The sequence below is a fragment of the Microbacterium xerophyticum genome (assembly GCF_053543555.1).
On the sequence record NZ_JBLVOB010000007.1, the window covers coordinates 85,479 to 131,871 of the forward strand.

At 65.4% G+C, this 46,393-nt stretch carries 41 protein-coding genes, 1 tRNA gene and 2 pseudogenes; 18 read left to right on the top strand and 26 right to left on the bottom strand.

What is annotated here, in order from left to right; genetic code table 11:
- The 3 genes and pseudogenes from ACNPNP_RS11880 to ACNPNP_RS11890 all read right to left on the bottom strand — a co-directional run.
- A pseudogene (locus tag ACNPNP_RS11880) lies at positions 1-287 on the bottom strand (RraA family protein); the annotation flags it as partial.
- A complete protein-coding gene (locus ACNPNP_RS11885) occupies positions 274-675 on the bottom strand; it encodes a RidA family protein (RefSeq protein WP_448966251.1) in 402 nt (133 codons plus the stop codon). The pseudogene ACNPNP_RS11880 and the gene ACNPNP_RS11885, both read right to left, overlap by 14 nt.
- Positions 675-2,012, bottom strand: a complete 1,338-nt coding sequence (locus tag ACNPNP_RS11890; RefSeq protein WP_448966252.1) for an MFS transporter — start codon at positions 2,010-2,012, stop codon at positions 675-677. The genes ACNPNP_RS11885 and ACNPNP_RS11890 overlap by 1 nt, the downstream gene beginning before the upstream one ends.
- A gap of 276 nt (positions 2,013-2,288) precedes the next feature.
- On the opposite strand from ACNPNP_RS11890, the gene ACNPNP_RS11895 reads away from it, so the two are divergent.
- A complete protein-coding gene (locus ACNPNP_RS11895; RefSeq protein ID WP_448966253.1) occupies positions 2,289-3,491 on the top strand; it encodes a PucR family transcriptional regulator in 1,203 nt (400 codons plus the stop codon).
- A 52-nt stretch (positions 3,492-3,543) separates the two neighbouring features.
- Here the strand turns inward: ACNPNP_RS11895 and ACNPNP_RS11900 are convergent, their stop codons facing one another.
- Together ACNPNP_RS11900 and ACNPNP_RS11905 are read right to left on the bottom strand one after the other, a co-directional pair.
- Positions 3,544-3,801 carry a helix-turn-helix domain-containing protein gene (locus tag ACNPNP_RS11900; RefSeq protein WP_448966254.1) on the bottom strand — a complete coding sequence of 86 codons (258 nt, stop codon included), beginning with the start codon at positions 3,799-3,801 and terminating at the stop codon, positions 3,544-3,546.
- Positions 3,802-3,984: 183 nt separating this feature from the next.
- The gene (locus ACNPNP_RS11905) at positions 3,985-4,878 is read right to left on the bottom strand and encodes a hypothetical protein (RefSeq protein WP_448966255.1); all 894 of its coding nucleotides are present in this window, start codon (positions 4,876-4,878) and stop codon (positions 3,985-3,987) included.
- Between the two features lie 102 nt (positions 4,879-4,980).
- Between ACNPNP_RS11905 and ACNPNP_RS11910 the strand changes: the two genes are divergently transcribed.
- The 4 genes from ACNPNP_RS11910 (at position 4,981) to ACNPNP_RS11925 (ending at position 8,398) form a co-directional block, all read left to right on the top strand.
- Complete coding sequence (locus tag ACNPNP_RS11910; RefSeq protein ID WP_448966256.1) at positions 4,981-5,310, top strand: histone-like nucleoid-structuring protein Lsr2; 330 nt, start codon at positions 4,981-4,983, stop codon at positions 5,308-5,310.
- A 104-nt stretch (positions 5,311-5,414) separates the two neighbouring features.
- Entirely contained in the window at positions 5,415-6,635 is a 1,221-nt protein-coding gene (locus tag ACNPNP_RS11915) for an exonuclease domain-containing protein (RefSeq protein ID WP_448967244.1), read from the top strand.
- Between the two features lie 100 nt (positions 6,636-6,735).
- Complete coding sequence (locus tag ACNPNP_RS11920; protein ID WP_448966257.1) at positions 6,736-6,990, top strand: DUF3892 domain-containing protein; 255 nt, start codon at positions 6,736-6,738, stop codon at positions 6,988-6,990.
- Positions 6,991-7,828: 838 nt separating this feature from the next.
- Positions 7,829-8,398 carry a hypothetical protein gene (locus ACNPNP_RS11925; protein WP_448966258.1) on the top strand — a complete coding sequence of 190 codons (570 nt, stop codon included), beginning with the start codon at positions 7,829-7,831 and terminating at the stop codon, positions 8,396-8,398.
- Positions 8,399-8,400: 2 nt separating this feature from the next.
- Here ACNPNP_RS11925 and ACNPNP_RS11930 read toward each other — a convergent pair whose 3' ends face one another.
- The 3 genes from ACNPNP_RS11930 to ACNPNP_RS11940 form a co-directional block, all read right to left on the bottom strand.
- A complete protein-coding gene (locus ACNPNP_RS11930; protein WP_448966259.1) occupies positions 8,401-8,886 on the bottom strand; it encodes a hypothetical protein in 486 nt (161 codons plus the stop codon).
- Positions 8,883-9,503 (bottom strand): RNA polymerase sigma factor, encoded by a 621-nt coding sequence (locus ACNPNP_RS11935; protein ID WP_448966260.1) that lies wholly within the window; start codon positions 9,501-9,503, stop codon positions 8,883-8,885. Before ACNPNP_RS11935 ends, ACNPNP_RS11930 begins: the two co-directional genes overlap by 4 nt.
- Positions 9,504-9,571: 68 nt before the next feature.
- Complete coding sequence (locus ACNPNP_RS11940) at positions 9,572-9,940, bottom strand: helix-turn-helix domain-containing protein (RefSeq protein ID WP_448966261.1); 369 nt, start codon at positions 9,938-9,940, stop codon at positions 9,572-9,574.
- An 80-nt stretch (positions 9,941-10,020) separates the two neighbouring features.
- Here ACNPNP_RS11940 and ACNPNP_RS11945 point away from each other — a divergent pair, with 80 nt between their 5' ends.
- The 9 genes from ACNPNP_RS11945 (at position 10,021) to ACNPNP_RS11985 (ending at position 19,429) form a co-directional block, all read left to right on the top strand.
- Positions 10,021-10,830 (top strand): metallophosphoesterase family protein, encoded by an 810-nt coding sequence (locus tag ACNPNP_RS11945; RefSeq protein ID WP_448966262.1) that lies wholly within the window; start codon positions 10,021-10,023, stop codon positions 10,828-10,830.
- A gap of 95 nt (positions 10,831-10,925) precedes the next feature.
- On the top strand, positions 10,926-11,219 hold the full coding sequence (locus ACNPNP_RS11950) for a hypothetical protein (protein WP_448966263.1): 294 nt from the start codon (positions 10,926-10,928) through the stop codon (positions 11,217-11,219).
- Positions 11,220-12,201: 982 nt separating this feature from the next.
- The gene (locus ACNPNP_RS11955; protein WP_448966264.1) at positions 12,202-13,098 is read left to right on the top strand and encodes a hypothetical protein; all 897 of its coding nucleotides are present in this window, start codon (positions 12,202-12,204) and stop codon (positions 13,096-13,098) included.
- Positions 13,099-13,663: 565 nt separating this feature from the next.
- The gene (locus tag ACNPNP_RS11960; protein WP_448966265.1) at positions 13,664-14,560 is read left to right on the top strand and encodes a hypothetical protein; all 897 of its coding nucleotides are present in this window, start codon (positions 13,664-13,666) and stop codon (positions 14,558-14,560) included.
- Positions 14,560-16,374 carry a hypothetical protein gene (locus tag ACNPNP_RS11965; RefSeq protein ID WP_448966266.1) on the top strand — a complete coding sequence of 605 codons (1,815 nt, stop codon included), beginning with the start codon at positions 14,560-14,562 and terminating at the stop codon, positions 16,372-16,374. Before ACNPNP_RS11960 ends, ACNPNP_RS11965 begins: the two co-directional genes overlap by 1 nt.
- Positions 16,375-16,448: 74 nt before the next feature.
- The gene (locus tag ACNPNP_RS11970; RefSeq protein WP_448966267.1) at positions 16,449-16,886 is read left to right on the top strand and encodes a hypothetical protein; all 438 of its coding nucleotides are present in this window, start codon (positions 16,449-16,451) and stop codon (positions 16,884-16,886) included.
- 472 nt (positions 16,887-17,358) lie between these two features.
- Positions 17,359-18,402 carry a nucleotidyltransferase family protein gene (locus tag ACNPNP_RS11975; protein ID WP_448966268.1) on the top strand — a complete coding sequence of 348 codons (1,044 nt, stop codon included), beginning with the start codon at positions 17,359-17,361 and terminating at the stop codon, positions 18,400-18,402.
- A 311-nt stretch (positions 18,403-18,713) separates the two neighbouring features.
- Entirely contained in the window at positions 18,714-18,905 is a 192-nt protein-coding gene (locus ACNPNP_RS11980) for a hypothetical protein (protein WP_448966269.1), read from the top strand.
- 140 nt (positions 18,906-19,045) lie between these two features.
- On the top strand, positions 19,046-19,429 hold the full coding sequence (locus ACNPNP_RS11985; protein WP_448966270.1) for a hypothetical protein: 384 nt from the start codon (positions 19,046-19,048) through the stop codon (positions 19,427-19,429).
- A gap of 203 nt (positions 19,430-19,632) precedes the next feature.
- Here ACNPNP_RS11985 and ACNPNP_RS11990 read toward each other — a convergent pair whose 3' ends face one another.
- The 11 genes from ACNPNP_RS11990 to ACNPNP_RS12040 all read right to left on the bottom strand — a co-directional run bounded on the left by ACNPNP_RS11990 (position 19,633) and on the right by ACNPNP_RS12040 (position 35,707).
- The gene (locus ACNPNP_RS11990) at positions 19,633-20,034 is read right to left on the bottom strand and encodes a hypothetical protein (RefSeq protein ID WP_448966271.1); all 402 of its coding nucleotides are present in this window, start codon (positions 20,032-20,034) and stop codon (positions 19,633-19,635) included.
- On the bottom strand, positions 20,034-20,549 hold the full coding sequence (locus ACNPNP_RS11995; protein ID WP_448966272.1) for an ImmA/IrrE family metallo-endopeptidase: 516 nt from the start codon (positions 20,547-20,549) through the stop codon (positions 20,034-20,036). The genes ACNPNP_RS11990 and ACNPNP_RS11995 overlap by 1 nt, the downstream gene beginning before the upstream one ends.
- 110 nt (positions 20,550-20,659) lie before the next feature.
- Positions 20,660-21,034 (bottom strand): hypothetical protein, encoded by a 375-nt coding sequence (locus tag ACNPNP_RS12000; RefSeq protein WP_448966273.1) that lies wholly within the window; start codon positions 21,032-21,034, stop codon positions 20,660-20,662.
- 331 nt (positions 21,035-21,365) lie between these two features.
- Positions 21,366-21,450 (bottom strand) — tRNA-Tyr (locus ACNPNP_RS12005).
- Positions 21,451-21,537: 87 nt separating this feature from the next.
- Positions 21,538-22,458 carry a carbohydrate kinase family protein gene (locus tag ACNPNP_RS12010; protein WP_448966274.1) on the bottom strand — a complete coding sequence of 307 codons (921 nt, stop codon included), beginning with the start codon at positions 22,456-22,458 and terminating at the stop codon, positions 21,538-21,540.
- 202 nt (positions 22,459-22,660) lie between these two features.
- Positions 22,661-26,536, bottom strand: coding sequence for a DNA-directed RNA polymerase subunit beta' (rpoC, locus tag ACNPNP_RS12015; protein WP_448966275.1), 3,876 nt, complete (start codon positions 26,534-26,536; stop codon positions 22,661-22,663).
- A 41-nt stretch (positions 26,537-26,577) separates the two neighbouring features.
- The gene (gene rpoB / locus ACNPNP_RS12020; protein ID WP_448966276.1) at positions 26,578-30,072 is read right to left on the bottom strand and encodes a DNA-directed RNA polymerase subunit beta; all 3,495 of its coding nucleotides are present in this window, start codon (positions 30,070-30,072) and stop codon (positions 26,578-26,580) included.
- A 223-nt stretch (positions 30,073-30,295) separates the two neighbouring features.
- Positions 30,296-32,008: an ABC transporter ATP-binding protein gene (locus tag ACNPNP_RS12025; RefSeq protein ID WP_448966277.1), complete on the bottom strand. Its 1,713-nt coding sequence runs from the start codon at positions 32,006-32,008 to the stop codon at positions 30,296-30,298.
- A gap of 1 nt (position 32,009) precedes the next feature.
- Positions 32,010-32,960 (bottom strand): ABC transporter permease, encoded by a 951-nt coding sequence (locus ACNPNP_RS12030; RefSeq protein ID WP_448966278.1) that lies wholly within the window; start codon positions 32,958-32,960, stop codon positions 32,010-32,012.
- Entirely contained in the window at positions 32,957-33,961 is a 1,005-nt protein-coding gene (locus ACNPNP_RS12035; RefSeq protein WP_448967245.1) for an ABC transporter permease, read from the bottom strand. Before ACNPNP_RS12035 ends, ACNPNP_RS12030 begins: the two co-directional genes overlap by 4 nt.
- 72 nt (positions 33,962-34,033) lie before the next feature.
- Positions 34,034-35,707: an ABC transporter substrate-binding protein gene (locus tag ACNPNP_RS12040; RefSeq protein WP_448966279.1), complete on the bottom strand. Its 1,674-nt coding sequence runs from the start codon at positions 35,705-35,707 to the stop codon at positions 34,034-34,036.
- Positions 35,708-35,888: 181 nt separating this feature from the next.
- Here ACNPNP_RS12040 and ACNPNP_RS12045 point away from each other — a divergent pair, with 181 nt between their 5' ends.
- Positions 35,889-37,142 carry an LCP family protein gene (locus tag ACNPNP_RS12045; RefSeq protein ID WP_448966280.1) on the top strand — a complete coding sequence of 418 codons (1,254 nt, stop codon included), beginning with the start codon at positions 35,889-35,891 and terminating at the stop codon, positions 37,140-37,142.
- Between the two features lie 18 nt (positions 37,143-37,160).
- Here the strand turns inward: ACNPNP_RS12045 and ACNPNP_RS12050 are convergent, their stop codons facing one another.
- Genes ACNPNP_RS12050 through ACNPNP_RS12065 form a run of 4 tightly spaced genes read right to left on the bottom strand, consistent with a single transcriptional unit; the run spans position 37,161 to position 41,769 of the window.
- Positions 37,161-38,648: a glycoside hydrolase family 3 protein gene (locus tag ACNPNP_RS12050; protein WP_448966281.1), complete on the bottom strand. Its 1,488-nt coding sequence runs from the start codon at positions 38,646-38,648 to the stop codon at positions 37,161-37,163.
- Positions 38,645-39,481: a carbohydrate ABC transporter permease gene (locus ACNPNP_RS12055; protein WP_448966282.1), complete on the bottom strand. Its 837-nt coding sequence runs from the start codon at positions 39,479-39,481 to the stop codon at positions 38,645-38,647. The genes ACNPNP_RS12050 and ACNPNP_RS12055 overlap by 4 nt, the downstream gene beginning before the upstream one ends.
- Positions 39,478-40,458 carry a carbohydrate ABC transporter permease gene (locus tag ACNPNP_RS12060; RefSeq protein WP_448966283.1) on the bottom strand — a complete coding sequence of 327 codons (981 nt, stop codon included), beginning with the start codon at positions 40,456-40,458 and terminating at the stop codon, positions 39,478-39,480. The genes ACNPNP_RS12055 and ACNPNP_RS12060 overlap by 4 nt, the downstream gene beginning before the upstream one ends.
- A gap of 24 nt (positions 40,459-40,482) precedes the next feature.
- Complete coding sequence (locus ACNPNP_RS12065; RefSeq protein WP_448966284.1) at positions 40,483-41,769, bottom strand: sugar ABC transporter substrate-binding protein; 1,287 nt, start codon at positions 41,767-41,769, stop codon at positions 40,483-40,485.
- 149 nt (positions 41,770-41,918) lie between these two features.
- Here ACNPNP_RS12065 and ACNPNP_RS12070 point away from each other — a divergent pair, with 149 nt between their 5' ends.
- From ACNPNP_RS12070 to ACNPNP_RS12080, 3 genes are all read left to right on the top strand, one after another.
- The gene (locus ACNPNP_RS12070; protein WP_448966285.1) at positions 41,919-42,785 is read left to right on the top strand and encodes a spermidine synthase; all 867 of its coding nucleotides are present in this window, start codon (positions 41,919-41,921) and stop codon (positions 42,783-42,785) included.
- Positions 42,786-42,866: 81 nt separating this feature from the next.
- Positions 42,867-43,394, top strand: coding sequence for a hypothetical protein (locus tag ACNPNP_RS12075; protein WP_448966286.1), 528 nt, complete (start codon positions 42,867-42,869; stop codon positions 43,392-43,394).
- Positions 43,395-43,442: 48 nt separating this feature from the next.
- On the top strand, positions 43,443-43,937 hold the full coding sequence (locus ACNPNP_RS12080) for a SprT-like domain-containing protein (RefSeq protein ID WP_448966287.1): 495 nt from the start codon (positions 43,443-43,445) through the stop codon (positions 43,935-43,937).
- Positions 43,938-43,970: 33 nt separating this feature from the next.
- Here ACNPNP_RS12080 and ACNPNP_RS12085 read toward each other — a convergent pair whose 3' ends face one another.
- The 3 genes and pseudogenes from ACNPNP_RS12085 to ACNPNP_RS12095 form a co-directional block, all read right to left on the bottom strand.
- Positions 43,971-44,633 (bottom strand): 2-phosphosulfolactate phosphatase, encoded by a 663-nt coding sequence (locus ACNPNP_RS12085; RefSeq protein ID WP_448966288.1) that lies wholly within the window; start codon positions 44,631-44,633, stop codon positions 43,971-43,973.
- A 35-nt stretch (positions 44,634-44,668) separates the two neighbouring features.
- Entirely contained in the window at positions 44,669-46,126 is a 1,458-nt protein-coding gene (locus ACNPNP_RS12090) for an ABC transporter permease (protein WP_448966289.1), read from the bottom strand.
- Positions 46,123-46,393: pseudogene (locus ACNPNP_RS12095) on the bottom strand (ABC transporter ATP-binding protein); the annotation flags it as partial. The gene ACNPNP_RS12090 and the pseudogene ACNPNP_RS12095, both read right to left, overlap by 4 nt.

Sequence of the window (46,393 nt, forward strand, 5' to 3'; positions counted from 1 at the left end):
GGCGCAGCGGCCGCGGCGACGGTGACTGCTCCCACCGGTGCATGTTCGCCGCCATGCACCCGGATAACGAGAATGTCACCCGTGGTGAGAGCGATGACAGCTCGGTTGACGGCGACAGCGTCGGGGACGAGGAGGTCGAGGGTCACGGCGCTGCCCGCCATCCTGACTTCGGGCCCGACTCGATGCAGGCGGGGCGAGCAGAAGCCTTCGTCGAGCGTGTGTCCGAGGGTGGGGATCTCTACGGTCCCCAAGGCGAGCAGCAGATCATGGCAGTCAGCGGTCACCATCGTCGTCTCCGTCCTGTCGCACGACCGCTACGCAGTCGATCTCGAGGGAGGTCCCCCACAAGGCAACGCATACCGTCGTTCTAGCTGGAAGGCTGTCGCCGAAGTGTCGCCGATACACCGCGTTGTACACCTCGAGATGGTCGGCGTTCGTGAGGTAACCGTTCACCTTGACGACATGGTCGAGGTCGCTGCCCGAAGCGATGAGGATGGTGCGCAGATTCGTGAGCGCCTGGTCTATCTGGGCCTCGAACCCATGCGGAGTGCGTCCGTCCGCGTTGGTGGGGAGCTGGCCGGATGTATAGACGAACCCGTTCGCGATGATCGCATGGCTGAAAGCACCCACGGGATCGGCGAGCCCCGGTGCGGACGATACCCTCCTCACCGACATTAGGCCTGCGCCTCAGCAGTGTCCGCGAGGTCGATGTTCTTCCCCAGCCCCTCTCCCAGGAGGAGCAATGCCAGCAGAGACAGCACGGCCGCGAGCCCGACGTACCAAGCAATCGAGTCTGACTGCCCAGTCAGTGCGAGCAGCCACACCGTGATAGCGGGTGTGATGGCAGACCCGAGCAGGCCGGAGAGCATGTACGAGACCGAGAGTCCGGAGTACCGAACCTTCGATCCGAACAACTCGGCGAGGAACGTAGCGATGGGACCATAGTTGGCCGAGAAGGCGAGCATCATGAGCGAATATGCGACGAAGACGGCCCACGTCTCCCCTGTGTTGAGGAGCCAGAAGAACGGGAAGGCAAGCAAAGCTTCCGCGGCGATGCCGGCGGCAATGATGGGCTTGCGTCCGACTCTGTCGGAGAGACGACCGAATGCCGGGATACCCACCAGCGCGACGAGGCAGGACACGAGCACCACCCAGAGCATCAGGTTCGAGGAATGCCCGAGTTCGGTGGTGCCGTAGTTGACGCCGGACGCCACGAGGAGGGTGAACGTGGACCCGGTAGAAAGGGTAGCGACGCCGCCAAGGATGACCTGCTTCCAGTAGCGACGCATCAGGTAGGTGAACGGCAGCTTCGCTTTCGCGCCCCGCTCGCGAACCGCCTGGAAGCTCGGCGTCTCTTCAATGTTCAGCCGGATGTAAATTCCCACGCCGACGAGGATGGCCGAAAGCAGGAATGGGATGCGCCATGCCCACGCCACGAGCGCGTCGTTGTCGACGAGGGCCGTAACGACAAGGAAGGCGAGGTTAGCGAGCAGTGTGCCCGCGGGCACACCGATCTGCACCATCGACCCGTAGAAGCCGCGCTTGGTCTCCGGTGCGTGCTCTACCGTCATCAGTACCGCTCCGCCCCACTCACCACCGAGCGCGAGTCCTTGCACGACCCGCAAGGTGAGAAGGATGAACGGTGCCGCGATACCAATCGCGTAATAGTCCGGCACGAGGCCGATAGCAAAAGTTGCGATGCCCATCGTGATGAGGGAGACGAGCAGCATCGACTTGCGTCCGATGCGATCACCGAAGTGGCCGAAGAGCACAGCGCCGACGATCCGGGCGAGGTAGGCGGAGGCGAATGTGAGGAACGCAAGGATCGTCCCAACCGCGGGCGGCAGGTCAGGGAAGAACACCTGGTTGAAGACGAGTGCCGATGCGGTTCCGAAGAGGAACAGGTCGTACCACTCCACTGTGGTGCCGATGACGCTCGCAAATGCGATCTTCTTCATCTTCACTTGGTCGCCGCGACCGGTTACCGGTGGCGCCGCAGCTGCTGCGGACATGTGAGGTCTCCTCATGAAAGCGGATCGGGTGGAAAGTGCTCATGCCAGAGTGACTGGACTGTCGAAGATTGCCAACGTCGATTCGCACACGGATTCCGCTTACAACTAGTGATCTGCACAATCGATGGGTAGCATTCGAAGACACCAGGCTCTTGCGGCTCGCCGGCCGACCCCTGTCTTTCTGGGGCGAAAGGGCGTGATCGCTGCAACATCACGGTCTCGACCAAGGATTGTTTCTTGTACATTTCGTTGCCGTAACTATTAGGGGAGGCGCCGATGAACGATCCGGAGTGGGCGCAGATTCTTGCTCTTCTCCTCGAAGATCGACCCCGCTTGGTCGACGACTTCCTTGAGCGGCTGGCCGTGAGCGGAATTTACGAGGGCCCTGCACTTGACGCTGCTGATCTGCGTCGAGCGGCGTCCGACACACTCGAGCTGCTCATCCGACGCCTTGCCGGGCTTCCTACCAGCGTTTCCTTGGCGGGGGCCCCGGGGGCTCTCGGCGTGCGGCGTGCTCGCCAGGGGGTGGCCCAGGAGGCCCTAATGGAAGCCGTCCGCCTCGACTTCCGTGTCCTCTGGGCTGGCCTCGTCCGCGCCAGCGCCCACTCCTCAGCGGACATCCTCGTGCGGCATGCTGAGGAAGTCCTGTCGACTGTTGAGCGGTACATCGGCGAAGTTCAGACGGCTTTTCTCGCAGAATCCGCTGCCCTGGTGCGAGACGAGCGGGCAGATAATCGTCGCGCGTTCCTTCGCCTCCTCGGCGCAGGGGCTGATCTCGAACAGATTGCACCGCAGGTCGCCGATGCCATCGGACTCGGTCTTGACGATGCTCTAGAACTCGTGTTCGTGTCTGCAGGGCGTTCCACCCTGGCGAGACGACTCGTCGACGCCACGCACCGCCAGAACGACTATGTCAGTGCCGACATGGACGACGGCACAGTGTTCGTCCGACCGCACCTCTTGGGACTACCGCTCGCGTCCACGCTGAGGAACTGCGCGGGAGGACTCGTGCCAGCCGTGAAGGGCATCGCATCATTGCCGAAGGCAATCAGGCTGGCAGAGCGCATCGCCATGCAGTCGTCCGCCGACCACCTCGTCACAGAACGTGATGTGTGGCTCGCGCTTACTCGAGACGAAACCAACCAGAAGTTGTTCATCTTCGAGCGGACGACGGAATCTCTCGACGCCCTCCCGCCACCTGACCGCGCGCGGCTTGTAGAGACCATTCGCACCTACTGTGCAACGGGATCAATCAAACAGACAGCGGAGCGCCTGTTCTGCCACCGAAACACGGTGGTCAATCGCCTCCGCATGATCAGTGATCTGACCGCCTGCGATCTCACTGTCCCCGTCGAGGCCGCGCAGCTGCTGATCGCGCTAGGGATGGATGCCTCTGACGGTCCCGCCGCGATTACCGAGGTTCTCCCTCACGCCATAAGGCGTGATCGGGTCGCCTCACCTCCCCCCGCTGCGAGGTAGCAACTCTCCGAGATTTTGTGGACGGCCGCTCAGTGCAGGAGGCCCTAGAGGGTCAGAGGCTCGCGTCCGCGAAGAGCTCAGCAACCGAGATGCCCAGGACGCTGGCCAGACCACTGAGCGTGGCCATACGCGGGTTCGACGGTCCGACTTCATCTTTCCGACCGGACGCCCGCCCCGATTCGATGAGCTGAAGCTGATTCTTGGTGATACCCGCCTGATACGCGAGCGCCTCCTGGGAGAGACCTCGCGCAGTCCTCAGTTGACGGAGTGTCCCGCCGAGACGGATCGCGCTTTGTTCATCCCACACCATTCCAGCATGCGCACCCGGCCCAAAGAAACACACCCTATACAAAGGGACAGTTAGACATGTCCAACTGTGAGATGACAATTGCGGTGTGCGGTACCTCGCCGTTGATGTGAAGTGGTCTCGATCTCTGTAGTCGAATCGGCATAGTGCCTCGCACGGACGCTCTTCTGATTCACCGGGCTCGCCCTAGCTCAGAGTTCCGATCCAGGTGATGAGCTGAGCTAGAACAGCGGACCCCAGCGCTCCGCCGAGACCGGTGCTGAAGGCCTTCGTCGCCGCATCTCCGATCTCGCGGAAACGTGCGGGGCGTGCGGCGCCGCTGGCCTCGCTCCGCAATTGCATGGCAAAGTCGCGGGTCTGTGATGCGGAATCCGCGTCCAGCATCCCCGCGAGTTGCTCAAGCATGTCGGCCACGTGCTCCGCGCCCTCCCGACCGGCACCCTTCGTCTGGAGCTGGACCACGTTGTGGCTTTGATGGGCGATCTGCGCGTCACCGTGGATGACATACGAGGTTGCACCATCGTGGGCTGCATCGTTGACGTCACGACCCTGTTCCACCCAGTCCTCCCCTGTGACTGTCAGCTTCGGTCGGATCGGGTCCGGGCGTTGGTCGGATCCGGGGCCGTCGATGAAACCGCGATCTGCGAGCCATTTGCCGGCACGCATCAGCTCGGACATCGAGTACGGGTCCCCCAGGAACGTGGGCCCTGCTTGCAGAAACTCGTCCGAGTTAGCGAACGTGACGTCGCGGGTCTGCTCATACACCCAGCGCAAATAGTCGTTTCGAATCTGCCTCTCGCGGTGAACGATGTCGCCGCGGCGAGCAACGAAGTCCTCCCACACATCCCGACCCCGGGCGTTGGGTCGCGCGGCCCACCCTCCGGAATATCGCTCATCCAGGGAAATCAGCTCCTGGTCGCGGAGCGCTCGGGCGTCCGTGGTGACTGCCTGCCGTTCTTTCGCGTCTCCGGGGTCGGTCATCAGCATCCCCGGTGTCGCATGGGCTTCTCCCCCATCGACGACGTCGATGATTCGTCCGAGTAACGCGACAAGACGGTTTTCTGCGGGTGTTGTGGTCACGAGCGACAGCGTAGACCGCGGATCAGACATCAGGTCGGACGCCAGAAGTTAGTATCCACATGACGCGACGCACTCGGGCGTGGCCTTCGCGATTGGATTCCCATGGCACAACGGCGCACCGTCGAGCTCATCGACGACCTGGACGAGACCACCATTGAGGACGGCGGCACGCACACGTTCGCCCTCAACGGTGCGCGCTACGAGATCGACCTGAGCGCCGAAAACGCTGAGAAGCTGCGGGAGGCTCTTGCTCCGTTCATCGATGCGGGGCGACGCGTCAAAGGTGCGCCGGCGGGAAGACCATCACGCACGAAGAAGACGACATCGGATGGAACGAATGCCATCCGCGCGTGGGCGCAAGAGAACGGATATGTAGTCAGTGACCGCGGCCGCATTGCCGCACACGTTGTCGCGGCCTACAACGAGTCGTAACGAACATCGCGCGGTGTCAACGGCTCCGGAAACACCGGAATCCGAGCGAGAGCCGTCGTTGATTCATGCGCCCGAATCGGTACTCTCTGACCATGCACCCAGGGATGAACTTCACCGCCGTCGACTTCGAGACCGCTAACCGTGCTCGAGCGTCTGTGTGCGCGGTGTGTGCTGTTCGGATCCGCGACGGCGTCATCGTGGAAGAGTTCCGGTGGCTCATCTCACCTCCTGAGGGGTTCGATGAGTTCGAGGACAGCAACATCCGCGTTCATGGCCTGACGTCCGCGGACGTTGCTCACGCACCCGGCTGGGAGGCCGTCTACCCTCAACTGATGCAGTTCATCGACGGCGATGTGCTCGTCGGGCACAACGCTCGATTCGACGTGTCTGTGCTTCTCAACGCCACCGGCGTCTGCGACCTGCCGTGGCCGGAGCTGAACACCCTCTGCACGCTTCAGCTGGCGCGGGCTGCACTCCGGATCCCGTCGTACTCGCTCCCATGGGTCGCGGACCACCTGTCACTCGGAGGCTTCGACCACCACGACCCGCTCGCAGACGCGAGGACCACCGCCCAGGTTCTGCTGGCACTCGCCGAGAAGCAACGCGCGACAAGCGTCGAGGCCCTTGCGGCAGCCCTCAGCGTGCCCCTCGTCCCCACCTTCGTCGATGAGCTCGACGTGGTCGCGTCAGAGCTTGATTCCGCACCGGATCCACTCATCGCCGCAGGCTTTGAAGACGAGGCCGTGTGCTTCACCGGAGCGTTGCGCATGATGATCCGGGACGAAGCGCGGCGGCTTGTGACCGAGCATGGCGGGTTGGCGCAGGCTGGCGTGAACAAGAAGACGACAGTGCTGGTGACTGGCGACTTCGACGCTCGGACCTTCCGCCCGGGCGCGAACTTCTCCTCGAAACTGCAGAAGGCGTTCGATCTCGCGGATGCCGGCCAGACTCTAGAGATCATCACGGAGGAAGACTTCATCGCTCGGCTCTCGTTGAGCGAGGAAGCACTACGCAGTCGAATCTCCAGAGCTGGTGCGTCTCGACGCAAGTTGCCGGATTGGGTACTCACTCAATCCGGATCGAGTCCCGGCGATGACTACTGGGCGTGGTTCAGCGCCGCGCTCGCGCACCCGAACGGCCGAGCAACAGGCGGGGAGTCATGCATCTGGTGCGACGCCCCCGTGGGCCGGAGCACCCACTGGGTGCACCGCGACCGGCACGTGTGCGGAGTGCACTGCAATGAGCGGTTGAAGCGTGCCGCAGCACGAGCCTGGGAGAGGGACGGCAACCGTCGCCCGCCGATGGACGCGCCGTGGCTAGACTGACTCACTGCAGAATCTGAGACAACCTCTCATTCGAATCGTCGCCAGGCCCGGCCGGTGCGCTGAACTGTATGCAGCCGCACATGAAGCAAAGGGGATGGCCATGGCAGATTCAGTGATCAGGAATGTCCGGAAGAACTCCGAGGGCGACATCACCGATGTCGGAGTGAAAGGACAGTGGGAGCGAACGGTCGCATGGGTCGTTGCGTCCATCGAGAGCGGTTCCAACACGTTCTTCGTGAACGTCCCGCAGCGCGCGAACGTGATCGTCGCGAAGACGACGGCCGGCAAGAAGTTCCTCAAGACGACAGCCGACACGACGACGAAGAACAATCTGGATAACCTCCCGCCCCTCTAAACGGGAATCCTGAATCTCAGCACGAAGAACACGGCGTCGGCCACCGACGAGGATGGGTATGCCCGCGCTCGACAGCTCGCGTACGCGGTCCGTATCGAGCTCCTCAGCGAGGAACTCGACAGGCTAACCGTCGACGCCGCCGGGCGTACGGCGAGTGTGGCGAACCGTGCATTGTTCCTCGCCATCTCGGCTGGACTCTAGAACCTGTCTTGTTCTCTGCAGAGTCCCTCGACCTGCTCGCGCTGATACGGAGGAGGGGTCGGCGCTTTATCCCGCCTTCCAGGTGCATGACGGGAAGCTGATGAGGGGCGCGGCGAGGTTCTCCGCACGTCAGCTGTGGGACCGGGAGCCGTTGGACATGGGCGCAGTGTTCCGGCGCTCGTGACGCCACTGGGCGAGCAACGCTCACTCAGCAGGGCCAAGCACCTGTCAAGGCCGGTGGCGGCGTCTTACCCGGAGTCGTAGCGGGGAAGTTTGGCGCGCTGCTAAGGCGCCACGTGCGGAGGTTTCCCTATCGGGGTTTTCGGGGTGAAGGTGTCCCTCGTATCTACTACTTACTTCCCTCTCATACATGAACTAGCTACTACTCGGCAGAAGCCTGCGATCCCGGTCGAGAGCAGGGCTCCCCCCAGCCGAGGTCACCTTGGCAACGCTTGCCCGACCTGGCAGCGGCACGCAGGCTCCAGGACCCCCGCGGGTACAGAGATCGAGCCGGGCTTGTTGCCCTCTCCCGCGGAAACGCGGGGATCAGCAGAAACGAGGCGATAGCGGACCGGAACTCCACAGCCGGGCGAGGACATTCCGAAGCGAATCCAACCCCTATCGGAGGAGCTTCCCCTTGTCCCGACGACTCTCGGCAGCACTTATCGCCGTACTCGCCATCATCACTCCCACGCCCGCCCTCGCCTCGACCACCCCGGATACTCCTCCGGCGTGCACTGTCGGTGGGGTGGCGATCCCGGACGGCGACCCCATCCCGAACGATGTTCCGACCGTGATCTCCTGCTTCGACTCCGTCGAGGAAGCAGAGCAGTTCATCGAAGATGGCGCTCCTGGCGATTACGAGCAGCTTCAGCCTGGCGGCGCAGCATCACGCACCGCCGCCGCGGCGGCTACCGTCACCATCGGCAAGGTGTGGACGGGCACCTCACGCGGTGGATCCGTCCTCATCCACTGGGGTTCCGGGAGCGGCTGCTTCGGCGTCACCTACGGGTTCCCCACCCTCGCAGCAGGCTGGAACAACAACATCCGCTCCGCGGAAGGGTTCAGCAACTGCTGGTCCTCGCAGTACGACGGGACGAGCTACACCGGTGCCGTCGTCACGTGTGCGCCGTACTGTTCGGCGCTCGGGTCTTTGGCCGCGAAGACGTCCTCCATCGTTTACCGTCCGGTCGACACGTTCGGGTGAGGTCAGCTCTCGAATGGATGCAGACGCAGCGTTGAGCATTCGATGAGACCCGGGACGACCGCTGCCTGCCCATCAGTAGTCACACACATCGTGAACTCTGATGGCGCGGTCGCTGGAGCCGACGTCGCAGACAGTGGATCATCTTCCGCGAAAGCCCCCGACTCCCACATCTGAGTGCAGAGCGCCTCAGCATCCTTAATGGCCAGAACGCCGTCTGGCGTAGCGACACTGACTGCTGCGCCAGACAGCGTGCCATCGGGGTTCCGGAAGGGGCCTTCCATGCACTGCACGATGCTGGTCTCGCTGACCGGGCGCTCCTCGAGGAGAACGACAGCGGCGACACCGACTCCGGCGACGAGGAGGACGCTTCCGGCGATGGAGAGCCGCCCCCAGAGCGTCTTCCACCACACGGGGCGCGACAGGTCGCGGCGCATCTGCTCGATGAGGAGATCCTGCACCGCCTTGCGGTGCGGCATGCCATCGGTCATGCGTTCGCCTCCTTCGGCGTCGGAGCATACTCCTGCAGGCTCCCGCGGAGCTTCGTCTTCACACGGGAGAGCCTGGACTTCACCGTTCCCTCAGGAATCCCGAGAACGACTGCTGCCTCCGCCATCGGGAGCTCGTGGACGACGCAGAGAACGACAACGCTCGCGTCGCGAGGGTTCAATTGCACCAGCGCATCGCGAACACTCTGCGAGATTTTCATCACGTCCATAGCGCGGGCGACCTCGTCCGCGTGGTCGGGTACCTCACCGTCGTGCGGGATACGGCTGAGGAGCCGGTGGTACCGACGGCGCGAACGCAGACTGTTCTTCGCCGCAAACGAGGTGGTCGCCAGCAACCACGGCAGAACGGAGCCGTCGACGACACGAACTTTATCTCGCTTGCGCCACAGCTCGAAGAATGCCGTTGCCGCGACTTCTTCGGCGTCCCAGGTCGTGCGCATGAGGACCAGCGACATCCGATATACGGGACCTTGATGACGCTCATGCAACATGCGGTACGCCGGCTCATCGCCGCGCGACAGCCGAAACAGAAGCTCGCCATCGTCAGGCGACCTTATCTCCAAATGCTCCGACACTGCCCCACCTCGTGCTCGCGGCATTTCGGCCGCTCATGTCGAGTCTAAGCGGGATCTCTGCACACGCAGGCGGGTCGAATGTCGGGGAGACCTCACGCAGCTTCGACGGGACGAGAGACGCTGTTCAGCTCAGATAGACGGACATTTCGCGCTTCCCTCGGGCTGCACCGGAGATACCGATGGCACTGCGCTCGAAACGTCTCATAGGTGCCGTACCCGCACCGCTGCGCGATCTCCCACATGGGGATGTCCGGGTTGAACGCGGCGAAGGCAACAACCTGTCGTAGCCGCCGCCGGGCTATGAGTTCGCTGACGCTCGGAGCTTTCGCGAAGGCTCGGTCCAGTTGGCGTCGAGAAACATAGAGTTCCCGCGCCAGCCACGCCGGACCGACCCGCGGATTGCGGTAGTGATTGTCGATCAGTGCGAGGCAACGCTCACGCGAGGTTTCGGGCGATGCCACGCGACCGACGCATCGCGCCCAGCACTGGCATAAACAGACATGGCCTTGTAAAAAGGGTTAACGGCCAGAAGGAGGCTCTCATGGAAGCGCTTGAGTATCAACGTCGAATCGTCCTGCCTGATCAGCGCGTCGCGGTGTGCGGCGACGTGCACGGCAATGTGGGATGGCTGAGGATGCTCGCGAAAGCAGTGACCGCGCTCGCTCCTGACGTGACGACACTTCTGCAACTCGGTGACTGGTGGATGCAGCCCGAGGACCTTGATGACGCCTTCGCCGCGTCAAACATCAAACAGATCTACGTCACCCTCGGCAATCATGAGCCGTGGAATGAGATCACTCCGCTCCTCGACGCGTACCCCACGGCCGCCGTGCGGGTGTCTGACATCACATGGCTGCTTCCTCGTCCTGGTCGCCTGAGGATCGGCGACCGCACCGTGCTCTCGCTCGGTGGCGCGTCCTCCGTAGACAAGGCCTGGCGACAGCCAGAGGTGAGTTGGTGGCCGGATGAGGAGATCACCCAAGAGCACGTCGCCGCGGCCATCGCGAGCGGCCCGGCGGACCTGATGCTCACCCATGAGGGCCCCGCCCGCACACCTGTCCGAGCGGTGCAGGAGATCCTCCGGACGAATCCGATGGGATTCCCCGACGACGCCCTCGCCGCTTCAGCGACGTCCCGAGCGCGCGGCGCTGAGGTGTGGGATGCTGCGCGGCCAGAACTCCTGCTGCACGGCCATATGCACGTCGCTGGTGGCGGTGCCACCGAGGACGGTCGCCGAGTCGGCAGCCTGGGACGAGAAGGCCAGGAGGGACATCTGGGGTTTCTCAACATGAGCTCCTTGACTCTGCAAACCCCGAGCCTGAAGCAAATTCGAGAGGCGGCAGGGTTGTGACGGAGTCCGAGAAAGTGAATCCCTGGGCGGCGATTGTAGGCCCCTGCTACACCGCAGCCTCGCTCGCCCGCGCCCTCGGCTGGACGGAATCGGACGTGGCTGAGGCTGCTGCGTCACTCAGAGTGCTCGAGTTGTCGACGAGCGACGACACGGTGCTCTACCCCGCGTTTCAGGTGCACGAGGGACATCTGGTCGAGGGCATCGACCAGGTGCTTCAGGTACTGAGCACGGGTACGAACGGGAGATGGACCTGGGCGCAGTGGCTGAACACTCGAGTCGATGACGACACAGGCGAGGAGGCACCAAGCGCCATTGAGCAGCTGTGTGCAGGTCACCTCGAAGACGTGCTCCGCGATGCCAGACACACGGCCTGGGCATGGAGCAGCTAGCTCGCCGCATCGCAAGAGCCCGTCCCGGCTAGTCGCTGTCCCAGTGCGCCCAGCATGTGCGTCGAGTGCACGCCGGGCGTCTCCTGTCAGTCGGTGAGTCGGTTGATGAGCTGCGGGGTGGTGCCGACCGCCCAAGCTTGTCGAGTGTCGCGTACCGCGATAGTTCGCTGTGGAGTTTTCAGACACGGCCCCGGCGCGAGGCCTAAGCCTCGGGCTTCGGTCGCGGCTGCTCAGCAGTCCTGGGATCTGCTTCGACGGGGGATGTATTCTCCGCGACTCTCTCTCACGTATCACCCTGCGGCACATCTGGCGGGTTTCGGGCAGATTCGCAAAAATTCTTCAGATCCGGTCTCTGCCAAGGTCGCTGCCAAGGTCGGAATGGCCCGTTTGACCAGTCGGGAGTAGGAGATGCCCTCCTCCAGCCAAGGTGACCAAGCGCGGGGAGTATCCCTATAGAGATTTTGAGAGAGAAGTTGCCCCCTTCTCTTACTTCTTCTTTTTGATCTCTCATGAATAACACTTACTACTTGGCAGCCTTGGCAGCGGCCTCCGATCCCAGAGAAGAGTAGGGCAGACTCCAGCCAAGGCCTCCTTGGCAGAGCTTGGCAAAAATTGCCGAAATCGTACCGAATCCACGGTTTGGTATACCAAATTGAGTGAAGCAGGGCGCTGAACCCTTGGTCGACGCCGCCGATCTCGTTGAGGGTCAGCCCCCACGGGAATGCCGCACAACCGGTCGCAACTGCCTCACCGGGATGCATCCGAAGCGGCGTCAACGGGACACCGACAGCCTCCACCACCGGTGATTGGACGGTCCCGAATCGCCTTTTCCGCCGGAGGTGCGTCCTGATTCGATGAGCTGCAGCTGGTTCTTCGTGGTTTCCGGCCGGAGATCTCGACACGCCGATCTCAATAGGATGGGACATCTATACATGGCCTTATAAGGGATGCTATCGTCCTGACACCCCAAGAGGAGGTCAGGATGCAGTCAGATCGTCGCGTTGCACCCCCAGCACCCCTGGACCTCGTTCGGTACAAGCCGGACTTGCCTCAGGATGATTGGCTGCACATTCGGGAGTTCGTCGTGCTTGCGGCTGACGACGCCATCCCGCGGCTCGCGTATGCGGAGGCATCGGTCGTGAACGCGATTGCCCACCACGTGGACTGGTGCGTAAATGTCGCTGGCTACTCGATGACGCGCGAGACCGTCTTCCGTCGGGACGTCATCGGAGCAGCAGCATCTGTCATGGCAACGTCGCACAGCTCCACTCGGGGGCGCCGCCGGTCCCTCTTGCTCCGTGTCGGCGAGGTGCTAGGCGTCATTCCCGTAGCGAGGCCGCTCTCACCGCTCGCCGCTTCTACCCCGTCGGCGCCCTACACGCTCGACGAGATAGGCGGCATATCTCGTTGGGCCTACAACCAACTGGACCGCAAGATCCTGCCCGCCCGTGTCGTAGTCGCCCTCGGTTTCGGCGCGGGGCTGCCACCTCGAGATCTCTGCTCCGTTCGTCCGGTTGACGTGTGGGGGCACGGTCGGGCGGTACAACTCGCCGACCGCGTTGTCCCCGTGAGCGAGGACTGGCGCGATGAACTTCGCGAAATCGTCGCACTCTCCCCCGACGAATCCGCACCGTTGTTCCGCCCGAGCATCGCGGGCAGCAAGAACACGGTCACCAACTTCGTCGCGTCGTGCGCGGACGCTGGGATCCGCCCATCGGTTCAACGGATGCGCGCCACCTGGCTTGTCGAGCATCTCACCGCAGGAACTCCTATGCAGGATCTTCTGGCGGCGGCAGGCCTGCAGTCGATGGATGCGCTGGTTCGCTATGAGCGGTTTCTTCCTCCACCTTCGCGAGTTGCTCCCGAAGGTACGAACTGATGATGTTTTTCACCCGCGTGGACTGATGAGACCCGTCGCCGATGGCGAGAGAGACGGACGTCAGCGTCGCGCCTGCTCCACCGAGAAGCACCTCGAGGTCGATGAGGCTTGCCCACATGGCGCCGGTGAGCAGCCGGCTCACCTTCGGCCGATCCATCCCGATCTTCCTCGCGAACTCCGTCTGCGTTATGCCATCTGCTCTCAGGCGAAGGCGCACGATTCTCGCCGCTTGGTCTTGAATACGAGCCGCACGGCGTTCCGGGTCGGGATCATCAGGACCCGACCATGGCTGAGTATCACTCGAACCGAAGCGCGTGTAGTCCGGAACGTGATGGTTCGGCGGGTACCGGAAATCCACAGTGGCCTCGTCTGGTGCAGTCAATCGCTACAGATGCGCGGTGCAGTAGCTCGGTTCACAATACAGCGCTGCACTTCGCATGACACACCCATGACGAAGAACAGCGCCGACCGCCCCGACACATCCCCCCTGTGCGTTCAGACACCACAACAAGACCCAATTGTTGCTGCGTTGACAATACACTCGTGCACTTCGCATGAGGTGGTCATGAACAACAACCACTACATCCACAACTACACCCCGCTCTTCCTCGAGCCTGACGTCTGGGCCGACCTGGCAGAGTTCGTGCGAGGCACCGTCAGCCTCCGGTATTCGGAAGGACGCAGTGTCCGCGATACCGAACGAGCCCTCTCCACCCTCACCTCGTTCGCCGAGTGGATTCTCATCACAGGTGTCACCTCGGCCGATGAGATCGCGCTGAACGAACGGGTCATCAACTCCTACACCTCTCACCGCAAGTCCGAAGTCGAAGCTCCAGTCGCAGAACGCGAGCGCAAACTCCTGCGCACGCTGGCAGGGCTTCGCAACACGGTCGAGAAGCGGACGGTCGCCACCACAGCCACACCGTCGACGCCCTACTCGCTCATGGAGCAGGAGGAGATTCGCTACTGGGCACACTGGCAGCAGACCGACCACCGCACCCGCGGCGCCACCGCGGTCGCCGCTCTCGGGCTCGGTTGCGGCCTGACGTCGGAAGAGATGGCGCAGGTGCGGGAACAGGACATCATCGAGCTCGCCGACGGGCTGCTCGGGGTTCGGTTGAACGGCCGAACCATCCCGGTACTTGCGACATGGAACGACGAGCTCGCCTCGACCCTCACCGGCACGCCTGCACAGTACCTCGTGTCTCCGAAATCGGAGTTGCGCGTCAAGTCCGCGACCTCCGCCACCCTGAAAATCTGTGGACCGGATTCACCCTCGCCGCAGAGGATGAGGGCGACGTGGCTGCTCGCACACGTCGACGCATCTACCAACGTCTTCGCCCTGATGGCCGCTGCCGGGCTCAGCGCCCCCGACTTCCTGCGCCGACTCGCAAGCTTCGCGTCGTTCACGCCCGCAGCGGAGCAGGCCGCGACGTTCCGTCTCGCAACGGAGGTGAAGTGATGACCGCGCACCTTCTCCCCATCAACGTCGTCAAGTGGGCCGCGAACATCGTCGACACCTCCGGCGTCCTGGACAAGGTCTGCATCTGGGAGCAGGAAGACCGCAAGTACCGCGGTGGCCGCCCCACATCCCTCAACGTCCGTGCCACGCTCATCGCATGGCTGATTGTCGCGTTCGAACAGCAGCCGCTGTACTCGATGCGCGTCGCCGAAGTCCTCTCCGTCCGCATGACCCCGGAAGCGGCCGTCATCATGGGTGCACCACTGGACTACGCCAACGCCAAGTACGCAGATATGCAGAACCGCGTCGAGCGAGCCACGAACCGTCTGCTCGCCGTCATGGACTACAGGCCACTATTGAACCGACAGCGCCGGGTTCTGAAAGGCGAGTTCGCGGCCATCGAAGAGGACCGCGCGTTGCGTGCCGACGAGCTGGAGAACAAGAGACTGCGGCTGTTCCGCTTCGCCAACGACCTGCTCCACGCGCAGTACGACTCGCTGCCGGAGTCCGCGAAGACGCATGAGCTAAGTCTGACCATCGACGCCACCTTCCTCGCAGCTCCGAGCCGCGGGATGTCCAAGGACCAGAAGGAGAAGCGTCGCGACGCCGAGACTTTCCCGCTGGACCCAGATGCCGGCTGGTATTACCGCGAGTACGACCAGCGCGACAGCTGGGATGGCACCGAGACCCACGCGAAGAAGGGCGGCTACGGATACGAGGCGGAACTTGCCGTGCTCGTTTCGAACGACGCCGAGCACCGCGAGTCGGTGCCGCACATCATCGTCGGCTTCAACTTCCACCGGCCGTCGAAAGCATGGAACTTCCATGCGCGAGAAGTGTTCGACGACATCCTCGCCTGGGGGCACGGGTTCGGCTACATCATCGGCGACCAGGCGTATCTCCCGAACGCCAACCCTGCGATGCTGCAGACCCCGCTGCGAGAGAACGGAGCGATGCTGAGCATGCGCTACCCGGTTGCATCGTCTGTAGCGTCCAAGGGCGAGGGCACGAAGCAGGCTATCGCCCACGGAGCCTTCATGCTCGAGGGACGATGGATGTGCCCGGCCACCCCGATGACGCACCGCGACATCATGCTCCGCTACAACAAGGCTGTGCAGGAGGACAAGAAGAACCCGAAGCTCACGAAAGCCATGCGGGAGGAGCGCGAGGTCAGCCACCGCCAGCGCCGCTACGCGCAGTTGCAGGAGCGCGCGAAGTGGGAACTCGGACAAAAAGACGTGAAGGCGAACGGGAATCTCATCATGACGTGCCCCGCGTCCGGGTCGAACCGGCACCTGGACTGCCCCCTCAAGCCGAATGAGCCCGCTCCGAAGGCGGGCATCGACCTGATGACCGTCGAGAACACGCCGAAGATGCCCGGCGACATCTGCACGAACAAGAACAGCGTCACCTTCGAAGCCGAGCACGGCGCCAAGTACCGCCAGCACCACCGATACGGCACGGCAGAGTGGGACGACATGCATACGTATGGCCGCCAGACCATCGAGTCTTACAACCGGTCGCTGAAGCGCTCCGACAACAGCTTGCAGGACTCCACGAATCGTCGACTGCGGGGTGAGGCGAGCCAGGCGTTCCTGACCGTCCTGGGTGTCGTCGCTCAGAATGGCCGCAACATCTACAGGTGGCTGGATGAAGAGTATGACGAGAACCGGCCCGCAGCGGCGCCCCGGAGACGTCAGAAGCGCACCAACCACCATGCTCCGGTCAAGCGCACGACAACGCGTACGAAGAAGAAGCCGAGCCGCGACCTGTCTGCGAGTCGCCGTGCACGATACGGCCTGATTCCGGCGTGACGCACATGCTGCGCTAGCCCGCGCATGGAGGGGGTGTCCGAAACCCGGACGCCCCCTTCACTCAAGGAGCCACCATGACCTTCTCGCAGCCCGTGCACGCCGACGACTACGTCGGAGACATCACCGTCGACATCGGCCTCGACCTGTACGAGCGGCTCGATGACCGCTACCCCGGGAAGATCCGACCGGATGACCGGGACGGCTCGCTCACCACGGTCCCCGGTCACACGATCTTCGTGCCGTCGTCCGCATCGCCCGCACCGAGCACCGATCCCACCTCCACCGGCAACGCGGCCTCCCGGATCTTCCCCATCCTCATCGGGGATCTGCAGCGGCAGCTGGTTGAGGCGGGAATCGAGGAAGACTCGGACGGGTGGAGCTTTGCCTACACCTGGGACGGCCACGGTCTCTTCAACGACTGCCAGTTCGTCGAGCAGGGGTTCCGCTTCGACGCGTATGTCGAGGTGTTCCCCGAACCGGTGAACGAGACCGATCCGGAACGGACGCCGTAGCCGCCGGCGTTCTTCACCGACGGGACGCCCTCCGAGGGATGACCGACCGTCCGGTTTGGGTCCATCTCAGGATTGGCCCAGCCCCGAACAGCGGACTGCGGCGCAGAGAATCACATCCTTGTAATTTCGAGGGATCCTCCCACGCGCTAGAGCGGCCACCACAAGGCACACGCTCGCCCCTCGTGCCGTAGATTGCCCCACCACCTCTTACACCTCATGGACCCCGCCATCGGCGCTCTGAGGCGAAAAAGCCTCACCCAATGTCGGATGCCGCACGTAGAATGAGAGCGAGAGGAAAAGAACGACCCCGACTCACTCCGAGCCGGGGCTCAGGTAGGTCGGGGCCGGTTGTCTTGGCGGACTATTTTGACCCTAGGCGCAATTCGTTGCGTGATCAAGCTCACGCCGTGAGCTTGATCGGCCTACCTTCCTGCGGCGGACCCTCCGCTGCTGTCAGAGAAGGAGGCCCATCGTGGACACCCACCATCCGTATCCGACCATCGAGCAGGTCGTTAACATCGCGCGCACGCGCATCCAGGTCACCGACGACGAGTTGGGTGAAGCGCGAGCCCGTCGAGCTGCGCTTGCCCGCGCTTTGCACATCGCGTTCCCCGGATCTCGCCACTACTTCAACGGCAGCATCGCGCACGGCGATGCGCTCACACCACTCACCGACGTGGATCTTGGGGTCGTCGTCCCGAACACGCTCGGGGTGTACGGCCCCGGCAAGAAGTGCCCCACCGAACTGCAAGAGCACGCGGCAAGGATCATCCGCCGGGAGTTGGCCGATGCATACCCGGACCTGCGTATCGAGTTTCGTGACCGCAAGCGCTCCATCCTGATTCGGTTTCGCGACCCCATCCGCGCTGGCCAACCCGACTTCACCGCCGACGTCATCATCGCCATCGACAACCCATCCGGCGACGGCCTCTACATTCCCCGTTTCACGGGCTGGGACCGTTCACACCCGGAGAAGCACACACAGCTCATCGCCGACGCAAACACCCGCACCGCGTCGGTGTTCGCACGCACCATTCGACTGCTCAAGCACTGGAACCGCATGAATGGTGCAACCCTGTGCACCTGGAACATCAAAGCCCTCGCTCTGGATGCGGGGCTCACCGCCGGCGCACTGATCACAGCAATGCGCACCTGGTTCGACTACGCCATCGTGTCTCTCCAGCAGGGCGAGACCCAAGACCCCGCGCACGTCAGCGACAAGCCCATCAAGCTGAACGCCACACCTACCGAGGTGTTGCGACGTCTGCGAGACGCATCCACTCGGCTGGAGAAAGCCGTCGAGCTCGACCAGGCCGGATTTCCGGTGCTGGCTTGCAAGGAGCTTGCGGACATGTTCAACGACGAACGTATGCTCCCATCGCCGTCCCGCGCGGACCTGCTGCGTGAAGGAGCACGCTTCTACAATTCCCCTGCGAAGACTTTCGGTGTCCCCACGCTCGTCACCTCCACGCCACGCCCGACGACAACTCCGGTGCGCTCGTGGGGCCTGCGATGACGTGTGCGGGGCTCCCCCGCGCACACCTGGCGGAGCCTCTGGGCGTGAAAGTCGAGCGCTGGTGGGGAAACGACCTCGCGTGGACATACCCACTCGAGGCTGGCGCGCGGCGCCGGTACGGGAACTCGCTGCGCCGGGTGGAGCGTCCGGGGCGCCTCACGTACACACTCGAGGTGCAGGTGGCCGGGCGAGCCGACCCGGTTCCGATACGTGTCGAGTTCCACCGCGTCCCGCCCTACCCCAGGTACGGTCTGCACCCCCGGGATTACCCCAGAGTGTTCGCCGCCCCGGGTGCTCTCTCCCCGCATCGCATGCCTGACGACAGCCTGTGCCTGTACTACCCCAACGATCCGCCGTCCCACCGTTGGACTTCAGACAAGGGTCTTGAAGAGCTGTTCGCCCTCGCTGCCCGCCACCTGTTCGCCGACGAGTACTGGCGCAGCAGTAACGCGACCTGGCCGTTCGCGGAAGCTCCCCACGGATTCTCCGAGGCCGAGTCATGACATGCGACAGTGTGTGGTCGGCGTGTTTTTGGCTGTCGGAGGCAGGAGCGACCATCGTCGCTGCGCTCCTCGCCGCGGGATTCGCAGTCCTCGGGTACTCGTGGCAGCAACAGCATGCCCGCGCGGATAAACGAGCACTTATGTACGGCGAAGCTCTTCGCGCGGTCGAAGACTACGCTGAGGCACCATTTCTGGTTCGTCGCCGCGAAGGTAAGGGCGCGCGGGCCGCCGTCAGCACACAGATCAGCGCGATCCAGTCACGACTTGCGCTCAGCCGCGCACTACTGGACATCTCTGCCGATGCACGCATCGCGGCGTCTTACCGCCACCTCGTCGGGGTGACCAAGAACGTGGCCGGCGCAGCGATGTCTTCCACGTGGCGGTCGCCACGGATCCGTCGCGACGCAGACATCCCCTGCCCGCATCCGTATGACCGGACAAAGATCCTCGCCGCCCGCAGGGAATACCTCCAAGCCATTCGGCGGTTCGACCGTGGCGCCTCCCGGCGGGTGAACGGCTCGTAATGGGCGGCCGCGGTCGTCAGCGTTCCTCGGCGCGCGGCGCGACGACGCCGCGCGCGCGTCATCGGTGGGCGAAGACACAGTCAACGCGAGTTCGGCATCCAGCAGTGCCTTCGTCTTCGGTCTAAGTAGTGGCGCGCACGACGACGGCGCACGGGCAGAAGGTCGCCTGGGAAGTCATGTGTCCACCGGATCGGGGACTCTGATCAGCCGAGGGGTACGAACACCCCGAAGAGAGTCTTCGCGGCCCCGACAGCCAGCGTCCCCAAAAGGATGAGAACAACAGCACAGATCGCCACAAAGTCAGCAACGTAGCAAAACTTGTACAGCACCGGTGCGGTCGCGATGTGCTTTTCCACGCACGCGCGCCGATCCTTGATACGTGGATACCTCGACACGGCAAGTCTTTCGAACAGCGCGTGGAACGGGTGGAACGCGAACGCCATGGCGAGCAGTTGCACGTTCGGATCCGTCTTCGAGGGCGCATCTGTCAGGCCCTGCATCTCCCGAGCACCGGCCGGCTCGCTGACAGGTTTGGGAAGCGTGGGCGCCGCGGGAACCGCGTCATCTGGGAGCGCGTCGAAAGTCGTAAGAGCGTCGTCGGACATCAGTAGGCGAGGTTCAGGTGGCGCAGCCGCCACCCCATGGCGCTTGTCGAGACGTCGAACAGGCTGGCGAGTTGGAAGATGTTGGGGTTCTTCCCATGCGCTTCACGAAGGTCGTTCTCAGGCATGAGGATGCTCGCCGCGAACTCGTTGGCGTAGATCTCGTCCGCCCGTCCCGAACCCTCCTCGGAGCGCTTCTCGACATAGCCGACGCCCGCCTCGAGCACCCCACGATTAGCCACGACGTGACCCACCTCATGCGCGACAGTGAACCGCTGACGCACACGGGGGTTGTCGACGTCGACGAAGATCTCGATTCCGTTGGTCGTGCCCTTCACCATGCCGTAGACGTCGTCACCAAGCTGTGCCGAGAATACCTGAGCGCCCATGTCACGGGCTATGGCGATGGGGTCAACGGGGATGACGGCGTCCTTGAGATAGAGCTCTGCGGTGTTCGCCGCGTCCGCGCGCGCCTTCTGTCGGATCTGCCCGACCGTCAGCCCTGCAAGTTCGCTCATCCGTCCTCCTCTCGCCTTCAGCATAGTTTCCGGTGAGGCTGCGCCCACTCAGGGACATACCCTACGGCAGACCGGCGACATCAAGCCCGCACGTGGCTGGAACCGTCGCGCTAGCCGGTTGCGGGGATCGCAAAGAACTGTAGCCCCACCATCCAACATGCAATGAAGACAATGGCTCCCACCACGACGACAAGCAAGATCGTCGTGGCGACACACCGCATGCGAGAGTCACGAGGCCACCTGAACGATTCCAGCAGCGATGGCGTCAGTGAGAGCGCGAAGGTACCGAACGCGACTGTCTCGGCAGTCGTTGCGAAGTTCCACCGCTCGACTTCGATACTTGAAGCCGCCGGACGAGGATCGCCTTGCATGGTGCCCATGGCCAGTGGACTGACTGCGAGGAGCGCGGCCGGAATGGGTATCAGAAGTGCCCGAGTGATGAGCGCCAACTTCGGTTTCGTGGTGGTGGCTTCGGTCGTTGCCATGCTGACCCCTCGCTCGTCGATGACCCTGTGGAAGGTGGGCGCGGCCAGTTCACGTCCGCCCGCGCTCCCGGGCACGAGTGGATGAGCCAGCTGGTGACGCCTCCGACCACCGGTCCGTAGGCGCAGCACGACCGCTCTATACGCTCGCGGGTCCTGGACACCTCTGGCCGACATCAGGGGCTGCTCTTCGGCTAAACCCACGCTGGCCTGTCGACAAGGCGTTCTTCGAGCCCAAAACGAGGAAAGCCACCGGATATCCGGTGGCTTTCCTCGTTTGACCTGGCATTCTGAGATACGGGAATGAAAATCCCGAGATACGCGAATACCCCTGTGGTGGCGAGTGAGGGATTCGAACCCCCGAATGCGATGCAGTCTGATTTACAGTCAGATCCCTTTGGCCGCTTGGGTAACTCGCCAAGTGCACACCCGTCCAGCTTGTACAGCCAACCGGGGGCGCGAGAATCAAGCATACCCGCCGGAAGCGGGTCTAAGAAATCGAACGGTCAGCTCCCGCGGACCCCGCGCTCACCATCCTCGAGCGACTCGGGCGTGCGCAGCAGACCGCCCTCCGCGCGACACGTCGCGGCGGCGACGTCCATCGCCCGATCGAGCAGCTTCTGCCAGTCCCCCGCCGCCTGCGGACGCACCCCGACGAGGCCGGCGGCGACGGCGGAGAGCGTGGCATCGCCCGCGCCGACAGTGTCGATGACCGCTCCTGGCAGGTGCGAGATCGGGGCGGCGACGGTGCCGGCATCCGCCTCGAGGGTCGCGCCGTCCTTGCCTGCCGTCGCCAGCACGGCGTCGGCACCCAGCTCCCGCAGCCGAGACCGCAGAGCGTCGAGATCGCCGTCGTAGAGCAGCGCGGCATCATCCGCGCCGACCTTGACGATCGCGGCATCCGCGGCAAGCCTCTCGAACCCGCGCACGAACTCGCCGCGGTCGCTGAGCATGCCGGAACGCGGGTTCGGGTCGATCGCCACTCTGACGCCGACGAGGGCCTCTGCGACAGCATCCACCTCAGCTGGCACGTCGAAAGGGAAGCAGCTGATCACGGCCAGGTCGGCGTCGGCGAGCGCCGCGCGGGCTTCGTCGCCGTAGCGGATGCTGCGCCGCTGAGCCGCCTCGTTGAAGACGTAGGTGGGCTCGCCGCGCGCATCGCGCTGCACGACCGCACGCGAAGACCCGAGCGGCGCATCGCTGGCGACCAGGCGCACATCGTGGTCGGCGAGGTACTCGCGGATATGGGCGCCAGCCACGTCGTCGCCGACCATCGCGATGAGCGTCGTCGGGACGCCGAGCCTGCGGAGGCCGACGGCGACGTTCAACGCGGCACCGCCGACCAGCTCGCGCACGCCGCCGGCGTCGTGGATCTCGTCGATGAGGGCGTCGCCGATGACGACGGCGCTCGAAGTGCTCTGCTGCATCCATCAATTCTGGCCCATGATCAGCATCCGCTCGCGTCCTTCCAGGCCTCGTCAGAAGACTTTCGCGGGTCTGGATGCGCGGGAAGCCGCGAAAGTCTTCCGCCATCGCTAGGGCGGCACAGCAACTCGCGAGATCCCACACCCCAGATACGAAGAAGGCCCCAGGGCGAACCCTGGGGCCTTCTTCAGTGGATCAGAACGCTCAGTTGTACGTACCGGGCGTCACGTCATCCGTCGAGAACGCGTCGAAGTCGACGTAACCGAAGTCGCCCTCGGCGTACGCCCCGTCGGATGCGAAGATCCGGTTCGGGTAGCGCTCGCTCTTGGCTTCCTCCGTCGCCTCGACCGTGACGTCGCGGTACTTCGCGAGGCCCGTTCCGGCGGGGATGAGCTTACCGATGATGACGTTCTCCTTGAGACCGACCAGCGGGTCGCGCTTGCCCTGCATGGCAGCCTCGGTGAGCACGCGGGTCGTCTCCTGGAACGACGCAGCCGACAGCCACGATTCGGTCGCAAGCGACGCCTTCGTGATACCCATCAGCTCCGAACGACCGGATGCCGGACGCTTGCCCTCGGCGACAGCCTCGCGGTTGATCGCCTGGTAGCGCTTGAGGTCGACCATCTCACCCGGGAGCAGGGTCGTGTCGGCGTGATCGACGACGGTGACCTTGCGGAGCATCTGACGGACGATGACCTCGATGTGCTTGTCGTGGATCGGCACACCCTGCGAGCGGTACACGCCCTGGACGCCGCCGACGAGGTAACGCTGCACCTCGCGAGCACCCATGACGCGCATGACCTCCTTGGGGTCGAGCGTGCCCACCAGGATCGGCTGACCGACCGTGACGTGCTGGCCGTCCTCGACGAGAAGCGTCGCACGCTTCAGCACCGGGTAGATGACCTCCTCATCGCCGTTGTCGGGCGTGAGGATGACCTTCTTGGCCTTGTCGGTCTCGTCGATCGTGATGCGGCCGTCGGCCTCGGCGATCGGCGATGCGCCCTTCGGCGTACGAGCCTCGAAGAGCTCCTGCACACGGGGCAGACCCTGGGTGATGTCGTCCGCCGATGCCGAACCACCGGTGTGGAACGTACGCATCGTCAGCTGGGTACCGGGCTCACCGATCGACTGCGCCGCGATGATGCCGACGGCCTCGCCGATGTCGACGGTCTTACCCGTCGCCAGCGAACGGCCGTAGCACTGCGCGCAGACGCCGACAGCCGAGTCGCAGGTCAGCACGGAGCGCACCTTGATGGTGTCGACACCGAGCTCGACGAGCTTGTCGATCAGGACGTCTCCGACGTCGTCGCCGGCAGAGGCGAGAACCTCGCCCTTGCTGTCGATCACGTCAGCGGCCAGCGTGCGGGCGAACACCGAGTTCTCGACGTTCGCGTCGCGCACGAGCTCACCCTGCGAGTTCGGAGCGGCGATCGGGAGCTCGAGGCCCTTCGATGTGCCGCAGTCCTCTTCGCGGATGATGACGTCCTGCGAGACGTCCACCAGACGACGGGTCAGGTAACCCGAGTCGGCGGTACGCAGAGCGGTGTCGGCCAGACCCTTACGGGTACCGTGCGTCGCGATGAAGTACTCCGCCACCGACAGACCCTCGCGGTACGAGGAGATGATCGGACGGGGGATGATCTCACCCTTGGGGTTGTTCACCAGACCACGCATACCCGCGATGTTGCGGATCTGCAGCCAGTTACCACGAGCACCGGAGGACACCATGCGGTTGATGGTGTTGTCCTCAGGGAAGTTCTCGCGCATCGCGACCTGAACCTCGTCGGTTGCCTCGGTCCAGATCTTGATGAGCTCCTGACGACGCTCGGCGTCGGTGGTGAGACCCTTCTCGTACTGGGACTGGACCTTCGCAGCAAGCTTCTCGTGCTTGGCGACGATCTCCTTCTTGTTCGGAGGAGTGAGCACGTCGCTCAGCGCGACGGTCACACCCGAACGAGTGGCCCAGTAGAAGCCGGCATCCTTGATGCGGTCCAGCGTCGCCGCCGTCTCGACCTTGGGGTACTCCTCGGCCAGCTTGTTGACGATCTGCGACAGCTTGCCCTTGTCGGCAGGCTCGCGCACGAACGGGTAGCCCTTCGGGAGCGTGGCGTTGAAGATCGCCTGACCCAGCGAGGCGTCGACGAGTCCGTGGCGCTCGTAGCCCTCAGGCGCCTGTCCTTCGAGGAAGGTCAGACCAGGGATGCGGATGCGCACCTTCGCCTGCAGGTCGAGGGTTCCCTCGTCCTTGGCGAGGATCGCCTCGGAGACGGAGCCGAAGGCACGGCCCTCGCCCTTCGCGCCGTCCTTGACCACGGTGAGGTGGTGGAGGCCGATGATCATGTCCTGCGAAGGCAGGGTGACCGGACGGCCGTCGGACGGCTTCAGGATGTTGTTCGATGCGAGCATCAGCACGCGGGCCTCGGCCTGAGCCTCGACCGACAGCGGCAGGTGCACAGCCATCTGGTCACCGTCGAAGTCGGCGTTGAACGCCGCGCAGACGAGCGGGTGCAGCTGGATGGCCTTGCCCTCGACGAGCTGAGGCTCGAAGGCCTGGATGCCCAGGCGGTGCAGGGTCGGTGCACGGTTGAGCAGCACCGGACGCTCGCGGATGATCTCCTCGAGCACGTCCCAGACCTCGGGACGGGTGCGCTCGACGGCGCGCTTCGCGGCCTTGATGTTCTGCGAGTGACCGAGGTCGATCAGGCGCTTGATCACGAACGGCTTGAAGAGCTCCAGAGCCATCTGCTTGGGCAGACCGCACTGGTGCAGCTGCAGCTGCGGGCCGACGACGATGACCGAACGGCCGGAGTAGTCGACGCGCTTTCCGAGCAGGTTCTGACGGAAACGACCCTGCTTGCCCTTCAGCATGTCGCTGAGGGACTTCAGGGCGCGGTTGCCGGTACCGGTGACGGGACGACCACGGCGGCCGTTGTCGAACAGTGCGTCGACGGCCTCCTGCAGCATGCGCTTCTCGTTGTTGACGATGATCTCGGGAGCACCGAGGTCGATCAGACGACGAAGACGGTTGTTGCGGTTGATCACGCGGCGGTACAGGTCGTTCAGGTCGCTGGGCGCGAAGCGGCCACCGTCGAGCTGCACCATCGGGCGCAGCTCCGGCGGGATCACCGGGACGACGTCGAGGACCATGGATGCCGGGCTCATGCCGGTCTCCAGGAACGAGTTGACGACCTTCAGACGCTTGATCGCACGGATCTTGCGCTGTCCCTTGCCCTCGGAGATCTGAAGGTGCAGACTCTCGGCCTCCGCCTTCAGGTCGAAGGCCGCGAGGCGACGCTGGATCGACTCCGCGCCCATGTGGGCCTCGAAGTACTGACCGAAGCGGTCCTGCAGCTCGTGGAAGACATCGTCCTCCGGACGAAGAGCGCCGACCTGGAGCGTGCGGAAGTCTTCCCACACGCGCTCGAGCTTGGCGATCTGCTCGTCGTGGCCCTTGCGAAGGAGAGTCATCTCCTTCTCCGCGGCATCCTTGACCTTCTTCTTCGCGTCGGCCTTGGCGCCCTCGGCCTCAAGGGCTGCGAGCTCCTCCTCCAGGCGCGACAGGCGCTCAGCGATCTTCGCGTCGCGGCGGTCGCCGAGCGTCTTCAGCTCGAGGCGGATGTTGTTCTCCTGCGTGGCGAGGTCGCGGTGACGAGCATCCTCGTCGACCGAGATGACCATGTACGCCGCGAAGTAGATGACCTTCTCCAGGTCCTTCGGTGCCATGTCCAGCAGGTATCCGAGGCGCGACGGGACGCCCTTGAAGTACCAGATGTGGGTGACGGGCGCGGCGAGCTCGATGTGGCCCATGCGCTCGCGACGGACGGAGCTCTTGGTGACCTCCACGCCGCAGCGCTCGCACACGATGCCCTTGAAGCGGACGCGCTTGTACTTACCGCATGCGCACTCCCAGTCGCGGGACGGTCCGAAGATCTGCTCTCCGAAGAGGCCGTCCTTCTCGGGCTTGAGCGTGCGGTAGTTGATGGTTTCAGGCTTCTTGACCTCACCGTATGACCATCCGCGGATGTCGTCAGCGGTGGCCAGGCCGATGCGAAGCTCATCGAAGGTGTTTGACTCGAGCACTAGTTCTCCTGTGTCTCAATAAGAATTCGTTATCGGCCGGATCAGATCTCGTCGATCGAGGCGGACTCGAATCGGCTGGAGATGTTGATACCGAGCTCCTCCGCTGCGCGGAATGCCTCGTCGTCGGTGTCGCGGAGGTTGACCGCCGTGCCGTCTGCCGAGAGGACCTCGACGTTCAGGCAGAGCGACTGCATCTCCTTCATGAGCACCTTGAACGACTCGGGGATGCCGGGCTCCTGGATGTTCTCGCCCTTGACGATCGCCTCGTACACCTTGACGCGGCCGAGGATGTCGTCGGACTTGATCGTGAGGAGCTCCTGGAGGGCGTATGCGGCGCCGTAGGCCTCGAGGGCCCACACCTCCATCTCACCGAAGCGCTGTCCACCGAACTGCGCCTTACCACCGAGCGGCTGCTGGGTGATCATTGAGTACGGACCCGTCGAACGCGCGTGGATCTTGTCGTCGACCAGGTGGTGCAGCTTCAGGATGTACATGTAGCCCACCGAGATCGGCGCAGGGAACGGCTCACCGGAGCGGCCGTCGAACAGCTGCGTCTTACCGGTCGAGTCGATCAGGCGGTCACCGTCGCGCGTCGGGAGCGTCGAGTCGAGAAGACCGGCGATCTCCTGCTCTTCCGCACCGTCGAACACCGGGGTCGCGACCTTGGTGCCTGGAGCCGCCTCGAAGGCGTCCTTCGGCAGGTGCGCAGCCCACTCGGGGTTGCCCTCGACCTTCCAGCCCTGCTTGGCGATCCACCCGAGGTGGGTCTCCAGCACCTGGCCGAAGTTCATTCGACCGGGGATTCCGAGCGGGTTCAGGACGATGTCGACCGGGGTGCCGTCCGGAAGGAACGGCATGTCCTCGATCGGCAGGATCTTGGCGATGACACCCTTGTTGCCGTGACGGCCGGCGAGCTTGTCGCCCTCGGTGATCTTGCGCTTCTGGGCGATGTAGACCACGACGCGGCGGTTGACGCCGGAGCCGAGCTCGTCATCGCCGTCTTCGGCGTTGAACTCCTTGACCGCGATGATCGTGCCCTGCTCACCGTGGGGCACCTTCAGGGAGGTGTCACGGACCTCGCGGCTCTTCTCGTTGAAGATCGCGCGGAGCAGGCGCTCCTCGGCCGACAGCTCGGTCTCACCCTTCGGCGTGACCTTGCCGACGAGGATGTCGCCGGGGCGGACCTCGGCGCCGATGCGGATGATGCCGCGCTCGTCGAGATCCTTCAGCAGCTCGGGGCTGACGTTGGGGAGGTCACGGGTGATCTCCTCCTTGCCGAGCTTCGTGTCGCGGGAGTCGACCTCGTACTCCTCGATGTGGATCGAGGAGAGCGTGTCGTCCTTCACCAGGTCCTGGCTGAGGATGATCGCATCCTCGAAGTTGTAGCCTTCCCAGGTCATGAACGCGACGAGCAGGTTCTTACCGAGGGCGAGCTCACCGTTCTGGGTCGCAGGACCGTCGGCGATGACCTCGTTGACCTCGACGCGCTCGCCTGCCGACACGAGAACCTTCTGGTTGTAAGAGGTTCCCTGGTTCGAGCGGTCGAACTTGCGGAGGTAGTACTCCTTGGTGCCGCCCTCGTCGAGCTGGAGCACGACGCGGTCAGCGGAGACCTCGGTGACGACACCGGCCTTGTCGGCGCTGATGACGTCGCCGGCGTCGATGGCCGCGTAGCCCTCCATACCGGTTCCGACCAGCGGGGAGTCGCTGCGCAGCAGCGGCACAGCCTGACGCTGCATGTTGGCGCCCATGAGCGCGCGCTGAGCGTCATCGTGCTCGAGGAACGGCACGAGCGAGGTCGCGACCGACACCATCTGGCGCGGCGAGACGTCCATGTAGCCGATCTCCTCCGGCGCGAACACGTCGACCTCGCCACCGGGGCGGCGGGCCAGGACGCGCTCTTCGCGGAAGTGACCGTCTGCCTTGAGCGGCGCGTTGGCCTGAGCGACGATGAAGTCGTTCTCCTCGGAGGCGGTCAGGTAGTCGATGTCATCCGTGACCTGACCGTTGACGACGCGACGGTACGGGGTCTCGATGAAACCGAAGGAGTTGATGCGCGCGAAGGTCGCGAGCGAGCCGATCAGACCGATGTTCGGGCCTTCAGGGGTCTCGATCGGGCACATGCGGCCGTAGTGCGACGGGTGAACGTCACGGACCTCGACGCCTGCACGGTCACGGGACAGACCACCAGGGCCGAGCGCCGAGAGGCGGCGCTTGTGGGTCAGACCCGCGAGCGGGTTATTCTGGTCCATGAACTGCGACAGCTGCGATGTTCCGAAGAACTCCTTGATCGCTGCGACGACGGGGCGCACGTTGATCAGGGTCTGCGGCGTGATCGCCTCGATGTCCTGCGTGGTCATGCGCTCGCGGACGACGCGCTCCATGCGGGACAGGCCCGTGCGGACCTGGTTCTGGATGAGCTCGCCGACGGCGCGGATACGGCGGTTGCCGAAGTTGTCGATGTCGTCGGTCGACATGCGGATCTCGGCCTTCTTGCCGCCGCGGAGCCCCTCGAAGGTCTCGTCGCCACGGTGCAGACGCACGAGGTACTTGATGGTCGCGACGATGTCCTCGACGGTCAGCACCGACGAGTCCAGCGGCTGGTTCAGGCCCAGCTTCTGGTTGATCTTGTAACGACCGACCTTCGCGAGGTCGTAGCGCTTCGCGTTGAAGTAGAAGTTGTCCAGCAGCGCGCGGGCGGCCTCGGCGGCGACCTGCTCGCCCGGACGGAGCTTGCGGTAGATGTCGCGCAGCGCGTCTTCCTTGGTGAGGATCGTGTCCTTCGCGAGGGTCTCCTCGATGGAGGGGTACCCGGCGAACTCGACGAGGATCTCCTCGCTGGTCATGCCCAGCGCCTTGAGGAAGACCGTGACGGACTGCTTGCGCTTGCGGTCGATGCGCACGCCGACCTGGTCGCGCTTGTCGATCTCGAACTCGAGCCATGCACCGCGGCTCGGGATGACGCGCGCCGAGACGATGTCCTTGTCGGAGGTCTTGTCTGGGGTCTTGTCGAAGTAGACACCCGGCGAGCGCACGAGCTGCGACACGACGACGCGCTCGGTGCCGTTGATGATGAAGGTTCCGCGGCTGGTCTGCAGCGGGAAGTCACCCATGAAGACGGTCTGAGTCTTGATCTCACCGGTCTGGTGGTTCATGAACTCGGCCTCGACGTAGAGCGGGGCGGCGTAGGTCTTGCCGCGCTCCTTGCACTCGTCGATCGAGTACTTCTCCGGCTCGAGGTACGGGTTGGTGAAGCTCAGCTGCATCGTCTCGCTGAGGTCCTCGATCGGAGAGATCTCCTCGAAGATCTCCTCCAGACCGCTGAACTCGTTGAGATCCTTGCGACCGGCCTTCTTGCCCTCTGCGACACGAGCCTTCCAGGTGTCGTTGCCGACGAGCCAGTCGAAGGACTCCGTCTGCAGCGCGAGAAGGTCAGGGACCGTCAGCGTGTCGGAGATCTTGGCGAACGAAAGACGGGAAGCTCCGCGTCCGTTCTTGTTGGTGGTGGATGTGGATGCGTTGCGAGCAGCAGCCAAGGGAATAACCTCCGTGAGCCCCGCAGGGCTTCTCGATTCCTTTGTCGTCAGGTGGAGTGCGCACTCGTATGCTCAACATCTGCCGACCACCATATGAGGGCAGGGAGAACCGAGGCGCAAAGAACAACTATACGTCCGATTTCACGACATGGCAAGCGGAATCCTTGACCAATTCCGGATGCTGCGGTAAAAGGCCCTGCGACCGCTTCCCCGACGGATGCAGTCAGGCGATGTTGAGCTCGTTGCCGGGGATCGACGCCAGAAGGCGGCGGGTGTACGGATCGCGCGGATTCGTGAAGATCTCCTCGCTCGTCGCTGCCTCCACGAGAGCGCCGTCCTTCATCACGCAGACGTAGTCGCTGATCAGGCGCACGACGGCGAGGTCGTGCGAGATGAAGAGGTAGCTGAGCCCGTACTCGCGCTGCAGGTCGCCGAGAAGGCGCAGGATCTGGTCCTGCACCAGCACGTCGAGCGCCGAGACCGGCTCGTCGCACACGATGAGATCGGGCGAGAGAGCGAGCGCCCGCGCGATCGCGACGCGCTGGCGCTGTCCGCCGGAGAGCTCCGAAGGATAGCGCCGCAGCATCGACTGCGGCAGCGCGACGTCGTCGAGCAGCTGTCGCACGCGCTTGCGCCGATCGGCGCCGCTGCCGCGCCGGTAGAACTCCAGCGGCTCGGCGATCAGCCGCTCGATCGTGAACATCGGGTTCAGGCTCGAGTACGGGTCCTGGAAGATCGGCTGCACCCGCTGACGGAAGTCCCGCGTCTCGGCACGGCTGAGGGTGGAGACGTCCTTGCCCTCGAACCTGATCAGTCCGCTCGTCGGCTCGATCACCTTCAGCAGCATCCGAGCCGTCGTCGTCTTGCCGGAGCCGGACTCGCCCACGATCGCGACGGTCTCCCCGCGCGGGATCACGAGCGACACATCGTTGACGGCGACGAAGTCGTCGCCTCGTCCGCGTACCGGGTACACCTTCGTGAGGTTCTCGAACTCGACGATGTTGTCGGTCTTGGCCGGGGTCTCGGCCGGCTGCTCGCGCTCAGCACGCTCGGTGCCGCCGGGCGTCGTGCTGCCGAACGCCTCAGGCCGCAGGCGTGCGACCGCGACCGACGGCGCGGCCTTGACGAGCGACTGCGTGTACGGATGCTGCGGATCCTCGAGGATCTGCTTGGCGTCGCCCTGCTCGACCACCTTGCCGCGATGCATCACGATCACGCGTTCGGCGCGTTCGGCGGCCAGCCCCAGATCGTGGGTGATCAGCAGTACGGCGGTGCCGAGCTCGCGGGTCATCGTGCCGATCTGATCGAGGATCGTCTGCTGCACCGTGACATCCAGCGCGCTGGTCGGCTCGTCCGCGATCAGCAGCCTGGGCTTGCAGGCGAGACCGATCGCGATCAGTGCACGCTGGCGCATACCGCCGGAGAACTCGTGCGGGTACTGCTTGGCGCGCTTCGCGGCGTCTGGGAGACCCGCAGCCTCGAGCGCCTCGACGACCTTCGCCGAGACGTTCTGCCGATTGGCCAGGCCGTGCGCGAGCAGCGTCTCCGCGACCTGCGTGCCGACCTTCGCGACCGGGTTGAGGTTCGACATCGGATCCTGCGGCACGAGGCCGATGTGGCGTCCGCGGATCGCGCGCATCTCGTTCTCGGGAGCCTTCGAGATCTCACGGCCGTCGAGACGGATGCTGCCCGCGGCGATGCGTCCGCCGCCGGCGAGCAGCCCGATGATGGCCATCGCCGTCGTGGACTTTCCGGAGCCGGACTCCCCCACGATCGCGACGGTCTCGCCCTCGGAGATCTCGAGGTCCACGCCCTCGACGGCGTGCACGACCCCGTCGGTCGTGTTGAAGTCGACGGCGAGGCCCTCGACCGACAGCAGCGGAGTGCTCATGCCCTGTGGTTCCTTGCCCTGTTCCTTGGTGGTGTCCGTGGCCATGTCAGCGCGCCCTCGTCCTCGGGTCCATCGACTCCCGCAGCGATTCACCGAACAGCGTGAACCCGAGAGCGGTGACCGCGATGCAGATACCGGGGAAGAACGCCAGCCACGGCGCGATCGCGAGCTCGCTCTGCGCGTAGGTCAGCATCCGCCCCCACTCGGCCGTCTCCGGGCGTCCGCCGCCGAGACCGAGGAACGACAGCGCTGCCGCGTCGATGACCGCGGTGGCGAGCGTCAGCGTGCCCTGCACGATGACGGGGCCGATCGCGTTGGGCAGCACGTGCGACATCGTGATGCGTCCGCGCCCGAGGCCGAGCGTCTGCGCCGAGAGCACGTAGTCGCTCGAGCGCTGCTGCAGCATGGATGCACGGAGCAGGCGCGCGAAGATCGGCACCTGCGACGCACCGATCGCGATCATCACCGCGTACGGGGTCTGGCCGAGGATCGCCGCGATCGAGACCGCCAGGAGCAGGTTCGGCACCGAGAGGATGATGTCGACGATGCGCATGATGATCGTGTCGACCCAGCCGCCGAACGTGCCGGCGATGAGTCCGAGGATCATGCCGCCGACCAGGCCCATCGCGGTGGAGATGATGCCGACCATGAGCGAGGCCTGCGCACCCCAGATGAGCTTGGAGAGCACGTCCCCGCCGAAGCGGTCGAGGCCGAGCGGGAACTCCGGGAGCTCGCCGGGGCCAGGAATGTGCGTCGGCGTGATGAACTTCGCACCGGGCAGCGCCGTCTCGGGGTACGGCGCCAGGATCGGCGCCAGGGCGGCGACGAGGAGGAACAGCAGCACGCTCACCGCACCGGTCCACGCCGTCGGGCTGTGTCGCAGACGCCGGAAGACGTCGCGCCAGAAGCCGCCGCCGGCATCCTTCATCTCGGTCTGGGCGAGGGAGACCGTGTCGATGATCTCGCCGCCCTGCGCGGGGGGAAGAGGAATACTCACTGGACCCTCACTCTCGGGTCGATCAGGCTGTAGGAGACATCCACCGCGAGGTTGATCAGCGCGTACGCGATCGCGATGAAGATGATGAAGCCCTGCAGCACGGGGAAGTCACGGGTGAAGATCGCCCTCGCCAGGAACGATCCGATTCCCGGGTAGGCGAACACGGTCTCGGTCAGCACCGCTCCCGAGATCAGCAGGCCGGTCTGCAGACCGATCGTCGTGACCACGGGGAGCAGCGCGTTGCGCAGGATGAACCTTCCGCGCAGCGTGGAGTTGGCGACGCCCTTCGCCCGACCTGTACGCACGTAGTCCGCGTTCTGCACCTCGAGGACACTGGCCCTCGTGATGCGCACGATGATCGCGAGCGGGATCGTGCCGAGCGCGAGCGCCGGGAGGATGAGGTGCAGGATCGCGTCCCAGGACGCATCGAACTCGCCGGTGATGATGCCGTCCCACACGTAGAACCCGGTGGGATGGGTGGCGTCGATGCGCGGGCTCTGCCTGCCGTCGGCCGGAAGCCAGCCCAGCTGCACCGCGAAGATGTACTTCAGGATGAACGCCAGGAAGAACACCGGGATCGTGATGCCGACCAGGCTCAGCACGACGGCGGAGTGATCGCTGAACTTCCCGTGCCGACGTGCGGCCCAGTAGCCCAGGGGGATTCCGACGCCGACCGCGATGATGAGCGCCGCGATCGACAGCTCGATCGTCGCGGGGAAGCGCCGGAAGAACTCCTCCAGCACTGGGCGGTTGGTCTGGATCGATGTGCCGAAGTCGCCCTGCAGCAGTCGTCCGATCCAGACGAAGTACTGCTCGATGAGAGGACGGTCGAATCCGTAGAGCTTGTTGACCCGTTCGATCGCCTCGGGGGTGGCCTTCTCCCCGAGCAGCGCCACGGCCGGCCCGCCGGGGAGGGCCCTGACCCAGGCGAAGAGCAGGATGCTCAGGCCGAACAGGGTGGGGATGAGGAACAGCAGTCGCCTGCCGATGGTGCGCAGCAAGAAGTACTCCCAGCTTTTCAGGTGCAACGGCACTCCACCCCACGCGGGGGTGGAGTGCCGCTGCGTGAACCCTTACTTGGTGAGGACGATGTCCGTGAAGACCTCGTCGTTCACCGGGCTGGCAGGGTAGCTCTCGACGCGGGGGTCGAAGGCCAGGGTGGGAGCGGGATGCGCGAGCGGGACGCCGGGGATGAACTCGGCGACCATCTCGTTGATGTCCTGGTAGAGGCCGGTCTGCTCCTCGAGGTCAGGCACACCGCGCGCCTCGGCCAGGGCGTTGAACAGCTCGGGGTTGTCGAAGCCCCACTCCGAGCTCTGAGCGCCGAAGAAGACGCCGACGAAGTTGTCGGTGTCGTTGTAGTCGCCGGTCCAGCCGAGCAGGTGGATGCCGTGATCCGCGGTCCCGGTGGTGCGGTCGAGGTACTCGACCCACTCCTCCGAGACCGGAGTGGTCTCGACGCCGGCCTCGGCCAGCTGCGAGGACAGCACCGTGAAGATCTGCTCGGGGTCCGGCATGTACGGACGCGAGACGTTGACCGGGTAGTTGAAGGTCAGCTTCAACGGGTTGGCCTCGTCGTAGCCGGCTTCCGCCAGCAGCGACTTGGCCTTGTCGACGTCGTATTCGTAGGTCGTGACGTCCTCGTTGTAGCCGTTGACGCTGTCCGGCATGAACTGCGTCGCCTTCTCGGTGCCCTCGGGGAGCACCTGGCTGATCAGCGCGTCCTTGTCGATCGCGTAGGACAGCGCCTCGCGCACCTTCGGGTCCTGCAGCTCGGGAATCTGCTGGTTGAACGCCAGGTACAGGATCGTGAACGGAGGACGCGACACCATCGTGAAGCCGTCTTCCTCGAGGGCCGCCGTGTCGGCGGGGCCGCCCAGGTCGTAGCCGTCGATGTCGCCGGCTTCGAGGGACTGGCGGCGTGCGGTCGGGTCGTCGATCGTGCGGAAGATGATCTCCTCGATCTGGCCCTTCTCACCCCAGTACTCGGGGTAGGACGTCAGCGTGACCTGCTCGCCGGGCGCCCACTCCTCGAACTGGAAGGGGCCGGTGCCGACCGGGTGCCCCATGGCGTACTCGGACAGCGCGGGCGCCTCAGCAGAACCGCCGACCTCGTCGGCCGCGAACTCCTGCATCGCTGCCGGGCTCTGCATCGCGAACGCCGGCAGGGACAGTGCGGGGATGAAGCCGGCGAACGGCTTGTTCAGCTCGACCGTGACGCTGTAGTCGCCGTCCGGGGTGCACGACTTGTAGACCGCGTCGGCGGCATTGGAGGCGTAGCCGTGGAACAGCTTGCTGTAGTAGTAGCCGAACGCCTCGGAGGCGGCGAGACCGGTCCAGTTGAACCAGCGGTCGAAGTTCACGCAGACGGCCTCCGCGTTGAACGGTGTGCCGTCGTGGAAGGTGACGTCCTCCTTCAGGGTGAAGGTGTGCGACATGCCGTCCTCGGCCGACTCCCACGACTCCGCCAGCAGCGGAGCGGGATCGGCTGTACCTGGCTCGGTGCCGACGAGACCCTCGAAGATCTGACGCGAGACGCGGAAGCTCTCGCCGTCCTGAGCGAACGCCGGGTCGAGGCTGGCCGGGTCTGAGGAGGCCGCGAATACGAACGTGCTGTCGACGTCGCCCTCCGGCTCTCCTGAGTCGTCGCCGCGATCGCTGGCGACGCAGCCCGCGAGCAGCATCGCTGCGATCGCGGTGCCGGTGACGGCGATGAGCCCTCGCCGACGCATGGATGTGTGGTGCATGCTGTGTACCTTCCCTGTTGGGGCGCTTCCTTGCGCGTGCCGGGGCGTCATCGCTCCGTAACACGGTGATGCAATGACGTTACCCAGCACGCTCCTGGAATCCAAACGCATCCGTGTTGCGATCCGGTATCAGCTGAGTAACGGCTACGTGTTAGCGTCAGGCAGGATCGGAGGACACCGGATGAAGAAGCTGCCCGACGCGCTCCACCGCTCGACGGTCGCCCGCCACGCGACGCTGCCGTCGCCGAGCAGGACATCGACCGGCTTGAAGCTGCTCGGCGCAGCGCTCAGCACCGTCCTGGTGGCGACGATCGGTGTCGGCGCATTCATCGCGATCGATCTCGCGACGCGTGCGACGGCGGATTCCGTCGGTCTCGAAGGGGCACCGGACATCGCACCACCGGCGCTCGGCGAGTTCCCCGGCGCCTTCGATGTGCTCGTGCTCGGGACCGACGAATGCGGCCCGATCTCCGATCGCTGGCTCGGCGAACGCTGCGAGGAGAGCGACGAAGGCATCCTGAACGACGCGAACCTGCTCGTGCACGTGTCGGAATCGCCGCGAAAGGTGACCGTCGTGTCGTTCCCCCGCGACCTCATGGTCGAGGTCCCGGAGTGCGAGCTCGATGACGGGTCGGTCGCGTCGGCGCAGGGAACCCAGTCGCTCAACAGCGTGTACGGCCATGCAGGGCTCTCGTGCGTGGCGCAGACGATCACGGAGCTCACCGGCGTGCCGATCAGCATGGCCGCCAAACTGAGCTTCGACGGCGTGATCCAGATGACGGATGCGATCGGCGGCGTCGAGGTGTGCATCGGCGAACCGGGGCTCAGCGACACCCAGACCGGCATCGACTGGCCGGCCGGCACCCGCAACGTGAAGGGCCTGGAGGCGCTGCAGTTCCTGCGCACCAGGCACGGCGTTGGCGACGAGAGCGACCTCGCGCGCATCTCGAACCAGCAGCAGTACATGTCGCGCCTGGCCAGGAAGATCCTGAGCGACGAAGTGCTCAGCGATCCTTCGAAGGTGCTGCGCCTGGCGAGCACGGTGGCGGAGAACATCGTGCCCAGCGACTCTCTTTCGAATCCGTTGAGGCTCGGGCAGCTCGCCCTCGCGATCAAGGATGTGCCGTTCGACGACTTCGTGTTCGTGCAGTACCCGAGCTTCACCGCCCCGTACGACGAGGACAAGGTCGTGCCGGACTACGACTCCGCCGCCGCGCTCTGGGATGCCCTCGCCGCGAACCAGTCGCTGGAGCTCACCGGTGGGGCCAGTCCCAACGGCGGTGTGGAGGAGGTCACTCCCCCGACGGAGCCCGCGCCGGAGGACAGCCCCGCCCCCGAGGAGAGCCCCGCCCCAGACGACCGCGCGACGCTTCCTCCCGAGGTCAGCGGCACGAACGTCGGGCAGGACACCTGCTCGGCTGGCAACCTGAACTGAGCGTTCGGCAGGAGCGCGTCAGCGACCGAGCAGCAGGGCGCGAGCCGCCTCGGCGCCCACACGGCTCGCGGCAGCGACCTCGACGACAGGAAGCGGCAACGGATGCCTGGCCGGCAGGCCCACGTTCACCACGACGGCGCCCGGATCACGGCCGGCAGCGTCGTCGATGAGCGCCCGTTGGGCGTCGGCGACATCTGGCCGGTCGACCAGCAGCACGAGGCGCCCTTCGGCCGTCAGCGCCGCGTCCAGCGCCGCATCCCGCTCCTCATCCGTCGCACGGTCGACATCCAGCCGCACGCGGAAGCCGTCGCCGGCGAGACCGTCGGCGACGTACGACGCCGCGCTGTCGACCGCGAGCGTCGAACGCCGGCGCGCGTCGATGAGGGACACAGCGGATGCCGTGGCATCCGCCTGCCCGTCGATCGCGCCCGTGACCCGCAGGGCACGCCGTACGATCGCCGCACCGTCGTAGGGGGTCTCGTCCGCGGCCTCCGGCACGCCGACGGCGACCTTCGCCGCCAGGGCACGAACGCGATCGCGCGCCTGCTCGACGCGTTCTCGCGGAAGAGTGCCGTCGCGGAGCGCCGCGACGATCGCCTCACGCGCGGTGAGATAGTCGCGCTCGTCCTGATCGGGCAGAGCGGCGGCACCGGGGTTGGTCGGGTTGCCGATGCACAGCAGATCGGCCCCTGCGGCCAGCGCCTGCACGGCTCCTCCGCCGATCCCGACCGACTCGCGGACGGCGGCCATGTCGAGCGCATCGGTGATGATGACGCCCTCGAAGCCGAGCTCGCGCAGACGGCCGAGCACGGTCGGGTTCAGCGTGGCCGGCCGCTCACCCCACGCGGGGACGACGATGTGCGCCGTCATGATCGAGTCGGCGCCCGCTGCGATCGCAGAACGGAACGGCTCGAGGTGCACGTCCTCGATCTCGGCGGGGTCCAGGGTGATCACCGGCAGCGCGTGGTGCGAGTCGAGATGGGTGTCGCCGTGGCCGGGGAAGTGCTTGACGCACGCGGCCACTCCCCCGTCCTGCAGCCCCTCGACGGTCGCTGCGACGTGGCGGGAGACGAGTGCGGCATCCGCGCCGAATGCGCGCACGCCGATCACCGGATTGCGCGGGTCGGTGTTCACGTCAGCGACCGGTCCGAGCACGACGTCGATACCGACCGCACGCGCCCTGCGGGCGAGTTCGATGCCGGTCGCCCTGCTCGCGGCGACGTCGTCGACGACGCCGAGCTGCGCGGCTCCGGGGAGCGTCGACCCTGTTCCGACTTCGAGCCTGGTGACGCTGCCGCCCTCCTCGTCGATGCCGATCAGCGCCTGCGGGTTCGCCGCGTGGATCTCCGCGCTCAGCGCTGCAAGGTCGACCGAGATGTTCTGACCGAAGTACACGACACCCGCGAGGTCGTCCTCGAGAGCCGTGCGCAGCCACTCCGGAGCCGTTGTTCCGAAGAACCCCGGCCACAGCACGCTGTTGGCGAGACGGGTGAGGTCGTCCGTCATCCCTTCACCGCTCCGGCGACCATGCCGCTCGCGAGCCGGCGCTGCACGATGACGAAGAAGATCATGACGGGGATCGTGATGATCGTCGAGGCGGCCATGATGCTTCCCCAGTCGTTGGAGTGCAGGCCGAAGAACGACTTCAGACCGATCGCGACCGTGTACTGATCACTCGCACCGCCGAGCATCGTCATGGCGAAGATGAACTCGTTCCATGCCGTGATGAAGCTGAAGATGCTCGTGGCGACGAGGCCCGGCATCACCAGCGGCAGCAGCACCGATCGGAACATGCGCCACCAGCTCGCGCCGTCGATGTACGCGGCCTCCTCGAGCTCGACAGGGACGGCTGCGACGAAGCCGCGCAGCATCCAGATGCCGAACGCCAGCGAGAGTGCGACGTACACGATCATCAGGCCGATGATGCTGTTGAGCAGCCCCAGGCTCTTCACCTGCAGGAACAGCGGGATCACGAGCGCCTCGAGCGGCACCATCTGCACCACGAGGATCATCATGAGGATCGTGGTGCGGAACTTGAACTTGAACCGCGCCACCGCCACCGCGGCGAGCAGGCAGACGAGCGCACTCACGAGCACCGTCACGAGTGCGACGATCGCGGAGTTGCGCAGGAACACGCCGAACCCGCCCTCGGTGAAGACGAACGCGAAGTGGTCGAAGGTGAGCTCTTCAGGGAAGAATGAGCGCCCACCGCTGGAGGCGTTCTTGTCGAAGGCGCTGGAGACCATCCAGTACACCGGGAAGAGCGTGAAGATCAGGACCGCGGCGACCCCGACGCCGATGCCGACCTTCGACAGGACGGACTTGTCGTTCGGGTTCACAGTTCGTCCTCCTTCATGAGCGAGCGGATGTACACGATCGTGATTCCGATCAGCGCGAGTGTGAGCAGCACGGCGAGCGCGGCGCCGAATCCGTAGCGGTTCTGACCGAACGATTCGACGTACGACCAGACTCCGAGGTTGAGCACGGAGCGGTTCGATCCTGAGCCGCCCGGCATCAGGTAGACCTGCGCGAACACCTTGAAGTCCCAGATGGTCGACAGGATGATCACGACCGAGAAGACGGGGCGCAGAGTCGGGAAGACGATGCTCCAGAAGCGGCGCCAGGCGCCTGCACCGTCGAGAGCCGCCGCCTCGAGCATCTCCTTCGAGACGCCGAGCAGACCGGCGAGCACTGTGATCGCCACGAACGGGAAGCCGTGGTGCACGACGTTCAGCAGCACGATCGCGTAGAACGACCACTGGTTGGTGAACCAGTTGACCGAGCCGTCGATCAGTCCGAGGCCCTGCAGCATGTCGTTGAAGACGCCGCGGTCGGCGTCGAAGATGAACGTCCAGACATACGTGCCGGTGACGGCGGGCATCGCCCACGCGATCATGATGCAGCTGGAGACGATCACGCGCCAGGTCGTGCCCAGTCGCTGCAGCAGAAGCGCCACGAGAGTGCCGACCGTGACCGTGGCGAACACCGCGACGGCGGCGAAGCCGACGGTGTTCGGGAGGACGACCGTCCAGAGGGTCGGGTTGGTGAGCGCCTCGACGTAGTTGTCGAAGCCGATGAAGTTCGATTCCCCGGTGTTGATCTCCCGCAGGCCGTAGTCCTGGAGCGAGTAGATGAATACCTGCGCCAGAGGCCACAGCATGAGCCCGGCGAGGATCGCGAGCCCGGGGGCGAGGAGCAGCCAAGGGCGTGCCTTGGCGATGGAGAGGAACCGATTTGATCGGCGGCCGCCGGCCACGGAGGCGGGGGGGTTCCCCGCCTCCGTGGGTGTCGGCAGCGGTGCGTGCACCGTCGACATGGAGAGGTATTGCCTAACTGGTTGTTACTGGTTGAGCAGTTCGGTCATCTCGGCTGCGGCATCCTTCGTCGCGGTGGCGACGTCCTTCTGCCCGCTGAGGATCGACTGGATCATCGCGTTGGTGGTCTTCTTCGCCTGGACGGCGCCGAAGTTCGGGGTCACCGGCACGGATGCGCCGCCGTCGACCATCTGCTCGGCGAACGGAGCGACCAGCGGGTCGGTCGAGGCGAGTGCCTCTTCCATCGCCGAGGCGACACCGGGGAAGTACCCGGTCTGCTCCGCCCACTTCTCAGCGAACTCGCCCGTGGTCATGAACTGGACGAACTCCCACGCGAGGTCGGCGTTCTTCGTGGTGTTGAAGACCGACAGGTGCGATCCGCCCAGCACGGACGGAGCGATGTCGCCGTCCTCACCAGGGATGACGGCTGCGCCGAGCTTGCCCTCGAGGTCGGGGTTGGTCTCGATGAGCGCGTTGGGCGTCCACGAACCGGAGAGCATCATCGCGACGTTGCCCTGGGTGAACGCGTCACGGATGTCGGTCTCCTTCCACGTGGTCGCACCTGCGGAGGAGAAGCCGTGCTTCGTGGCCAGGTCGGTGTAGAACTGGATGCCGGCCTGCGACTTCTCGCTGTCGAGCTCGCTCGTCCAGGTGTCGCCGTCGAGCGTGGCGATCTCGCCGCCGGCGCCCCAGACCCACGGGTAGACGAAGAACTCGGAGTCCCCGGCGACCGGGAACGCGAGCATCTCGGGGTGCGCGGCCTTGATGGCCTCGCCTGCGGCGACGATGTCGTCCCACGTCTTCGGAGCCTCGAGTCCGAGCTCCTCGAAGATGTCGGCGCGGTAGACGAGCGAGCGGACGCCGGCGTACCACGGCATGCCGTACAGCTCTTCGTCGTACGTGCCTGCGACCTCGAGCCCCTCGACCAGGTCGTCGCGGAGGCCGTCTTCAGCGTCGACGTACTCGTCGAGCGGGACCAGGGCGCCGGCGTCGGCGAACTCCGCGGTCCAGGTGGTGCCGGTCTCGGCGATGTCGGGTGTCGTGCCACCGGCGATCGACGTGACGAAGCGGTCGTGCGCGTCGGCCCACTGCACCTCTTCGAACTCGACGGTCGCGCCGGTCTCCTCCTTGAAGGCGGTGGAGACCTCGTCGAGGAACGCGGTGGAGTCAGGGTTCGTGCCCTGCATGATCCAGACGCTGAGGGTCTGGTCCTCACCGTCGGCCGAGCCGTTGCCCGCGTCGCCGGAACACGCGACGAGGCCCAGCGATGCCGTGACGCCCAGCGCCACGATGGGAAGAATGCGCTTCTTCATCTGGTGAATCTCCTCATTGAAAAGTGCCTCGGCGCGCAACGGTTGCATGCCGATCAGGAAAAAGTATTCATCACTAACAAAATACCTGCAACTCCTGCGAGGGATCGTCATACACCTGTAACACGCACCAGGCGCATAGGGTCGATGGCATGGGACGGACGCGCGCGAAGGACACCGAGCACCCGCAGGCGCGACTCGATCACGGCGGTATCGCGGTGATCTCGCCGTCGGAGTTCACCACCGGCTTCGAGCTGGTCGTCGACGACACGCCCCAGTCCCACGTCGATCTCGATGACCCGACGCATCTGCACTTCGAGTACGTCGTGCGCATGGGCGCGGTGATCGACCAGCTGACCTCCCCCGGCGCACCGCTGACCGCCGTGCATCTCGGCGCGGGTGCGCTGACCGTCCCCCGATACATCGAGGCGACAAGGCCGGGATCGCGTCAACAGGTGATCGAATGGGAGGCACCGCTCGCGGCACTCGTCCGCGAGCACCTGCCGCTGCCTCGCGGTGCGTCGATCCGCATCCGGATCGGCGACGCGCGCGCTGGTGCGAAGAAGCTGCCGCCCGCGCTCACCGGCGCCTGCGACCTCGTCGTCTCCGACGTGTACTCGGGCGCGCAGACCCCGGCGCATCTGACCAGCGTCGAGTTCTACCGCGAACTGTCGGAGCTCCTCGCACCCACCGGCGTCCTGCTCGTGAACGTCGCCGACGGGCCGGGCCTCGCCTTCGCGAGGCGCCAGGTCGCCACGATCGCCGCCGTGCTCCCCGAGGTGGCGCTGCTCGCCGACACGCAGGTGCTCAAGGGCCGCCGGTTCGGGAATCTGGTGATCGCGGCATCCCCCTCTCCCCTGCCCACCGAATGGCTGCCACGGATGCTGGCAGCCGGCCCGCATCCGGCGAAGATCGCCCAGGACGCCGAGGTCGCAGCCTTCGCGAAGGGTGCGCGCGTCGTCACGGATGCGGATGCCGTGGCATCTCCGAAACCGGATGCGTCGATCTTCCTGCGCTGAAATCGCACTCCGGGGCGTGCCGCGGGCTCGTCCGCAGATCCGACAGGCAGACTGGAGCGAGGCGCCGCGGAGGGAGAGCACATGGGTTACATCAAGGGTTACGATCCAGAGACTCTTCGTGAGCTGGTCGATCAGGTCGAATGCGCAGAACGGCTGGTCGAGATCGAGTCGCAGCGCAGCCTGCCTGCACTGCTGGAGCGGGTCTGGCTGCTGAAGGTGCTCGGTCAGCTCGATGACGCGCTGGCGCTCGCCGACGAGTCGGTGCGTGTCGCACGGATGGCCGGCACCCGCAAGGACGTGCTGCGCGCACGCGTGCTGCACGCGACGATCCTGCAGTACCGCGGTGCGCACGCCGCCGCCGAACAGGAGCTCGCGACCTGCGCATCCGAAGCCGAAGGACAGGGGTGGGCGTCGATCGCGGCGTTCGCGCACCAGCACCACGGCAAGAACGCGTACGACGCCGGCGACTTCGACGAGGCGCGAACGAGCTTCAAGCAGGCCCTCTTCCTGCGCAGGGAGGCCGGCGCAGCGGACGCCGAGCTCGAGGTCGCGCTGCTGGCGATCGAGGCCGCGGAGAAGCGCCGCAGCGGGCAGCTCGTCAGCAGCTGAATCACGTCGCGCGCCCCTGATGTCGGCGGGATGATTTAGCCTAGGCGCATGGCGGAACTTGACCGTGTGCGCATCTGGGGAGACGCACTTATCCGGTTGCACCTCGACGACTCGTGGTCGTTCGGCTTCGACCACGCCAAGCGTCGTGCCGGGCAGTGCGATTTCCGCGCCAAGCGGATCACCGTGTCACGGTACCTCGCTGCACGATTCGACGACGATGAGATTCATCAAGTGCTCCTTCACGAGGTGGCGCATGCGCGGGCGGGGCACCGTGCGGCGCACGGTGCGAAGTGGAAGCTGATCGCCCGCGACATCGGCTACGTCGGCGGCACGACGCACCACGGAGAAACGGCCGAAGAGCTCGCACCGTGGATCGGCACCTGCCCCGCCGGCCACGTGACGTACCGGCATCGCAGGCCGGGCAGGGCGACGTCGTGCGTCAAGTGCTCGCGCACCTTCGACCCACGGTTCGAGTTCACGTGGACCCGTCGCGAGATCACGGCCGAGGTGAAGCTGGCCGCCCAGATGCCGCGCCCCCAGTAGCTGCGACCCCGCTCGCCGCGCACGGCTACCGAGTCACACGAACGCGACGAACTCTCCGTCGCTGAGCACGGGCACCGCGTCGGTCGCGTCGACCTCTGCGGCGGCCGCAGTCCCGGTCGGGACGAGACCCGCACCTTCGATCCGCGCGGTCGCGGCGACGCCGTCCGCGATCTCCTTGCCCGAGCCGGATGCCGTGAGCAGATGGCGCATGGCCCGGCGCAGCCCGCGCGCTGACTCGCAGACGGCCGCGGCCTCCGGCGACGTGTGATCCGCGCCGAGGTCGCTCAGCGCCGCGATGACCGTGCCCGCCCCGAGCTGGTCCTCGACGGCGAAGCGGAGCTCGCCGTCATCCGTCAGCTCGCCGGCCGCGATCACCGCCACCGAGGTGCGCTGCTGTCGACGGTTCTGCAGCTCGAGCACCGTCTTCGCCACCGCCGACGCGTTGCGCAGCGAGCCGAGGAGCACAGTCACCTCCCCTGCTGCGGCCGCTGCGGCGACGGTTGCGCCGTTGCGCGACCAGCCCACGGCATCCGTGAGTGCGACCGTGCGGCCGGATGCCACGGCATCCGTCACCGTCGACGAGAATCGCAGCACGTCGACGACCACGACCACGTCGGCCGGCGCGAGACGCCGCAGTCCGGCGGCACCCCACTCGAAGCGGACCTGGTACGTGGACTGATCGAACGGCTGCGGCATCCCCCAAGCCTACGAGACCCGCCGGGAGAAGCGGGTCAGTCGACGGCCAGCGCCTCGACCGGGGCCACGCGGGTCGCGAGCCTTGTGGGCGTCGCAGCGGCCACCAGCGTCAGCACCGCGGTCGCGGCGATGATCACCACCACGGGGATCCACGGCACTGCCGGCGACACGAGCCCTGCGGTGTCGAAGTTCGGCGGCATCCGCACCGAACCGAGCAGCGACTGCGCGGCGATCCAGCCGTACGCGACGCCGAGCACGAGCCCTGTCACCGTCGCCGTGATCGTGATGTGCAGCGCCTCGAGCAGGAGCATCCGCCGCACCTGGCCGTTCGACAGCCCGATCGCACGCAGCAGTCCGAGCTCGCGCCGCCGCTGCACCACTCCGATCGTGAGCAGGTTGACCAGGCCGACAGCGGCGATCACGGCCGAGACGCCGACGAGCACCATCATGATGGCGGCGAAGCTGTCCATGATCAGCGAGAACTCCGAGTCGAGCTCTCCGCCCGCGGCCTTCGCCAGCAGCACCTTGACCGACTCCAGCGCGACGGCGAACATCGTCACCAGTGTCACGCCCATGACGACCCCGATCGCCATGCGGCTGGAGCGTTCGGGGTACCGCAGCGCGTTCTCGGCCGCGAGACGGGCGGTCGCCGACCGTCCGAACAGCTTTCCGACCAGTCGCAGCAGCGGCGGCATCACGAGCACGGAGCCCAGCGAGATCCCGGTGAACGAGAACAGCCCGCCGAAGAACGCCACGACCACTCCCAGCGGCGTCACCAGTCCGATGAGCACGCCGAACGCCAGCAGCGCCGCGCCGACGATGAGCAGCAGCAGCGCTCCGACGTGCCTGGCAGGACGACGGGCGGCATCGTCGTGCGAGCGCTCCACCGAGCCTCCGATCGCCTGCAGCGGAGTCACCGCGAGCACGCGCCGCGACCCCACCCAGGCTGCGGCCCACGTCGTCAGTGCGACCCCGAGCGCCGGGATGAGTATCGCCGGCTGCATCAGGGAGAACGACGGCAGTGCCCCCAGCATCCTGTCGGCGACGGCCGATCCGATCCAGACCATCGCGAAGCCGACGACCAGGCCGATGAGTGCGCCGAGCGCGCCGACGACCAGTCCCTGGTTCGCGACCTCCACCCGCTGGGAACGGGCGCTGCCGCCGATCAGCCGCACCAGCGCGATGCGGCGCGTGCGTCCTGCGATGATCGTCGAGAAGGTGTTGGCGGTGACGATCGCGCCGACGTACAGCGCGACCCCGATCAGCAGCACGGAGAGCAGGGCGACCACGACGGCCAGCGTTCCGCTGTCACCGATGTACGGGTCGGCCTTCAGCATCGCGCCGATGTACGCGGTCGTCTCGACCAGCACCACACCGAGGGCGGACGAGAGCGTGGCGACGAGCACGCTCGCCCCCATCCCCCGGTCGCGCAGCCAGGTGAGGCGCGGTCCTGTCCTCGTGGTGTCGGAGACGACCGTCGCCACGGCGCTCACGCCGCCACTTCCGCGGCCAGCATGTATGCGGCGATCTGCTCCGCGCTCTGGCGCGGGTGATCGGCCACGATGCGTCCGTCGCCGAGGTACAGCACCCGGTCGGCATGGCTGGCGGCGATCGCGTCGTGCGTGACCATGGCGATGGACTGGCCGTGCTCGCGGCTCGCGTTCGACAGCAGCTGCAGCACCTCGCGTCCGCTCGCGGAGTCGAGGTTGCCGGTCGGCTCGTCAGCGAACACCAGGTCGGGCGCGGTGGGGCGCGCCCGT

Excerpts from the sequence above, each read along its gene's own strand:
- ACNPNP_RS11885 (WP_448966251.1), bottom strand. The coding sequence starts at position 675 with ATGTCGGTGAGGAGGGTATCGTCCGCACCGGGGCTCGCCGATCCCGTG.
- ACNPNP_RS11890 (WP_448966252.1), bottom strand. The coding sequence starts at position 2,012 with ATGTCCGCAGCAGCTGCGGCGCCACCGGTAACCGGTCGCGGCGACCAA.
- ACNPNP_RS11895 (WP_448966253.1), top strand. The coding sequence starts at position 2,289 with ATGAACGATCCGGAGTGGGCGCAGATTCTTGCTCTTCTCCTCGAAGAT.
- ACNPNP_RS11900 (WP_448966254.1), bottom strand. The coding sequence starts at position 3,801 with ATGGTGTGGGATGAACAAAGCGCGATCCGTCTCGGCGGGACACTCCGT.
- ACNPNP_RS11910 (WP_448966256.1), top strand. The coding sequence starts at position 4,981 with ATGGCACAACGGCGCACCGTCGAGCTCATCGACGACCTGGACGAGACC.
- ACNPNP_RS11915 (WP_448967244.1), top strand. The coding sequence starts at position 5,415 with ATGAACTTCACCGCCGTCGACTTCGAGACCGCTAACCGTGCTCGAGCG.
- ACNPNP_RS11920 (WP_448966257.1), top strand. The coding sequence starts at position 6,736 with ATGGCAGATTCAGTGATCAGGAATGTCCGGAAGAACTCCGAGGGCGAC.
- ACNPNP_RS11930 (WP_448966259.1), bottom strand. The coding sequence starts at position 8,886 with ATGACCGATGGCATGCCGCACCGCAAGGCGGTGCAGGATCTCCTCATC.
- ACNPNP_RS11935 (WP_448966260.1), bottom strand. The coding sequence starts at position 9,503 with ATGCCGCGAGCACGAGGTGGGGCAGTGTCGGAGCATTTGGAGATAAGG.
- ACNPNP_RS11945 (WP_448966262.1), top strand. The coding sequence starts at position 10,021 with ATGGAAGCGCTTGAGTATCAACGTCGAATCGTCCTGCCTGATCAGCGC.
- ACNPNP_RS11955 (WP_448966264.1), top strand. The coding sequence starts at position 12,202 with ATGCAGTCAGATCGTCGCGTTGCACCCCCAGCACCCCTGGACCTCGTT.
- ACNPNP_RS11960 (WP_448966265.1), top strand. The coding sequence starts at position 13,664 with ATGAACAACAACCACTACATCCACAACTACACCCCGCTCTTCCTCGAG.
- ACNPNP_RS11965 (WP_448966266.1), top strand. The coding sequence starts at position 14,560 with ATGACCGCGCACCTTCTCCCCATCAACGTCGTCAAGTGGGCCGCGAAC.
- ACNPNP_RS11970 (WP_448966267.1), top strand. The coding sequence starts at position 16,449 with ATGACCTTCTCGCAGCCCGTGCACGCCGACGACTACGTCGGAGACATC.
- ACNPNP_RS11980 (WP_448966269.1), top strand. The coding sequence starts at position 18,714 with ATGCCTGACGACAGCCTGTGCCTGTACTACCCCAACGATCCGCCGTCC.
- ACNPNP_RS11985 (WP_448966270.1), top strand. The coding sequence starts at position 19,046 with ATGTACGGCGAAGCTCTTCGCGCGGTCGAAGACTACGCTGAGGCACCA.
- ACNPNP_RS11990 (WP_448966271.1), bottom strand. The coding sequence starts at position 20,034 with ATGTCCGACGACGCTCTTACGACTTTCGACGCGCTCCCAGATGACGCG.
- ACNPNP_RS11995 (WP_448966272.1), bottom strand. The coding sequence starts at position 20,549 with ATGAGCGAACTTGCAGGGCTGACGGTCGGGCAGATCCGACAGAAGGCG.
- ACNPNP_RS12000 (WP_448966273.1), bottom strand. The coding sequence starts at position 21,034 with ATGGCAACGACCGAAGCCACCACCACGAAACCGAAGTTGGCGCTCATC.
- ACNPNP_RS12010 (WP_448966274.1), bottom strand. The coding sequence starts at position 22,458 with ATGCAGCAGAGCACTTCGAGCGCCGTCGTCATCGGCGACGCCCTCATC.
- ACNPNP_RS12025 (WP_448966277.1), bottom strand. The coding sequence starts at position 32,008 with ATGGCCACGGACACCACCAAGGAACAGGGCAAGGAACCACAGGGCATG.
- ACNPNP_RS12040 (WP_448966279.1), bottom strand. The coding sequence starts at position 35,707 with ATGCACCACACATCCATGCGTCGGCGAGGGCTCATCGCCGTCACCGGC.
- ACNPNP_RS12045 (WP_448966280.1), top strand. The coding sequence starts at position 35,889 with ATGAAGAAGCTGCCCGACGCGCTCCACCGCTCGACGGTCGCCCGCCAC.
- ACNPNP_RS12050 (WP_448966281.1), bottom strand. The coding sequence starts at position 38,648 with ATGACGGACGACCTCACCCGTCTCGCCAACAGCGTGCTGTGGCCGGGG.
- ACNPNP_RS12060 (WP_448966283.1), bottom strand. The coding sequence starts at position 40,458 with ATGTCGACGGTGCACGCACCGCTGCCGACACCCACGGAGGCGGGGAAC.
- ACNPNP_RS12065 (WP_448966284.1), bottom strand. The coding sequence starts at position 41,769 with ATGAAGAAGCGCATTCTTCCCATCGTGGCGCTGGGCGTCACGGCATCG.
- ACNPNP_RS12070 (WP_448966285.1), top strand. The coding sequence starts at position 41,919 with ATGGGACGGACGCGCGCGAAGGACACCGAGCACCCGCAGGCGCGACTC.
- ACNPNP_RS12075 (WP_448966286.1), top strand. The coding sequence starts at position 42,867 with ATGGGTTACATCAAGGGTTACGATCCAGAGACTCTTCGTGAGCTGGTC.
- ACNPNP_RS12080 (WP_448966287.1), top strand. The coding sequence starts at position 43,443 with ATGGCGGAACTTGACCGTGTGCGCATCTGGGGAGACGCACTTATCCGG.
- ACNPNP_RS12085 (WP_448966288.1), bottom strand. The coding sequence starts at position 44,633 with ATGCCGCAGCCGTTCGATCAGTCCACGTACCAGGTCCGCTTCGAGTGG.